The 53936-nt window shown below is 72.6% G+C and carries 60 protein-coding genes, 1 tRNA gene and 2 pseudogenes (1 of these 63 running past the window's edge); 38 read left to right on the forward strand and 25 right to left on the reverse strand.

Annotation, left to right across the window (positions count from 1 at the left end; translation table 11 throughout):
- The 3 genes and pseudogenes from AKI01S_RS51640 to AKI01S_RS10860 all read left to right on the forward strand — a co-directional run.
- Nucleotides 1-766: pseudogene (locus AKI01S_RS51640) on the forward strand (hypothetical protein); the annotation flags it as partial.
- A gap of 133 nt (nt 767-899) precedes the next feature.
- Nucleotides 900-1511: an RNA polymerase sigma factor gene (locus AKI01S_RS10855; protein ID WP_067814587.1), complete on the forward strand. Its 612-nt coding sequence runs from the start codon at nt 900-902 to the stop codon at nt 1509-1511.
- Nucleotides 1508-2713 (forward strand): CU044_5270 family protein, encoded by a 1206-nt coding sequence (locus AKI01S_RS10860; RefSeq protein ID WP_067814589.1) that lies wholly within the window; start codon nt 1508-1510, stop codon nt 2711-2713. The genes AKI01S_RS10855 and AKI01S_RS10860 overlap by 4 nt, the downstream gene beginning before the upstream one ends.
- Nucleotides 2714-2753: 40 nt before the next feature.
- On the opposite strand, the gene AKI01S_RS10865 is transcribed toward AKI01S_RS10860, so the two are convergent.
- Together AKI01S_RS10865 and AKI01S_RS10870 are read right to left on the reverse strand one after the other, a co-directional pair.
- The gene (locus tag AKI01S_RS10865) at nt 2754-3251 is read right to left on the reverse strand and encodes a hypothetical protein (protein ID WP_067814591.1); all 498 of its coding nucleotides are present in this window, start codon (nt 3249-3251) and stop codon (nt 2754-2756) included.
- An 88-nt stretch (nt 3252-3339) separates the two neighbouring features.
- The gene (locus AKI01S_RS10870) at nt 3340-3534 is read right to left on the reverse strand and encodes a hypothetical protein (protein WP_067814593.1); all 195 of its coding nucleotides are present in this window, start codon (nt 3532-3534) and stop codon (nt 3340-3342) included.
- Between the two features lie 281 nt (nt 3535-3815).
- On the opposite strand from AKI01S_RS10870, the gene AKI01S_RS10875 reads away from it, so the two are divergent.
- On the forward strand, nt 3816-5018 hold the full coding sequence (locus tag AKI01S_RS10875) for an NAD(P)/FAD-dependent oxidoreductase (protein ID WP_067814595.1): 1203 nt from the start codon (nt 3816-3818) through the stop codon (nt 5016-5018).
- Between the two features lie 50 nt (nt 5019-5068).
- The gene (locus tag AKI01S_RS10880) at nt 5069-5965 is read left to right on the forward strand and encodes an RNA polymerase sigma-70 factor (RefSeq protein ID WP_067814598.1); all 897 of its coding nucleotides are present in this window, start codon (nt 5069-5071) and stop codon (nt 5963-5965) included.
- A gap of 46 nt (nt 5966-6011) precedes the next feature.
- Here the strand turns inward: AKI01S_RS10880 and AKI01S_RS10885 are convergent, their stop codons facing one another.
- Nucleotides 6012-6575 carry an SMI1/KNR4 family protein gene (locus AKI01S_RS10885; protein ID WP_067814600.1) on the reverse strand — a complete coding sequence of 188 codons (564 nt, stop codon included), beginning with the start codon at nt 6573-6575 and terminating at the stop codon, nt 6012-6014.
- 29 nt (nt 6576-6604) lie between these two features.
- Nucleotides 6605-7315 (reverse strand): TetR/AcrR family transcriptional regulator C-terminal domain-containing protein, encoded by a 711-nt coding sequence (locus AKI01S_RS10890; protein ID WP_067814601.1) that lies wholly within the window; start codon nt 7313-7315, stop codon nt 6605-6607.
- Between the two features lie 100 nt (nt 7316-7415).
- Between AKI01S_RS10890 and AKI01S_RS10895 the strand changes: the two genes are divergently transcribed.
- From AKI01S_RS10895 to AKI01S_RS10905, 3 genes are all read left to right on the forward strand, one after another.
- Nucleotides 7416-8873 (forward strand): MFS transporter, encoded by a 1458-nt coding sequence (locus AKI01S_RS10895; RefSeq protein WP_067814603.1) that lies wholly within the window; start codon nt 7416-7418, stop codon nt 8871-8873.
- A gap of 85 nt (nt 8874-8958) precedes the next feature.
- On the forward strand, nt 8959-9579 hold the full coding sequence (locus AKI01S_RS10900) for an RNA polymerase sigma factor (protein ID WP_157419767.1): 621 nt from the start codon (nt 8959-8961) through the stop codon (nt 9577-9579).
- 2 nt (nt 9580-9581) lie between these two features.
- Nucleotides 9582-10679 carry a CU044_5270 family protein gene (locus AKI01S_RS10905; RefSeq protein WP_067814605.1) on the forward strand — a complete coding sequence of 366 codons (1098 nt, stop codon included), beginning with the start codon at nt 9582-9584 and terminating at the stop codon, nt 10677-10679.
- A gap of 6 nt (nt 10680-10685) precedes the next feature.
- Here AKI01S_RS10905 and AKI01S_RS10910 read toward each other — a convergent pair whose 3' ends face one another.
- Nucleotides 10686-11546, reverse strand: coding sequence for a helix-turn-helix domain-containing protein (locus tag AKI01S_RS10910; RefSeq protein ID WP_067814607.1), 861 nt, complete (start codon nt 11544-11546; stop codon nt 10686-10688).
- 128 nt (nt 11547-11674) lie between these two features.
- Between AKI01S_RS10910 and AKI01S_RS10915 the strand changes: the two genes are divergently transcribed.
- On the forward strand, nt 11675-12415 hold the full coding sequence (locus AKI01S_RS10915) for a dienelactone hydrolase family protein (protein ID WP_067814609.1): 741 nt from the start codon (nt 11675-11677) through the stop codon (nt 12413-12415).
- Nucleotides 12412-12855, forward strand: coding sequence for a carboxymuconolactone decarboxylase family protein (locus AKI01S_RS10920; protein WP_067814611.1), 444 nt, complete (start codon nt 12412-12414; stop codon nt 12853-12855). Before AKI01S_RS10915 ends, AKI01S_RS10920 begins: the two co-directional genes overlap by 4 nt.
- On the opposite strand, the gene AKI01S_RS10925 is transcribed toward AKI01S_RS10920, so the two are convergent.
- The gene (locus tag AKI01S_RS10925; protein ID WP_067814614.1) at nt 12852-14393 is read right to left on the reverse strand and encodes a 3-hydroxyacyl-CoA dehydrogenase; all 1542 of its coding nucleotides are present in this window, start codon (nt 14391-14393) and stop codon (nt 12852-12854) included. The two genes, AKI01S_RS10920 and AKI01S_RS10925, sit on opposite strands and share 4 nt — an antisense overlap.
- A gap of 142 nt (nt 14394-14535) precedes the next feature.
- Here AKI01S_RS10925 and AKI01S_RS10930 point away from each other — a divergent pair, with 142 nt between their 5' ends.
- Nucleotides 14536-15753 carry an acetyl-CoA C-acetyltransferase gene (locus tag AKI01S_RS10930; RefSeq protein WP_067814616.1) on the forward strand — a complete coding sequence of 406 codons (1218 nt, stop codon included), beginning with the start codon at nt 14536-14538 and terminating at the stop codon, nt 15751-15753.
- On the opposite strand, the gene AKI01S_RS10935 is transcribed toward AKI01S_RS10930, so the two are convergent.
- Genes AKI01S_RS10935 through AKI01S_RS10945 form a run of 3 tightly spaced genes read right to left on the reverse strand, consistent with a single transcriptional unit; the run spans nt 15750 to nt 17145 of the window.
- On the reverse strand, nt 15750-16337 hold the full coding sequence (locus AKI01S_RS10935; RefSeq protein ID WP_067814617.1) for a TIGR03086 family metal-binding protein: 588 nt from the start codon (nt 16335-16337) through the stop codon (nt 15750-15752). The two genes, AKI01S_RS10930 and AKI01S_RS10935, sit on opposite strands and share 4 nt — an antisense overlap.
- Nucleotides 16338-16387: 50 nt before the next feature.
- Nucleotides 16388-16564 carry a hypothetical protein gene (locus AKI01S_RS10940; RefSeq protein ID WP_157419768.1) on the reverse strand — a complete coding sequence of 59 codons (177 nt, stop codon included), beginning with the start codon at nt 16562-16564 and terminating at the stop codon, nt 16388-16390.
- A 23-nt stretch (nt 16565-16587) separates the two neighbouring features.
- Complete coding sequence (locus AKI01S_RS10945) at nt 16588-17145, reverse strand: ATP-binding protein (RefSeq protein WP_169813942.1); 558 nt, start codon at nt 17143-17145, stop codon at nt 16588-16590.
- Nucleotides 17146-17157: 12 nt separating this feature from the next.
- On the opposite strand from AKI01S_RS10945, the gene AKI01S_RS10950 reads away from it, so the two are divergent.
- The 6 genes and pseudogenes from AKI01S_RS10950 to AKI01S_RS54210 all read left to right on the forward strand — a co-directional run.
- The gene (locus tag AKI01S_RS10950) at nt 17158-17967 is read left to right on the forward strand and encodes a helix-turn-helix domain-containing protein (protein ID WP_169813943.1); all 810 of its coding nucleotides are present in this window, start codon (nt 17158-17160) and stop codon (nt 17965-17967) included.
- On the forward strand, nt 17955-18152 hold the full coding sequence (locus tag AKI01S_RS49020; protein WP_083999338.1) for a DUF397 domain-containing protein: 198 nt from the start codon (nt 17955-17957) through the stop codon (nt 18150-18152). The genes AKI01S_RS10950 and AKI01S_RS49020 overlap by 13 nt, the downstream gene beginning before the upstream one ends.
- An 11-nt stretch (nt 18153-18163) precedes the next feature.
- Entirely contained in the window at nt 18164-18343 is a 180-nt protein-coding gene (locus AKI01S_RS10955) for a DUF397 domain-containing protein (RefSeq protein ID WP_067814625.1), read from the forward strand.
- Nucleotides 18344-18396: 53 nt separating this feature from the next.
- Complete coding sequence (locus AKI01S_RS10960) at nt 18397-18594, forward strand: DUF397 domain-containing protein (protein ID WP_067814628.1); 198 nt, start codon at nt 18397-18399, stop codon at nt 18592-18594.
- Nucleotides 18595-18825: 231 nt separating this feature from the next.
- Nucleotides 18826-19353 carry a hypothetical protein gene (locus AKI01S_RS10965; protein WP_067814629.1) on the forward strand — a complete coding sequence of 176 codons (528 nt, stop codon included), beginning with the start codon at nt 18826-18828 and terminating at the stop codon, nt 19351-19353.
- 42 nt (nt 19354-19395) lie between these two features.
- Nucleotides 19396-19494: pseudogene (locus tag AKI01S_RS54210) on the forward strand (DUF397 domain-containing protein); the annotation flags it as partial.
- 78 nt (nt 19495-19572) lie between these two features.
- Here the strand turns inward: AKI01S_RS54210 and AKI01S_RS10970 are convergent.
- Nucleotides 19573-20460 (reverse strand): nucleoside hydrolase, encoded by an 888-nt coding sequence (locus tag AKI01S_RS10970; protein ID WP_067814631.1) that lies wholly within the window; start codon nt 20458-20460, stop codon nt 19573-19575.
- Nucleotides 20461-20561: 101 nt separating this feature from the next.
- Between AKI01S_RS10970 and AKI01S_RS10975 the strand changes: the two genes are divergently transcribed.
- From AKI01S_RS10975 to AKI01S_RS10990, 4 genes are all read left to right on the forward strand, one after another.
- On the forward strand, nt 20562-21938 hold the full coding sequence (locus AKI01S_RS10975) for a hypothetical protein (RefSeq protein ID WP_157419769.1): 1377 nt from the start codon (nt 20562-20564) through the stop codon (nt 21936-21938).
- A gap of 505 nt (nt 21939-22443) precedes the next feature.
- Nucleotides 22444-24588 carry a (Fe-S)-binding protein gene (locus AKI01S_RS10980; protein WP_245681570.1) on the forward strand — a complete coding sequence of 715 codons (2145 nt, stop codon included), beginning with the start codon at nt 22444-22446 and terminating at the stop codon, nt 24586-24588.
- Between the two features lie 367 nt (nt 24589-24955).
- A complete protein-coding gene (locus AKI01S_RS51645) occupies nt 24956-25333 on the forward strand; it encodes a PASTA domain-containing protein (protein WP_067814636.1) in 378 nt (125 codons plus the stop codon).
- A 162-nt stretch (nt 25334-25495) separates the two neighbouring features.
- Nucleotides 25496-26239: a ZIP family metal transporter gene (locus AKI01S_RS10990; protein WP_067814637.1), complete on the forward strand. Its 744-nt coding sequence runs from the start codon at nt 25496-25498 to the stop codon at nt 26237-26239.
- 50 nt (nt 26240-26289) lie between these two features.
- Here AKI01S_RS10990 and AKI01S_RS10995 read toward each other — a convergent pair whose 3' ends face one another.
- The 3 genes from AKI01S_RS10995 to dcd all read right to left on the reverse strand — a co-directional run bounded on the left by AKI01S_RS10995 (nt 26290) and on the right by dcd (nt 30142).
- The gene (locus tag AKI01S_RS10995) at nt 26290-28056 is read right to left on the reverse strand and encodes an ABC transporter permease/substrate binding protein (RefSeq protein ID WP_067814639.1); all 1767 of its coding nucleotides are present in this window, start codon (nt 28054-28056) and stop codon (nt 26290-26292) included.
- Complete coding sequence (locus AKI01S_RS11000; RefSeq protein WP_067814641.1) at nt 28049-29305, reverse strand: quaternary amine ABC transporter ATP-binding protein; 1257 nt, start codon at nt 29303-29305, stop codon at nt 28049-28051. Before AKI01S_RS11000 ends, AKI01S_RS10995 begins: the two co-directional genes overlap by 8 nt.
- 261 nt (nt 29306-29566) lie before the next feature.
- Nucleotides 29567-30142, reverse strand: a complete 576-nt coding sequence (gene dcd, locus AKI01S_RS11005) for a dCTP deaminase (RefSeq protein ID WP_067814644.1) — start codon at nt 30140-30142, stop codon at nt 29567-29569.
- Nucleotides 30143-30254: 112 nt separating this feature from the next.
- Here dcd and AKI01S_RS11010 point away from each other — a divergent pair.
- Both AKI01S_RS11010 and AKI01S_RS11015 read left to right on the forward strand, forming a co-directional pair.
- Nucleotides 30255-30325: transfer RNA gene (locus tag AKI01S_RS11010), tRNA-Gly, on the forward strand.
- Between the two features lie 75 nt (nt 30326-30400).
- A complete protein-coding gene (locus AKI01S_RS11015; protein ID WP_083999344.1) occupies nt 30401-30631 on the forward strand; it encodes a hypothetical protein in 231 nt (76 codons plus the stop codon).
- Nucleotides 30632-30641: 10 nt separating this feature from the next.
- Here AKI01S_RS11015 and AKI01S_RS11020 read toward each other — a convergent pair whose 3' ends face one another.
- Nucleotides 30642-31295, reverse strand: coding sequence for an O-methyltransferase (locus tag AKI01S_RS11020; protein ID WP_067814748.1), 654 nt, complete (start codon nt 31293-31295; stop codon nt 30642-30644).
- A gap of 141 nt (nt 31296-31436) precedes the next feature.
- On the opposite strand from AKI01S_RS11020, the gene AKI01S_RS50365 reads away from it, so the two are divergent.
- The 8 genes from AKI01S_RS50365 to AKI01S_RS11060 all read left to right on the forward strand — a co-directional run bounded on the left by AKI01S_RS50365 (nt 31437) and on the right by AKI01S_RS11060 (nt 36573).
- The gene (locus tag AKI01S_RS50365; RefSeq protein WP_067814647.1) at nt 31437-32039 is read left to right on the forward strand and encodes a hypothetical protein; all 603 of its coding nucleotides are present in this window, start codon (nt 31437-31439) and stop codon (nt 32037-32039) included.
- Nucleotides 32040-32050: 11 nt separating this feature from the next.
- Nucleotides 32051-32575 carry a SigE family RNA polymerase sigma factor gene (locus tag AKI01S_RS11030; RefSeq protein WP_067814649.1) on the forward strand — a complete coding sequence of 175 codons (525 nt, stop codon included), beginning with the start codon at nt 32051-32053 and terminating at the stop codon, nt 32573-32575.
- The gene (locus AKI01S_RS54215; RefSeq protein ID WP_157419771.1) at nt 32565-33071 is read left to right on the forward strand and encodes a hypothetical protein; all 507 of its coding nucleotides are present in this window, start codon (nt 32565-32567) and stop codon (nt 33069-33071) included. The genes AKI01S_RS11030 and AKI01S_RS54215 overlap by 11 nt, the downstream gene beginning before the upstream one ends.
- A gap of 49 nt (nt 33072-33120) precedes the next feature.
- Nucleotides 33121-33453: a hypothetical protein gene (locus tag AKI01S_RS11040; protein WP_067814653.1), complete on the forward strand. Its 333-nt coding sequence runs from the start codon at nt 33121-33123 to the stop codon at nt 33451-33453.
- 179 nt (nt 33454-33632) lie between these two features.
- Nucleotides 33633-34400, forward strand: a complete 768-nt coding sequence (locus AKI01S_RS11045) for a putative protein N(5)-glutamine methyltransferase (protein WP_067814655.1) — start codon at nt 33633-33635, stop codon at nt 34398-34400.
- A gap of 86 nt (nt 34401-34486) precedes the next feature.
- Complete coding sequence (locus AKI01S_RS11050; RefSeq protein WP_067814657.1) at nt 34487-35776, forward strand: acyltransferase family protein; 1290 nt, start codon at nt 34487-34489, stop codon at nt 35774-35776.
- A gap of 177 nt (nt 35777-35953) precedes the next feature.
- Nucleotides 35954-36175: a hypothetical protein gene (locus AKI01S_RS11055; RefSeq protein ID WP_245681571.1), complete on the forward strand. Its 222-nt coding sequence runs from the start codon at nt 35954-35956 to the stop codon at nt 36173-36175.
- Between the two features lie 41 nt (nt 36176-36216).
- Nucleotides 36217-36573, forward strand: coding sequence for an STAS domain-containing protein (locus tag AKI01S_RS11060; RefSeq protein ID WP_067814661.1), 357 nt, complete (start codon nt 36217-36219; stop codon nt 36571-36573).
- A gap of 50 nt (nt 36574-36623) precedes the next feature.
- On the opposite strand, the gene AKI01S_RS11065 is transcribed toward AKI01S_RS11060, so the two are convergent.
- The 3 genes from AKI01S_RS11065 to AKI01S_RS11075 all read right to left on the reverse strand — a co-directional run bounded on the left by AKI01S_RS11065 (nt 36624) and on the right by AKI01S_RS11075 (nt 39111).
- Nucleotides 36624-37301, reverse strand: coding sequence for a choice-of-anchor P family protein (locus tag AKI01S_RS11065; protein ID WP_067814663.1), 678 nt, complete (start codon nt 37299-37301; stop codon nt 36624-36626).
- A 38-nt stretch (nt 37302-37339) separates the two neighbouring features.
- Nucleotides 37340-38146 carry a L,D-transpeptidase gene (locus tag AKI01S_RS11070; RefSeq protein ID WP_067814665.1) on the reverse strand — a complete coding sequence of 269 codons (807 nt, stop codon included), beginning with the start codon at nt 38144-38146 and terminating at the stop codon, nt 37340-37342.
- Nucleotides 38147-38568: 422 nt separating this feature from the next.
- On the reverse strand, nt 38569-39111 hold the full coding sequence (locus AKI01S_RS11075) for a MarR family winged helix-turn-helix transcriptional regulator (RefSeq protein WP_083999348.1): 543 nt from the start codon (nt 39109-39111) through the stop codon (nt 38569-38571).
- Nucleotides 39112-39236: 125 nt separating this feature from the next.
- On the opposite strand from AKI01S_RS11075, the gene AKI01S_RS11080 reads away from it, so the two are divergent.
- Nucleotides 39237-40397: a PP2C family protein-serine/threonine phosphatase gene (locus tag AKI01S_RS11080; RefSeq protein ID WP_067814668.1), complete on the forward strand. Its 1161-nt coding sequence runs from the start codon at nt 39237-39239 to the stop codon at nt 40395-40397.
- A gap of 90 nt (nt 40398-40487) precedes the next feature.
- Here the strand turns inward: AKI01S_RS11080 and AKI01S_RS11085 are convergent, their stop codons facing one another.
- Genes AKI01S_RS11085 through AKI01S_RS11095 form a run of 3 tightly spaced genes read right to left on the reverse strand, consistent with a single transcriptional unit; the run spans nt 40488 to nt 43805 of the window.
- A complete protein-coding gene (locus AKI01S_RS11085; RefSeq protein WP_067814669.1) occupies nt 40488-40934 on the reverse strand; it encodes a response regulator in 447 nt (148 codons plus the stop codon).
- On the reverse strand, nt 40921-42609 hold the full coding sequence (locus AKI01S_RS11090; protein ID WP_083999350.1) for a sensor histidine kinase: 1689 nt from the start codon (nt 42607-42609) through the stop codon (nt 40921-40923). Before AKI01S_RS11090 ends, AKI01S_RS11085 begins: the two co-directional genes overlap by 14 nt.
- The gene (locus AKI01S_RS11095) at nt 42606-43805 is read right to left on the reverse strand and encodes a PP2C family protein-serine/threonine phosphatase (RefSeq protein ID WP_067814672.1); all 1200 of its coding nucleotides are present in this window, start codon (nt 43803-43805) and stop codon (nt 42606-42608) included. Before AKI01S_RS11095 ends, AKI01S_RS11090 begins: the two co-directional genes overlap by 4 nt.
- A 202-nt stretch (nt 43806-44007) precedes the next feature.
- Between AKI01S_RS11095 and AKI01S_RS11100 the strand changes: the two genes are divergently transcribed.
- The 5 genes from AKI01S_RS11100 to AKI01S_RS11120 all read left to right on the forward strand — a co-directional run bounded on the left by AKI01S_RS11100 (nt 44008) and on the right by AKI01S_RS11120 (nt 48531).
- Entirely contained in the window at nt 44008-44574 is a 567-nt protein-coding gene (locus AKI01S_RS11100) for an RNA polymerase sigma factor (protein WP_067814674.1), read from the forward strand.
- Nucleotides 44571-45698 carry a CU044_5270 family protein gene (locus AKI01S_RS11105; protein ID WP_157419772.1) on the forward strand — a complete coding sequence of 376 codons (1128 nt, stop codon included), beginning with the start codon at nt 44571-44573 and terminating at the stop codon, nt 45696-45698. Before AKI01S_RS11100 ends, AKI01S_RS11105 begins: the two co-directional genes overlap by 4 nt.
- Nucleotides 45699-46097: 399 nt before the next feature.
- Nucleotides 46098-46394 (forward strand): hypothetical protein, encoded by a 297-nt coding sequence (locus tag AKI01S_RS11110; protein ID WP_067814677.1) that lies wholly within the window; start codon nt 46098-46100, stop codon nt 46392-46394.
- Nucleotides 46395-46774: 380 nt separating this feature from the next.
- Nucleotides 46775-47125 carry a hypothetical protein gene (locus tag AKI01S_RS11115; RefSeq protein ID WP_067814679.1) on the forward strand — a complete coding sequence of 117 codons (351 nt, stop codon included), beginning with the start codon at nt 46775-46777 and terminating at the stop codon, nt 47123-47125.
- Nucleotides 47122-48531 carry a phage exclusion protein Lit family protein gene (locus AKI01S_RS11120; RefSeq protein WP_067814681.1) on the forward strand — a complete coding sequence of 470 codons (1410 nt, stop codon included), beginning with the start codon at nt 47122-47124 and terminating at the stop codon, nt 48529-48531. Before AKI01S_RS11115 ends, AKI01S_RS11120 begins: the two co-directional genes overlap by 4 nt.
- Before the next feature lie 697 nt (nt 48532-49228).
- On the opposite strand, the gene AKI01S_RS53340 is transcribed toward AKI01S_RS11120, so the two are convergent.
- The 5 genes from AKI01S_RS53340 to AKI01S_RS11145 form a co-directional block, all read right to left on the reverse strand.
- Nucleotides 49229-49609 (reverse strand): hypothetical protein, encoded by a 381-nt coding sequence (locus AKI01S_RS53340; protein ID WP_245681572.1) that lies wholly within the window; start codon nt 49607-49609, stop codon nt 49229-49231.
- Nucleotides 49610-49689: 80 nt separating this feature from the next.
- Nucleotides 49690-50076 carry a gamma-glutamylcyclotransferase family protein gene (locus tag AKI01S_RS11130; RefSeq protein WP_067814683.1) on the reverse strand — a complete coding sequence of 129 codons (387 nt, stop codon included), beginning with the start codon at nt 50074-50076 and terminating at the stop codon, nt 49690-49692.
- Nucleotides 50073-51512: a pentapeptide repeat-containing protein gene (locus AKI01S_RS11135; protein ID WP_067814685.1), complete on the reverse strand. Its 1440-nt coding sequence runs from the start codon at nt 51510-51512 to the stop codon at nt 50073-50075. Before AKI01S_RS11135 ends, AKI01S_RS11130 begins: the two co-directional genes overlap by 4 nt.
- A gap of 134 nt (nt 51513-51646) precedes the next feature.
- On the reverse strand, nt 51647-52099 hold the full coding sequence (locus AKI01S_RS11140; protein WP_067814687.1) for a DUF3618 domain-containing protein: 453 nt from the start codon (nt 52097-52099) through the stop codon (nt 51647-51649).
- Entirely contained in the window at nt 52096-52506 is a 411-nt protein-coding gene (locus tag AKI01S_RS11145; protein ID WP_067814689.1) for a phage holin family protein, read from the reverse strand. The genes AKI01S_RS11140 and AKI01S_RS11145 overlap by 4 nt, the downstream gene beginning before the upstream one ends.
- Before the next feature lie 175 nt (nt 52507-52681).
- Between AKI01S_RS11145 and AKI01S_RS11150 the strand changes: the two genes are divergently transcribed.
- Nucleotides 52682-53936, forward strand: the 5' portion of a protein-coding gene (locus tag AKI01S_RS11150; protein ID WP_067814691.1) for an RNA degradosome polyphosphate kinase. Its footprint extends 830 nt past the window's final position; 1255 of the gene's 2085 nt are visible here — the first part of the coding sequence; its start codon is at nt 52682-52684; its stop codon lies off the right edge, out of view.

The following is a 53936-nucleotide window of genomic DNA, read 5'->3' on the forward strand; positions in this document are numbered from 1 at the left end:
GGCGGCGGTCGTCGCGGCCGTGCGGCCGGACGCCGCCCCGCCCCGGCCGGCCGTCTCCCCGAGCTCCCCGGCCCCCGTCCTGGACCTGAGCGGCGACCAGGCCCTGCTGGCCGCCGCGACCGCCGCCGAGTCCCGCCCGGCGTCCGACGGGCGCTACTGGCGGGTCCGCACGATCCGGAAAGTGACCGTACAGAAGAGGGGCATCAACGAGGAGCAGGTCCAGGAGTCCTGGTACGGCAAGGACGGCTCCTACTGGGGAGGGGTGCGGGTCCTGAGCGGTCGCCACCGGGGACGCGCGGTGGTCAACAAGGGGGACCAGCCGAAGGGCGGCCGTCCCTTCGAACTCGCCGACCAGCTCTTCAGCCTCGCCGAGATCCGGAGCGCGCCCGAGACGCCGGAGGGGATCCGCCGGTGGGCGGTCCGCGCCGCGTCGAAGACCGCGAGCAACCGGAAGCACGCCGAGGAGTTCGCCGACTCGCTGCTGGTGGCCGGTCTCGCCCAGGCGCCGCTGTCGCCCAGGGCGCGCGCGGCGGCGTTCCGGTCCCTGGTCGGGCGTTCGGCCGTCAAGGTCGGCGGCACCGCGCGCGACCCGCGCGGCCGGACCGGCGTGCGGTTCACGGCCGGGGGCATCCAGTACATCCTCGATCCCCGCACCTCGCTTCTCCTGCACGAGGGAACGCGCGAGGGCCTGCCGAGGACCAGCTCCACGACCTACCTGGAGGTCGGCTGGACGAACGAGAGGCCGACGCCTCCCCGGAGGCCCTGACCGCCCGACGGAACGGCCGCCCCGCGCCCGGCGCGGAGCGGCCGTTCCGTCGTCCCGGAAGAAGACCGGGAAGGCGGGCCGCGCTCCGGACAACAACAGGCGTCCGTTGTCCACGCCGACGACAAGGCGACACATGAAGGAGCCACCCCTGACCGCTCCCCCCGACACCGTCCCCGCCAGGGACGACGCCGCGGTCATCGAGCGGTCCCGGCATGAGCCCGAACGGTTCGGGGAGATCTTCGACGCCTACTTCGCGGAGATCCACCGGTACGTGGCGCGCCGGCTCGACGTCCAGACGGCCGACGACCTGGCCGCCGAGACGTTCGCGATCGCGTTCCGCCGCCGGGGCGCCTACGACGGGAGCCGCGCCAACGCCCGGCCCTGGCTGTACGGCATCGCCACCAACCTGATCGGCCGCCACCGCCGCGACGAGCGCCGCAAGCTGCGCGCCCTCGACCGGGTGGACCGCCGCGACACCGCGCTCGACGAGGAGGACGCGCTCACCGCCCGGCTGTCGGCGGAGGGCGCGCGGGGTCCCCTGGCCAGGGCGGTCGCCGCGCTGCCCTCCGGCCAGCGCGACGCGCTGCTGCTCGTCGTGCTGGGCGGGCTGTCCTACGAGGAGGTCGCGACGGCGCTGGACGTGCCGTTCGGCACCGTCTCCTCCCGGATCAACCGGGCCCGGAAGAAGCTGCGCACGGCGCTGGGCGGGACCAACCCGCTGCTGGACGACCAGGAGAGGCCATGAACGACCTGCAGAGTGTCCGGGCGCTCTACGACGACCCGCCCGCCCCGTCCGCGCGCGCCGTCGCCGCGGCCCGGCTGCGCATGACCGGGGGGCCGCGCCGCGTCCCCGGTCGGCGCCGCCGCGTGCTGCCGTTCGCGCTCGGCCTGACCGCCGCCGCGACCGCGACCGCCGCGACGGCCGCGCTGCTGCCCGGCGGGGATTCCGCCCGGCCCGCGCCGTCTCCGCGGGCCATGCCGCCCGAGGCGGTCCTGCTGGCCGCCGCCACCACCGCCGAACGCGAACCCGCCTCGGGCCGCTACTGGTTCTCCCGGCGGATCCTCGGCAGCCACTCGGCGGTCAAGGACCGGGACTACCTGGTGGACCGCCGGGTCGAACGGGAGACCTGGATCCCCACGTCCGGGCGCGAGCACGCCTGGACCATCGAACGCCCGCTGGGCGGGCGGCCCCTCGACGAGGCCGCCTGGCGACGCGACGGCTCGCCCCGTTCGTGGCGGCTGATCGCCCGCATCGGCGACGCCCTCAACAGCGGTCCCACCGAGACGGGGAACGCTCCGCCCGGCGCGGGCGAGGGGGTCCCGGTCTCGGCGGAGCCGGGGGAGCGCTACGCCGTTCCCGAGAGCCTGCGCCCCGGCTGGTTCGGGCACCTCGGCCCCGTCCAGGTGACCCCCGGCTCCCTGCGGAGGCTGCCGGGCGACCCCGCCGGGCTCAGGGCGTACATGGAGCAGGTGATCCGCCGGATGGAGAAGGGGGGTCACCGGCGCTTCCCGGTCGGCGGCCCCGAGCACGGCTGGCTGATGTACAGCTTCACCCTCCGGCTGCTCACCGACCTGCCGGCCGGGCCCGCCGTGCGCGCCGCCGCGTTCCGGGTGCTGGCGACCCTGCCGGGGGTGGTCTCCCGGGGCCAGGTCACCGATCCGCGCGGACGCCGGGGACAGGCCCTGGCGATGCGGGTGCCCCGCTACTTCGCCGAGCCCGGCGGGGAGAGGCGGATCGTGGTGGATCCCGCCACGGGCCGCCTGCTGGCCGTCCAGGACGTGGTCACCCAGCCGGACCCCCGGTACCGGGAACGGCCGGGCCAGCTCGTCCTGTACTCGGTGATCCTGGAGGCCCGCTGGACGGACGCCGTGCCCGACCTGCCGAAGAAGCGCCACATGGTGGACAAGGACGGCAACCCGCGGAAACCGGCCTGCGGCCGCTGCTGAACGACCGCCCGCGGGCCCTCTCCGGCGCGGCCCGCGGGCGTCACCACACGCCGGTCAGTTTCAGCACCCCGGCGACGGCCAGGAAGGACCCGATCACGACGTAGAGCGTCCGTGCGTAGAGCATCTCCGCGCGGCCCGTCTCCCGGCCGAGCAGCGAACGCATCCGCCGGGCGTTGTGGTGCGCGATCCGGCGGTTGAAGAGGGCGAACCCGAGACCGACCGGCACGGCGACCACGCCCCACAGCCATTCGGGCGGCGTTCCGCCGCCGTTCGCCCGGAACGCGAGGGCCGCGAAGAGCACCGTCCCGGCCACCCCGGAGAGCCGTTGCAGCAGCAGCGCGCGGCGCGACGGCTCGGGAAGCCCGCCGTCGGGTGCCGAACGCAGCCGCCGGGCCGCCGCGTTCGGCACGGTCCGGCTCAGGAACCGCGGGTACACGGCGTTGACCAGCGAGAGCGCGAACGCGACGGCGAGGAAGACGTAGAAGACCGGCACGGGTTCCCCGGCGGCGGCCAGCAGACGTGTCTCGACAGGCGTCATGGGGCGCGTCTTCCACACCGGGCCCCACCGAACCGGTCACCCCGATAAGGGTCGTCCCCAACGCCGGTTTGGTGAAGGGGGCGGGGGCTCAGTCGTCGTCGCCACCGTCGTTGTCGCCGTTGTCGCCGTCGTCGCCGTCGTCGGGATTGCCGCAGCTCGCGGTGACCGCGACCGTCGCCGCGCTCACGGCGGTCACGACCGCCACGGTCGACGCCGACGCGGGGATCAAGGCCGTGACCACGGCCATCAGGGTCTTCACGAGCTGGAGCAGCAGCCTGGTCATCCTCGGAACTCCTCGCGTAGCGCGTTCGCCGAGGCCCGCCTCGGCCCTTCCGGCCACTGTGTCCCGCGCCGACGTCCGACGCAATGCCCCTGACGGAACGCCTCGGCAAACAACCGCCAAGCGGCCCGTAACCGTCCCGCCATGACGCCGCGCACCACGACGAACGCGGCCGTCCCGCCGCGCCCCGACCCACCGCCGGATGTGATCCGGGTCACTCCTTGTCACAAGCCTCCTCCGCCCGACGCCTTGTGGGCGAACCCCGAGCGAACGGAGCAGAGACCATGACGAAGCACACCGGCGGCCGGACGGAAGTCGTCGTGATCGGCGGCGGATACGCCGGAGTCCTCGCGGCCAACCGCCTGACCCGCCGGGACGACGTGGCCGTCACCCTCGTCAACCCGCGCCCGACCTTCGTCGAGCGGATCCGCCTGCACCAGCTGGTGGCGGGGTCCGACGACGCGGTCGTCGACTACGAGGACGTCCTGAGCGAACGCGTCGAGCTCGTGGTCGACACCGCGACCGGGATCGACCGGGAGGCGCGCGCCGTCTCGCTGGCCGGCGGCGGCACGGTCGGGTACGACTACCTGATCTACGCGGTGGGCAGCCGCGGCGGCGCGCCGGAGGTGCCCGGCGCGGACCGGTTCGCCTACCCGATCGCGACCCTGGAGGAGGCCGAGCGGCTGCGCCGGGCCGTGGCCGCCGCGCCCGCCACCGCGCCGCTGACGGTCGTCGGCGGTGGCGCCACCGGCATCGAGACCGCGGCCGAGCTCGCCGAGGCGGGCCGTCCCGTCACCCTCGTCTGCGGGGGCCTGCTCGGTCCCTACCTCCACCCGAACGGCCGCCGCTTCGTCGCCAGGCGGCTGGCGGCCCTCGGCGTGACCGTCCTCGAAGGCCCCGGCGCCAAGGTGGCGTCCATGACGGCCGGCGCCGTCCGCCTCGCCGACGGCCGCGAGGTGCGCGGCCACCTGACCATCTGGGCCGCCGGCTTCGGCGTTCCCGACCTGGCCGCCCGCAGCGGCCTCAGCACCGACGAGGCGGGCCGCCTCCTCACCGACGAGACCCTGACCAGCGTCGACGACGACCGCATCGTCGCCGCCGGGGACGCGGCCTCGCCTTCGGGCCTCCCGTACCGGATGGGCTGCCAGTCCGCCGTCCAGCTCGGCCCGCACGCCGCCGACGCCGTGCTCCGCAGGATCGAGGGCGGGCGGCCCGAAGCCGTCAGCGTCGCCTTCGCCGGGCTGTGCGTCAGCCTCGGCCGGGGCGCCGGCATCTTCCAGTTCGCGCGCAAGGACGACACCGCCATCCGGTTCCACGTCGGCGGCCGTACCGGCGCGCGCATCAAGGAGTTCGTCGTCTCCCACACCATCAAGCAGCTCGCGGACGAGGCGCGCAAGCCCGGCGCACGCGTCCTGAAGGCCAGGGACGACTCCCGGTGGCAGCGCGTCCAGGACGCGCGCGCGAGCCGGTCCGCGCGCGTGTCGTAGCCCCCTGGAGCACGGGCGGCCCAGGCGCCGCGCCATGGAAGGATCCGAGAATGCGAGACCACGCCGCGGACCCGGCGACCGAGGCCTTCGTCGCCCACCGCAACCTGCTCTTCACCGTCGCCTACGAGATCCTCGGCTCGGCGGCCGACGCCGAGGACGTCTTGCAGGAGACCTGGTTGCAGTGGGCCGAGGTCGATCTGACGCAGGTCCGCGACCGGCGCGCGTTCCTCGTGCGCGTCACGACCCGGCGGGCGCTCGACCGGCTGCGGGTCCTGCGGCGCCGCAAGGAGTCCTACGTCGGCCCCTGGCTGCCCGAGCCGCTGCTCACCTCGCCGGACGTCGCCGAGCACGCCGAGCTCGCCGAGAGCCTGTCCATGGCCATGATGCTCGTCCTGGAGACCCTCTCGCCCACCGAGCGGGCCGTGTTCGTCCTGCGCGAGGTCTTCGACGTCGGCTACGACGAGATCGCGGAGGCGGTCGGCAAGACCCCCGCCGCGGTCCGCCAGATCGCCCACCGGTCCCGCAAGCACGTCGAGGCCCGCCGCCCTCGCGAACTGGTCTCCTCGCGCCAGGCCCGGGCCGCCATCGAGTCGTTCCAGCACGCCGTGGAGACCGGCGACCTGCAGGGCGTGCTGGACGTGCTCGCCCCGGACGTCGTGCTGATCAGCGACGGCGGCGGCGTCAGGAGCGCCGCGCTGCGACCCGTCACGGGCGCCGCGAAGGTGGTCCGTCTGCTCCTCGCCAGCCTCGGCGACAAGGAAGGCGCGCTCACCGGCGAGCCCACCACCGTCAACGGCGATCCGGCGCTCGTCCTGCGCCTCGACGGCGAGATCGACAGCGTCATGGCGATCCGTGTCGAGGGGGGCCTCGTCACCGGCATCTACTTCGTCCGCAACCCCGCCAAGTTCACCCACATCGCCACCGCCGTACCGCTCACCCTGGACTGACACCGGAACGGCCGCGGCCCCCGCCCCGGGAAAGGGGCGGGGGCCCTCATCCGTCGAACCAGGTCAGGCCCTTGGCCCAGTGCCCGACCCAACCGGCGAAGCCGCTGCCCGCGGTGGTGTGGCCGAACTCGGAGCCGAACGGCGCGGCGCCCTCCCCGCAGATGTTCCAGACGTGCCCTCGGTGCGGTCCCGCGACGACCAGGTGCCAGTACATGCCGCACCCGTCGGTGCCCAGCACGACCGAGCCGTGCGAGAAGACCGGGTGGAGGGCCGCCGCGATCTCCTCGTCGGAGCGGGGGTCGTCCTCGTCGCCCTCCCACAGCCACGGTCCGGTCAGCGGGAACGGCGCGGCGAGCACGCGTTCGGGACGCCGGTCGCCCCAGTCCCGGGGCATCTCGGCCAGCGGGAGGAGCCCGTGGGAGGGAGGCCCGTCCGCGGAGCCGTCGCAGATCTCCGCGACGCACGTCCGGTACGGCTCGGGCAGCACGATCCCGTGCTCGGTCTCGAACGCGCGCACCGCGTCCCAGCCCAGCGGCGGCCGACGCGAGTCGCCGTCGAAGGCGGCGCGCAGCACCTCAAGGTCGGCCGGGTCGGCGCGGGTGACGTCCATGGGCCAGGGGTACCACCGGGCACCGACATTCACAGCCGCGCGGCGATCCCGTCCAGCAGGCAGTCCAGGCCGAACGTGAAGCGGCCCTCCAGCACCTCGCGCGTCTCCGCCGCCCAGACCTCCCGCGCGTGGGCCGCGACGCGCGGATGGGCGTCGGCGATGCGCGCCAGGTAGGGCCGCAACGCGTCCGTCACCTCCGCCGGGGAGGCCTCCGGCTGGCCCGCCGCCCAGCTCGACTCGCCGCCCGCCGCGCCGATCACGTAGTCGACGATCGCCGACACCGCGTACTCCAGGTCGAAGCCGGTGAAGCCCGCGTGGCCGAGCGCCCCGAGGACGTCGTCCATGACGCGGGTGGCATTCGGGCCGAGCATGGGGCGGGCGCCGAACAGCGTCACCGTCCACGGATGCCGGTGGATCATCGCGCGGAGGGAGCGGGCGTAGGCCGCGGCGGCGGCGCGCCACCCCTCGGCGGCCGGGTCGGGGACGTCGACCTCGCCCATCACGTGGTCGAGCACGAGTTCCAGCAGCTCGTCCTTGTTGGCGACGTGCCAGTAGACCGAGGTCGCGCCCGCGTTCAGCCGCGTGCCGAGACGGCGCATGCTCAGCCCGGTCAGGCCCTCGGCGTCCAGCAGCTCCAGCGCCGCGCCGACGATCTGGTCCCGGCTGAGGGACGGCTGCTCGCGGCGGGTCCTCGCCGGGCGGGTCCAGACGGTCTCCATCGCCGGTCCGGCTGCGGTCATGGCACCTCCTCGCTCTCGAACAGGGTACGGGAGTTGAACACCGCTCGATCACTCTCGTACAGTGTGCGAGTCAACTCGAACACTGTACGAGGAGTGTCCCGTGACCCCCCATCCCCACCGCTGGCGGATCCTCGCCGTGCTGTGCCTGAGCCTGCTCCTGGTCGTCATGGACAACACGGTCCTGAACGTCGCGATCCCGTCCCTGCTCACCGACCTGGACGCCACCACCGGCGAGGTCCAGTGGGTGATCGACGCCTACTCGCTGGTCTTCGCGGGCCTGCTGCTCACCGCCGGAAGCCTCGGCGACCGCCACGGCCGCCGCCGCGCCATGCTCGCCGGCTTCGCGGTGTTCGGCGCCGCCTCCGCCTGCGCCGCCCTCGCCACCACCCCCGGCCAGCTCGTCGCGCTGCGCGGCCTGATGGGCGTCGGCGGCGCGCTGCTCATGCCGGGCACCCTGTCGATCATGGCGCAGGTGTTCCCGGCGGAGGAGCGCGCCAGGGCGTTCGGGATCTGGGGTGCGACCTCGATGGCCGGCATCGCCGCCGGTCCCACGCTCGGCGGCCTGCTGCTGGAGCGCTTCTGGTGGGGCGCGGCCTTCCTGGTCAACGTCCCCGTCACCGTCGTCGCCGTCCTCGGCCTGCTGCTGGTGGTGCCCGAGTCGCGCGGCCCGCGCCGCCGCCCCGACGTCCCCGGCGCGCTGCTGTCCACGCTCGGCATGTCCGGCCTGGTCTGGGCGGTCATCTCCGGTCCCGAGCACGGCTGGACCGGCCCGCGCGCGCTGGGCGGCGCGGCCGCCGGCGTCACCGCGCTGGCCGCGTTCGCGCTCTGGCAGCACCGCAACCCCGAGCCGATGCTCGACCTGGCCCTGCTGCGCTCCCGCCGCTTCTCCGGGGCCGCCGTGATGATCGCGGTGTCCGGGTTCGCGCTGGCCGGAACGTTGTTCGCCCTCACCCAGCTGCTCCAGCTCGTCCTCGGGTACTCCCCGCTGAAGGCGGGCCTGGCCCTGCTGCCCGTCGCCGTCGCGGCGGGCACCGGCAACGGCCTGGCCGCGGCCCTGGAGGCCCGGCTGGGCGACCGCCGCGCCCTGGTCACCGGCTTCACCGTCACCGCCGGAGGCTTCGCCGCCCTCGCCCTGACCGGGGCGCACGGCTACCTGTCGGTCCTGCCCGGCCTGCTGCTCATCGGGTTCGGCGCGGGCCTCGGCGCGCCGCCCGCCTACGGCATCCTGATGTCGGCGGTCCCCGCCGAGGAGGCCGGGATCGGCTCGGCCGTCAACGACGCGGGCACCGAACTCGGCAACGCCCTCGGCGTCGCGGTCCTCGGCAGCGTCATCTCGGCCGCCTACGCCCGCGCCCTCCCCGACGACGTCACCGGCGCGGCCCGCCGCTCCCTCGGCGAGGCCCTGGGCCTCGGCGACCCCGCCCTCGCCCACGCCGCCCGCGACGCGTTCACCTCCGCCCTGGCCGTCGGCGCCCTGACCGCCGCCGCCGCGACGCTGCTCGCCGCGTTGACCGCCGCCGTCATCCTGCGCCCGGAGAGAATCCGCGAAAAAGTCTGAAAGAGATCCGGCGCGGCGGCGGAGTACCGGTGACATCGAGCATCCGGAGGTACTGCATGCCGGACCCCACCGGAAGGACGGCCGAGTGACCGCCCTCTCCCATCGATTCCGGGCGGTATCGGCCGCCGGGGCGGCGCACACGGCGGGCGGGCCGTCCGAGGACGCCCCGCCCGAGTCCGCCGACGCGGCGCTGGTCGCCGCGTCCCTGACCGACCCCGACCGGTTCACCGCCGTCTACGACCGGCACTTCCCGGCGGTCTACCGCTACGTCGCGGGGCGGCTCGGGCCGCAGGTCGCCGACGACGTGGCCGCCGAGACGTTCCTGGTCGCGTTCCGCCGCCGCGCGACGTTCGACCCGGCCAAGGGGGAGGTGCGGCCCTGGCTGTTCGGGATCGCCACCACCCTGGTGGCCCAGCACCGGCGCGCCGAGAGCCGCCGCTACCGGGCCATCGCCCGGCTGGCCGTCGAGCGCGGACCCGGTGACGGCGCGGACCACGCCGCCGCCGGGGGCCTGCGGCTCGACCTGGCCCGAGCCCTGACGAAGCTGTCGCGCAAGGAACGCGACGTCGTCCTGCTCGTCGCCCTCGCCGACCTGTCCCACCAGGGGGTCGCCGACGCGCTCGGCATCCCCTACGGAACGGTCGGCTCCCGCCTCAGCACCGCCCGCCGCAAACTGCGCGCCGCCCTCAACCGAAAAGGAGAGTGACCGTGGACGAACTGCGCATGCTCGCCGACCTGCTGGAGGAGAACCCCTCCGACCGGACCGCCGCCGAGGGCCGCGCCCGCCTCGGCCAGGAGATCGCCGCCCCCGCCCGACCGGAGCGCCGCCGCCTCCGGTGGCCGGTCTTCGCCGGGTTCGGGCTCGCCGCGACGGCCGCCGCCGTCACCGGCACGCTCGTGCTGAGCTCCGGCACCACGCCCCGCGCCCCCGACCCCGGTCCGGCCGCCGCGCCGATGACGGCCCGCACCGTCCTGCTCGCCGCCGCCGAGAAGGCCGAGGCCGCCCCGGCGACGGGCCGCTACTGGCACACCAAGTCCGTGGACAAGGCGTTCCAGAGGGTGGGGCCGAAGAACAACCCTTACTGGATCGAGGAGACCCAGGTCTCCGAGACCTGGACGGAGCGGAACGGTCAGCAGAGCCTCGGGTTCCGCTCCGCCGGGGTCCGCCCGGCCACCCCCGCCGACACCGCGGCCTGGAGGCGCGACGGCTCGCCCCAGCGGTGGCCCGCGGAGAGCATCGAAACCGGATGGGGTGGTCCCAAGCACCTGACCATCAAGCCCCAGCCCGGTTTGCTGGTGCGGCGCAAGGAAACGCCCAGGTTCGGCGTCTGCGACAAGGAGATGACCTTCGCTCAGGTGGCGGCGCTGCCGGACGAGCCGACGGCGCTGCGAGCCGCGCTCCACAAGGCGATGCTGAACGGCGACGACGGCCCCGTCCCTCCCGGGTCCCAGCAGTCGTTCCTCACCAGTTGCACGGCCCACCTGCTGTTCCAGCAGCCCGTCCGGCCGCGCACACGCGCCGCCGCCTACCGGCTGCTGGCGACCATGCCCGGTGTCAAGGTGCTCGGCCGGACCGTCGACCAGATGAAGCGTCCCGGCATCGCCCTGGTCATCGACGAGGGGAGGACGGGCCAGGACACCCGCTTCGTGATCGACACGAAGACCTCGTCCATCCTCCAGATCGGCCCCGCTTCGCCCAGCAAACCCAAGATCGAGCTCACGAAGCGGATGGGGCAGGTGGGAACGCAGATCAGCCTTGAGGTGGGCTGGACCGACGCCAAGCCGCGGATCCCCACCCTGCCCTGACCCGCGTCACCGCCTGACCGCGTGGTCTTCCTGGTCCGGCGCGGCCCGTTCCGCCGGTGCCGCGCCGGACCAGGACGCCAGCAGCTGCAACGCCGCCTCCGAGGCGTCCCCCTCCGCCGGGACGAGCATGATCAGCCGCTGGCGCGGGGCGTCCACCGGCACGAAGTGCTCGTACCGCAGCCGCAGCACCCCCACCGCCGGATGCCGGAAGCCCTTGGCGCCCGACGAGCGCCGCACCACGTCCCCCGCCTCCCACAGCGCGCGGAACGCGGCACTGCCCGCCGACAGCTCCGCCACCAGCGCCGCCAGCGCCCCGTCGCCCGGGAACCGCCCGAGCGTCTCCCGGAACTCCCCGGCCGTGGCGGCGGCGACCTCGTCCCACTCCGCGTAGAACGCCCGCGCCGCCGGATCGAGGAACAGGAACCGCGCCAGGTTGACGTCCGGCAGCGTCAGCACCGGCCCGAACAGCCGCACGGCCAGCGCGTTCGCGGCCAGCACGTCGTACCGGTCGGTGGTGACCAGCGCGGGCAGGCGGTCCGTCAGCGCCAGCATCCGCCGCAGCTCCGGCCGGGCCCGTTCCTCCCCGCCGGTCCGGGTGCGCGGCGGCCGGGCCAGGGCGTGCAGGTGCGCCCGCTCCACCTCCGACAGGCCGAGCACCCGCGCCAGCGCGTCCAGCACCTCCGGTGACGGCCGGGACGCCCGGCCCTGCTCCAGCCGCTGGTAGTACTCCACGCTGATCCCCGCGAGCTGCGCGACCTCCTCGCGGCGCAGCCCCGGAACGCGGCGGCGCGGCCCGTCCGGCAGCCCCACGCTCCGCGGCGCGACCCGCCCCCGGCGCGCCCGCAGAAACCCACCCAGATCGGTCATGAACGCCAGTATGGCCGCGGCCCGCCCGCCGATCCTGGCCCTGCCGGTACCCGTAAGAACCGGCCCTGGAGCCACGGCCGCTCCCCCGCGAGAGTCGTGACCGTCACCGACCACCAAGGGGAGAGACCATGTGCCACCCGACCGACGCCCGCCCGCCCGCGCCGCCCGCCGACGCCGTCACCGGCGAGGCCGCCGAGCACGGCCGCCTGGAGCTGACCGCCGTCGACGGCAACCGCTTCACCGCCTACCGCGCGGTCCCGTCCGCGCCCCTCGGCCGCAACGTGGTCATCCTGACGGACTTCCGCGGCCTGCACCCGTTCTACGAGGCCCTGGCCCGCCGGTTCGCCGAGCTGGGATATCACGCCCTCGCGATCGACCCCTACGGCCGCACCGCGGGCCCGCTGCCGCGCGAGGGCTCCTTCGACGGCCCGTCCCACCTGCCGCTGCTGGAGCCCGCCCACGTGGACGCCGACGTCGCGGCCGCCGCCGCGCGGCTGCGCGCCGAGAACCCCGGCCCGCTGTTCACCGTCGGGTTCTGCCTGGGCGGCGGCCACTCCTGGCGGCAGGCCGCCACCGCCCTCGGCCTGGCCGGGGCGGTCGGCTTCTACGGCCCGCCCCGCTTCTTCGGCGACAACGCCGAGAACCTGGACGCGCCCCTGCTGCTCCTGCTCGCCGGGAACGACTCCGCCACCACTCCCGAGGAGTTCGACGAGCTCACCGGGCGGTTCGACGCGGCGGGCAAGGAGTACGACAAGCACGTCTACGACGGCGCGCCGCACTCGTTCTTCGACGTGGCGTCCGAGGAGTGGAAGGACGAGTGCGCCGACGCGTGGCGGCGCGTCCTCGCGTTCCTGGAGCGCCACGCGTGAACGATCGTTACGCGCGCGGGCTGGCCCGCCAGGCGGAACTGCGCGACGGCGCCGACGAGCGCCGCGCGGCCTACGACCTCCTCGCCGACACCGCCCCCGACCTGCCGAGGCCGGCCGTCGAGTTCGCCTACGGCGACGTCCACGCCCGCGACGGCCTGGACGCCGCCCGCCGCGAACTGGTGATCCTCGGCGCGCTGGTCGCGCTCGGCGACACCCGCCCGCAGCTCAGGGCGCACACCTCCGCCACCCTGGCCGCCGGGCTGTGCCCCGAGGAGATCGTCGAGGCGGTCATGCAGGTGGTGCCGTACGCGGGCTTCCCGAGGGTGTTCACGGCGATGACCGCGGTCCGCGAGGTCTTCGCGGACCGCGGCCTGCTCCCGGTCGGACATGACCGGCCAGGGAGGGAGCCTCCTCCGAAACGGACCCCGGCCACGCGCTAGAGCAGGTCGGCCGGGCCGGTGCCGGTCTCGGTCAGGGGGAGCCCCGCGGCGGCCCGCTCCACCAGCCAGCGGCTCGGCCGGTAACGCGGGTCGCCCGTCACGTCCTGAAGGTCCCGCAGGACCCCCACCAGCAGGTCCGGCCCGATCCGGTCGCCCCACTCCAGCGGCCCGCGCGGGTAGCCCAGACCGAGCCGCACGGCGGTGTCGATGTCGGCGGGGGAGGCCAGCCGCCGTTCGGCGATGCCGCAGCCGACGTTGACGATCGAGGCGGCCAGGCGCTGCGCGACCGGCGCGGGGGCGTCGCGCACGACGGTGACGGGCCGTTCCGTCGCCGCCAGCGCCGCCCACGCCGACCGGCCGAACGCGGGGTCCAGGCCCGGATGGACCGCCATCGTCAGCCGGGTGAAGAAGTCCCCGAACGGATCGACGCCCACCGCCCGCTCGGCCGGCAGGTCGTTGTCCACGGCGTACTCGCCCGCCGCGTACTGGTAGAGCGAGACCATGATCACGGCCTCGTCCGACGGCCCGTCGGTCCGCTCGACCGCCACCCCGGCGGAGGAGAGGAGCGCGTGCAACCGTTCCCGCGTCTCGTCCTCGGCGGCCACCCACACCGGACGGGGCTCGGCGGACGGCGCGGACGGCTCCGCGGGCTCCTGCTTGACCCCGTCCACGTACTCGTAGAAGCCGCGCCCGGCCTTGCGGCCCAGCAGCCCGGCCGTCATCCGCGCCCGCGTGATCTCCGACGGCCGCAGCCTCGGCTCCCCGTAGAAGCCCTCCCAGATCGACTCCAGCACCGGGTGCGACACGTCCAGGCCGGTGAGGTCCATCAGCTCGAACGGGCCCATCTTCAGCCCGAGCACGTCCCGCGCGATCCGGTCCACGTCCCACGGCTCGGCGACGCCCTCGGCGAGGATCTGCAACGCCTCGGTGACCAGCCCGCGCCCCGCGTGGTTGACCAGGAAACCCGGCGTGTCCGGCGCGAGCACCGGCTCGTGCCCCAGCCGCCGCACCAGGTCCGTCAGCGCCCCCGGCACCCAGCCGGCGGTCCGCGCCCCCGGCACGACCTCGACCAGGCGCATCAGCGGCACCGGGTTGAAGAAGTGCAGGCCCGCGACCCGCGACGGGTCGTCCAGCTCCGCCGCGATGGCCGTCACCGACAGCGAGCTGGTGTTGGTGACCAGCAGCGTGTGCCCGGGGACGACCTTCTCCAGCCGCGCGAACAGCTCCCGCTTGACCGCCAGGTCCTCCCGCACGGCCTCGATCACCAGGTCGCAGTCCTGGAACGGCGTCATCGGGTCCCCGACGGGCCGCAGCCGCTCCTTGGCCGCCGCCGCCTCCGCGGCGTCCATCCGGCCCTTGGCCGCCAGCCTGTCGAACATCCCGTGCACGTACTCGACGGCCGCCGCGACCGCGTCCATCCGCGCGTCGGCCAGCTCGACGGTCAGCCCGCCCGCCGCCGCGAGCTGGGCGATCCCGCGCCCCATCACCCCGGTGCCGATCACCCGCACCGTCGCCGCCCGCTCCGCCCAACGCTCCATGACGCCTCCTCGCGCGATCGCAGTCACCCGCATTCAACCGTCCGCTGGACGGAAACCCGCACACCGCCCCGGCGGCACGAGGACGTACCCTGCCAGTGGCCCCGCCCTGCCCGAAACCGGCCTGCCCCGAGGAGCTGTCACGATGCGCGAAGTGGTGATCTGCGAGCCGCTGCGGACCCCGATCGGCCGGTTCGGCGGTGTGCTGAAGCCCGTCCAGCCCGTCGAACTCGCCGCGACGGTCATCGGCGCGCTGCTGGAACGCACCGGGCTGCCCGGCGACGCGGTGGACGAGGTCATCCTCGGCCAGTGCAACCCCAACTCCGACGCCCCCGCCATCGGCCGCGTCGCCGCCCTGGACGCGGGCCTGCCCGTCACCGTCGGCGGCCGCCAGGTGGACCGCCGCTGCGGCTCGGGTCTCCAGGCGGTGCTGGACGCCGCGATGCAGATCCAGACCGGCGTCAGCGACCTGGTCATCGCGGGCGGCGCGGAGAGCATGAGCAACGCGCCGTTCTACACGACCGAGGCCCGCTGGGGCGTGCGCGGCCCGAACCTGGAGCTGCACGACGCCCTCGCCCGGGGCCGCGTCACGGCGGGCGGCGTCCACCACCCGGTCCCCGGCGGCATGCTGGAGACCGCCGAGAACCTGCGCCGCGAGTACGGCATCCCGCGCGACGAGCAGGACGAGCTGGCGGTCCGTTCGCACCAGCGCGCGGTGGCGGCCCAGCGGGAGGGCCGGTTCGCCGACGAGCTCGTGCCCGTCACGATCCGCTCCCGCAAGGGCGACACGGTCGTGGACACCGACGAGCACCCCCGCGCCGACACCACGGTCGAGACCCTGGCCGGGCTGCGCCCGGTCCTCGGCAGGCAGGACCCCGAGGCCACCGTCACCGCCGGGAACGCCAGCGGCCAGAACGACGCCGCCGCCGTCTGCGTCGTCACGACCCCCGAACGCGCCGCCGAGCTGGGCCTGCGCCCGCTGGTCCGGCTCGTCTCCTGGGCGCAGGCCGGGGTCCCGCCCCGCACGATGGGCATCGGCCCGGTCCCCGCGACCGCGAAGGCCCTGGAGCGCGCGGGCCTGGCCCTCGACGACATCGACCTGATCGAGCTGAACGAGGCGTTCGCCGCCCAGGTCCTGGCCGTCACCCGCGAGTGGGGCCTGAAGGACCTGGACGACCCCCGCTGGGACCGGATCAACGTGAACGGCTCGGGCATCTCCCTGGGCCACCCCGTGGGCGCGACCGGCGCCCGCATCCTCGCGACCCTGTCCCGCGAGATGCACCGCCGCGAGGCCCGCTACGGCCTGGAGACGATGTGCATCGGCGGCGGCCAGGGCCTCGCCGCCGTCTTCGAACGCGTCTAACGGGACGGCGTCCAGCCCGGGTCGCGCCCCGTGAAACCGATCAGCCGGTCCAGCGGCGGCGCGTCCTCGGCGACCGGCACGGGCGGACCGAGGAACGACCCGTCGCGTTCCTCGCCCGGCTGCGGCGCGCTGACCTGGAGGCAGACCTCGATCTCCGCCGGTGTCACCTCGTAGGGACGGCCGATGGCCCGCGCCAGGTCCCAGCCGTGGACGACCAGCTCGTTCAGCGCGACGGCCCCCGCGACGTCACCGGGCAGGTCGACGCCGCCCGCCTGAGTCATGCCCTGCCACGCGGACGGGTCCCGCCACGCCTCGGCCAGGGCGGCGAGGCGTTCGGGGATCCGCGACCGCCAGCCCGGCTCCAACCGGGACGCGTCACCGGACGGCCCGCCCCCCGGGGAATCGCCGAAGCTCTTCTCCGCCGCCCACGTGAACGCCAGGGAGAGCCCGTTCACATGGTCGATGAGGTCACCGACGGTGTACTCCGGACAGGGCGTCGGGTCCGCCAGCCGCTCGTCGGCCACCCCGGACACAAGGTCGGCCATCCGCCGCGCGGCGGGACCGAGATCAGGCATGTCAGCCATAGGTCGCACTCCTCTTCTTCAAGGGATGAGACCGACGCGACACCGCAAAGTCATCGGTCCCGCCCCGCGAACCCGCGCGCGGCCGTCTCGAACGCGTCCGGATCGGCCCCGGCGAGATGATCGAGCAGCCCCTCAACGGTCGAAGCGCTGATGATCATGAACCCGGCCGCCCGCCAAACGCCCCGTTCATGCCAGATCTCCCAGCCGGGGAACAGCTCCCGCAGCATCACCACCAGGACATCCCGGGGCGTCACGCCGCACCCCCGTTCAGCACGGCGTAGACGCTCTTCCCACCCGACGCGAGACGCCGGAAGCCCCACGCCTTCGTGAGCTCGGAGACGATGGCCAGCCCCCGCCCGGTGAACGAGTCCAACGTCAGCGGCCTGGCCCGGGGCTCGGCGTCACTACCGTCCCGCACCTCCGCCACCGGCCCGACCTCGGACAGGTACAGACGAACGGAGATCACGTCTCCGGGCGCACTGCCGTGCCGGTAGGCGTTGGTGACCAGCTCGTTGACCACAAGCAGCCCGACCTGCACCGCAGCATGATCGATGCCCTTCACCTCCAACCACCGCCGCGCGAAGTCCCGCGCAGCTTTGATCGCCTCCGGCGCAGACCTGACCAGCAACGTCGACGGCTCAGTGATCGCAGGCGGTGGCGGCACGTTCATGGTCACCTCGGGGAGTTGGCTGACTCTGTAGCCGAACCTGCCCGTCCGAGAGATGCTGGGTGACACGAACGCCGTGGTCACAGGCATCCGCCCGACATCCCGCACGAACCCGCACACCATCCGGTCATCGCCGGTCATGGAGGAGTAACTGTGCCGCAGCAGCCGAAGAAGCTGACTCCATCTCGCGGCCCCTTGGACCTGTTCGGGGCCGAGGTGCGCCATCACCGTGAACGCGCCGGATTGTCCCTCCGCGCCCTCGCCGACCTCATCCCGTACGCGGCCTCGACCATCGGGGAGATCGAACGCGGCGAGGCCGGGTGCGACCTTGTCTTCGCCGAGCATTGCGACCAGATCCTCAATACCGACGGCGCGTTGGCGCGCCTCCACGAGGGTCTGTTCGACGGACGGGCGGCGGCGTTCCCTGATTACTTCGCAGGCTGGCCCGACCGGGAGAGCGAAGCGGAGACGCTGCGTTCGTACCAGATGGGCGTTATCGACGGCCTGTTGCAGACTCGCGACTACGCGGGCGCGCTGCTACGTGGCGACGAGAAGGCCATCCAGAGCCGCATGAACCGCCAGGACATCCTGACGAGGCCGAATCCGCCACGGCTGATGGTGGTCATGCCCGAGGTCGTGCTGTGGAACAAGGTCGGCACGGCGGAGCTCATGTACGAGCAACTGATGCACCTCGCCGACGTGATCTCACCAATGGTGTCGGTCCAGATCATCCCCAATGGCGCGCCCCACCTGGGGCACCTGGGGTCGTTCGTGGTGGCCCGCCTGTCCGGCGGATGCCAAGTCGCCTACCGCGAAGCCGAGCCGCATGGTTCGATCGTGGAGGCCCGCGACGAGATCGACGCTCTACATGAAAAATTTAGTGATCTCGCGACATACGCGCTTCCGGTGGACATGTCGGGAGCGCTCATCAGGGAGACAGCGGAGAGCAAGTGGAAGACCTGAAGATCATGTGGCGGAAGTCCAGTCGCTCCGGCGGTGACGGCGGCCATTGCGTCGAGCTCGGCAACCTCGGTGATGCCGTGGGTGTGCGCGACAGCAAGGACCCGACGGCTGGACACCTGTGCGTAGGCCGAACGGACCTGCGCGCCTTGATGGCGACCCTAAAAGCGATCGATCAAGGCGTGTGAGAAGGCCAGAAATGAGCAGAGCGACCTGGCGGAAGTCCAGTTACAGCAGTTCGCAAGGTGACAACTGCATCGAGCTTGCGGACCTCGGCGACGCCGTGGGCGTGCGGGACTCGAAGGCCCCGGCCACCGGTCACCTTGACATGGATCGCGCCTCTCTGCGCATCTTGGTGGCGACTCTGAAGGGCGAGTGACCCTGGACGGCGCCTGAGCCCCGAAAGCGCATCGGGAGGGTGGTCACCGAACGATGGATCTGGTCATGTGGCGGAAGTCCAGCCACTCCGGCAACGACGGCAGCCACTGCGTTGAGCTCGCCGACGTCGGCGGGGGCGTCGGCGTGCGTGACTCGAAGGCCCCGTATGCGGGGTACCTGCGCGTGAACCGCGCGTCCCTGCGTGTTCTGGTGGCGGCTCTGAAGGGTGAACGGGTCTCGGGCGGCGGCTGAGTCTCTCGGTCCGACAGGGGCAGGGCCTCAGCAACCCCGCGTATCGCGCTGACCGTTGTCCTGGGGCGTCCCGCTGGGACGGATATCGGGGCTGGTCAGCGGCCGGGACGTCCCGCCGGGTCCCGCTGTCGGTCCGGGCTCTGTCGGGCCGGTCGCCGGGTTGATCAGGATCGGTGCCAGCAGCAGCGGTCGCCACCGATCGCTGCGATCCGATCGATCCCTGGAGGAACCGTGCGCACCACGTCGACGTTCCGGGCCGGACTGCTGGGCCTGGCGGCCGCGTCCGCCCTCGCCCTGACCGGCGCCCCCGCACATGCCACCCCCACCGCGCCCGCCTTGCCCGTCACCGGGGCCGCGCCGCAGATCGCCGTCGTTCCGGTCGCCACGACCGAGGCGGCCTCCACCCGGCCTCCCGCCCAGGCCGCCGCCAAGAAGTGGCGCACCATCCAGCACAAGTCCAAATACCTGCGCGGCCCCGCCCGGTTCACGGACACCAAGGAGTGGAAGCGCAAGAAGGGCGTGCGCGTCGTGCAGGTCAACGCCCGCTGCTGGGGCAACGACGCCCGGCTGAGCATCACGCTGCGGTACAAGCGCGGCCTTCCCAACCCGGGTTGGCCGATCGCCAAGAGCGGCAAGTTCCCCTGCAACGGTCGTTACCACACCGTCCGCATCCACAACGCCGGGCACTCCAAGTACTACGGCCAGCTGACCCTCAGCCGCGACCACACCGTCGAGTGGTGGTTCCAGTACTACGGCTGAGCCCCTCGGGCGCCTTGTGAACCCGTTCGTGCCCGGCGCCGCCTGGACGGCGCCGGGCACTGTGCTGAGACGGCCGACCTGGGCGGCACCGTTGGCGTGCGGGACTCGAAGGCCCCGGACGCAGGCCACCTCGATATGGACCGTGCCTCGTGGTGGCAACGCTCAGCAGCGAGCGGGTTCCGGGCGGCGTCTGAATTCCGGGCCGCCCGGAGCAGCCGGTCAGCCGGGCGGGATCTTCTCGCCCACGAACACCCTGAACAGGCGGGCGTGGTCCAGGGCCGTGGTGATGAAGGTCGCGGTGCCGGTGGCCGGTCGGGCTCCCCAGCCTCCGGCGTCCCGGTACACCTCCACCTCGGCCCACGTGGCGATGGCGGGGTCGATGGCCGCGCACGCCGCCGTCGGGTCGTGCAGGAGTTTGCCGCGCGGACGGCGGCGCAGGTACACCTCCATCGCCTCGTGGATGAGCGAAAGCCCGGCCGTCCGGTCGCGGTACGGCGCGAGGCGGTCGTGGAGGTCGCGGTCGTAGGCGACGCCGTGGGTGACGTTCTTGGACACCAGTTCCCGGCGGCCGATCGGGGCCTCCGGGGCCAGCGCGTGGAGCGCGGCGGACGGGTTCCCGTTGAAGTTGAACGTCGGGCAACTGGCGCGCCCGGCGAACTTGGCCAGCCGGTGTTCGGGCGCGACCAGGCCGTCCCCGGCGAACCCGCCCTGCGCGACCCAGCGGGCCAGCCGCACACCCGGGACCTCAAGCAGGCGGCGCAGGTTGCCCAGGGGGCCGCCGGTCAACAGCACCGCGTCCGGGTGGGAGTCCAGCGCCCCGGCCAGGACCTCCTCGGGAGCGCCGTCCGGGGCGGCCGGACGCCAGCCGCCCAGCCACCGGCGGTGGAACCCCGACACGTACGGCTTGCCGGTGCCCGGATCGCGTGCGCCCACCGGCACGTGCGCGTGCCCGAGCCGGTCCAGCACGTGCCTGACCAGGCCGACCTGGTCGTCGGAACCGGGCGTCACGGTCACCGCGCGCAGGCGTACGCGCGGGTGCCCCGCCACCAGGCAGAGAGCCAGCACGTCGTCGGGATCCTGGGTCTCCAGGTCGAAGAAGAGGTCCAACGCGGTTCACTCCGTCCTGGCGGGGGACGCCGGTGAACCTAACGCCCGCCCCGGAACGCCGCGAGGCATTTTCCCCCGGACGTGCGGCCATCCTGGCGGGCGTGACCGCCCACGAACGCTTGGTCAGGGCGTTCACCGCACCGGACCCCACGGTAGATCGGCTGTCCGCCGAACAGTTCGACACCATCGCGACGGCACGATGTCAGACACCGGCCGAGGAGGTCTCCGGCGGATGGGAGATCGTCTCCGGATTCCGCGGTGGCGCCGAGCGGGTCGCCGTCTTCGTCCGGGTGCTCGGTCGTCAAGCCGTGGATCTTCGCAACGTCGGTGGGAGTCTCGACTCCAGCCCCACCAAGGCGCCCACGGCGTTCATCGGGTCGGCCGACCCGGCTCGATGCCGTTGCGCTGGTCACTTTTCATGGTCGGCCACCACCTTGGACGCCCATCCGCCAAGATCTCTTTGGGTGGTTGGCCGGAAAGGGGCTTCCGTGCGCGACGACGGCATCTGGCTTGGGGAGAACCGCGTGTGCGGAATCTCTGTGACCGGTTTCGGGGCGGCCATGGGCCTGGGACGGCTGCCACGGGGCCGGGTGTCCGGCGGTGACCTCGTCCGCGGCGCGCGGGCTCGCCTGCTGCGCGGTGGCATGGTGATCGCCGAGGACCTTCGTGTGGGGGCTCTGCTCAGAGAAAAGGTCGTGGGGAAGCGGCTGGAGGCACGGGAGAGCATCGGTGCGGGGCGGCGGTGCATGGTGGCGATCGGGCATGGCGACGTCCGGGAGGGCGACCACGTCGAGGTCTACACCCCTGCGAACGCCACCGGGCTCAACCCGGATCTGGTGCTTGGTTACCAGGTCCAGCCGGACCGGCGTGAGGAACTGGGGCACGCCGAGGTAGGTGAGCTGTCCAGTGACCCGCTGGCCGGAACGGTCGCGCGGGTCGCCCTGGCCACGGGAAGGCTGAGGCCGGGCGACCGTGTGCGGGTCCTGCGCGGTGGGCAGCCGGTGGCCGAGACGCTGCGACTGCTGTTCATGACCGACGAGGATCGACGCCCGATCGGTGAGGCGTCCGCAGGCGATCGCGTCCTGTTGGGTCTGGGGCATCCCGGGTTGCTCCCCGGAGACATGGTCGTGGCCTTTGACGTACCACCGCCGACGTGGACGGAAGCGCGTACGCACCGGCTGGAGGTGCAGGTGGCGCATTCGGCCGACGACCTGGCCATGGGCGAGGTGGTTCCTTCCAGGAAGTCGCCGGCGGGCGGGCGGATCCTGGCGGCCGGGCATCGTGCGCGCCTGCTGCGCGACGGCACCGTCATCGCCGACGGGTTGACCATCGCTCACCTTCGCCGGGCGGGGACGCTCGCCGCCGCGGCCTTCGAGTGGACTCAGCAGACCCGCGGGTGGACCGAGGTCTGGCTCGACTTCCCGGATCTGCGCAAGGGAGATCAGATCGAGCCCTACCAGGTGCTTCCGACGGGATGACCGCCGGACCCGCGCAGGTGGTCGGAGCCCGGCTCGTCCTCCTGCGTGGGAGGCGGAACATCCTTCTGACGAGTACATCGACCACATGGCGCTGATGACCCGCCTCAGCGATCTGGAGCCCGGTGGCGACGACCGGCGCTGATGCGGAGCTGTCGCGGGACGTGGGCGGCAGCTTGGTCGTCCGGGCTTCGCCACCCCCTGTCCGGGCCGGACCCCGGCGCTCTTCGGAACCGCTCCCGGACGGGCGTTCCCCCACCCCCGCCCGCCTCGGGCCAGAGAGGTGATGCATCAATGTGATAACGGTCCTCATCAGCGGGAACAACGGGTTTACCCCGTCGGGGGGCACGTATATATACAGCGCTACGAGTGATCGCGTTCCGTGTCCGGGCGGTATGCGGTATGACGCCTAAGCTACTGCCGAGTAGTATTCGGGACCCGGATGAAGTACAGACTGTCGCGCGCCCTACGCTGACAGCCGACGCCCGTACCTCAGGAGGACGGAACAGTGCTCTACTGGATCACGTTGCTGATCGGCATAGCCGGGTTGGCTGCCGCGTTGGCGCTCGCGGGCAAGCGGGTGCTCTTCCTCTGGAAGCTGTTCAAGAGCGGTCAACCGGATCCCGAACGCACCCTTCAGGTCAAGCGTGAGCCCAAGAAGGCGGTCGAGGGGCAGGCCGTCGAGGTCCTGGGCCAGAAGAAGCTGCTGAAGTGGACCGTCGCCGGGGCGGCGCACTTCGCGGTCATGTGGGCGTTCTTCCTGCTGGCCACCGTCTACCTGGAGGCGGGCGTCCAGCTGGTGTTCGGCCTGGACGCGCACATCCCGTTCATCCAGACCTGGGGTCCGATCGGGTTCGTCCAGGACACGATCGCCCTGGCCTGTCTCGCCGGTCTGATCACGTTCACGATCATCCGGATCAAGAACGCCCCCAAGAAGCTGGGCCGCAAGTCCCGCTTCAGCGGGTCGCACCTGGGCGGCGCCTGGGTCATCCTGTTCATGATCTTCAACGTGATCTGGACGATGTTCTTCTTCCGGGGCATCGAGGCGGCGCGCGAGGGCCTGTCCTACGGCAAGGCCGCCTACTTCTCCTGGCTGGTCGGCCAGCCGCTCAAGGGCGTCGGCGACAACGTGCTGGAGGTCCTGGAGGCCGCCGGCCTGCTGCTGCACATCGGCGTCGCGCTGGTCTTCCTGGTCATCGTCGTCAACTCCAAGCACCTGCACATCTTCCTGGCCCCGCTGAACGTCATGTTCAAGCGCCAGCCGGACGGCCTGGGCGCGGCCCAGCCGATGATGAGCAAGGGCAAGGTCCTCGACTTCGAGGAGGCCGACCCGGACGAGGACACCTTCGGCCGCGGCAAGATCGAGGACTTCACCTGGAAGGGCTACCTCGACATGGCGACCTGCACCGAGTGCGGTCGCTGCCAGTCGCAGTGCCCGGCCTGGAACACCGGCAAGCCGCTGTCGCCGAAGATGGTCGTCCTGGAGCTGCGCGACCACGCGTTCGCCAAGGCCCCCTACATGCTCGCCTCCGAGGAGGAGCGCGAGAAGTTCACCGACGAGCAGAAGACCGCCATGCAGGTGGACAAGGAGCTCGTCGCCGAGGACGGCGTCATCCACCCCGACGTCCTGTGGTCCTGCACCAACTGCGGCGCCTGCGTCGAGCAGTGCCCGGTCGACATCGAGCACATCGACCACATCCTCGACATGCGCCGCTTCCAGGTGATGATCGAGTCCTCGTTCCCCTCCGAGGCCGGCGTCATGCTGAAGAACCTGGAGAACAAGGGCAACCCGTGGGGCATGTCCGAGATGAAGCGCCTGGAGTGGATCGAGGAGCTCGACTTCGAGGTCGAGGTCATCGACGACAAGGCGCCCGAGGACATGGAGTACCTGTTCTGGGTCGGCTGCGCCGGGGCCCTGGAGGACCGCGCCAAGAAGACCACCAAGGCCGTCGCGGAGCTGCTGCACATCGCGGGCGTCAAGTTCGGCGTCCTCGGCCCGATGGAGGCCTGCACCGGTGACCCGGCGCGCCGCCTGGGCATGGAGTTCGTCTTCCAGATGCTCGGCCAGCAGAACGTCGAGACGCTGAACGAGGCGGGCGTCAAGAAGATCGTCGCGACCTGCCCGCACTGCTTCAACACCCTGGCCAACGAGTACCCGCAGATCGGCGGGAACTACGAGGTCGTCCACCACACCCAGCTGCTGGCGCACCTGGTCGAGGCGGGCAAGCTCACCCCGGTCACCCCGATCGAGGAGAACATCACCTACCACGACCCCTGCTTCCTGGGCCGCCACAACAAGGTCTACAAGCAGCCGCGCGACATCATGTCGCACGTCCCGGGCGTCAAGACGCAGGAGATGCACCGCCACAAGGAGCGGGGCTTCTGCTGCGGCGCGGGCGGCGCGCGGATGTGGATGGAGGAGCGCATCGGCAAGCGCATCAACACCGAGCGCGTGGACGAGGCGATGGAGACCAACCCCGACACCATCTCCACCGCCTGCCCGTTCTGCCTCGTGATGCTGGGCGACGCCATCAACGAGAAGAAGAACGAGGGCCAGGCCAAGGAGAGCCTGGAGGTCGTCGACGTCTCGCAGCTGCTGATCCGCTCCATCAAGGGCGAGGACGCGCCCAAGGAGACCGTCTCCGCCGAGTGACGCCTCCGGCGAACCGGATCGGGCACCAGCGGCCCCGTGATCACCGACGTGATCACGGGGCCGCTCCCGTCGTTCCCGCTCGCGAGGGAGTCGCGGGCGCCGTTGCGCTCGACTCAGGGCCGCCCGGCCGCTCGCTGCTCCCCAACGCGTGGCGCTCAGCGTTCCAGGCGGACGGAACTTCCTCGATCACGACGGTCAGGACGCGTTCGGGGTGCGGCGAGCCGGCGTGCGGCCGTTGAGGTCGGTCGCGGTCCGCACGCTGGCGGGCCGCGTTAGCGGAACGCCCGGGCCGTCCGGGACGATGGTCCGAACCGGGAGAGGATCTCGCGTCCTCCCCGGTCCGACCCCCTTAACTCCGGAGTTTCCTGTGCTGTCGTTCGTGATCGGCGGTCGTGCGAGGACCGCCCTGCTCTGCCTGCCCGTCGCCCTGGCCCTGACCGCCTGCGGGTCGGGCGGCGGGAAGTCCGCGTCCTCCTCGCCGCCCGCCACCGCGTCGGCCGATTCGGCCGTCGCGCGGTCGGCGGTGCCCGACGTGAAGGGCAGGACCTTCAAGGACGCGATCGTCGTGCTCAACGAGGCCGGGATCGCCAGCGTGCGCGCGGCGAGCTTCGACAAGAACGCGAAGCTGCCCACCGACCCGGACGGGTGGAAGGTGTGCGGCCAGGATCCCGCCGCCGGGAGCCGGATCACCGCCGGGACGGCGGCCGAGCTGCTGCTGGCCGCCCCCTCCGCCGCCTGTGCGTGACGGGTGTCGCGCCGGGTGACGGGAGCCGCCCAGGTGTGCGGAGGGCTTTCGGTGGGCACGAAAGGTGCATTGCGTCCCGTACCGGCTTGTCCGCGCCTCAAGCCGGTGCGGGGCGCGGCGCGTCTGGGCGAGGAACGGCCGGGCGGCTTGTAGAACCGGACCATGGCTGTGGTCCTGTCGGTGGTGGCGTTCCTGATGACCCTGCTCGGCGGGGTGGTCGCGCTGCGGGTGCGGGACCGCCGCCATCTGGTGCTGGGGCTGGCCGGCGGGCTGATCCTCGGGGTGGTGGCGTTCGATCTGGTCCCGGGGTCGCTGGAGCTGTCGGACGCGGCGCCGCTGGGCGTGCCCGCGCCGATGATCGGCTTCGCGGCGGGGTTCCTGCTGCTGCACGTGGTCGAGCAGGCCGCCGCCATCCACCGCGCCCACGAGGGCGAGTACGCGCCGCACGAGCACGCCCACGGCGGCGCGTCCGGGCGGGCCGGGGTGCTGGCCGCCGGGGCGCTGGTCGGGCACAGCTTCGTGGACGGGCTCAGCATCGGCCTCGGTTTCCAGGCCGGGACGGACGTGGGCGTGCTGGTCGCGCTCGCCGTGGTGGTGCACGACTTCGCTGACGGGTTCAACACGGTCACCGCCGCGTCGCTGGGCAGGCCGGGACGCCGGGTGCCGCTGGCGCTGCTGCTCGCCGACGCGCTCGCGCCGGTCGCCGGGGCGCTGGTCACGCTCCTGGTGACGGTGCCCAAGGCCGTTCTGGGGCCGTACCTGGGGTTCTTCGCGGGGATCCTGCTCTACCTGGCGGCGGCGGAGATCCTGCCGGAGGCGCACGCCCGGCATCCGCGCGTGCTGACGCTGTGCTGCACGGGCGCGGGGATGCTCGCGGTGTTCTTCGTGGTGGGGCTGGCCGGATAGGCGGACGGGCCGCCCGGTCGCGCACCGGACGGCCCGTTCGGCGGGAGCGGTCACTTCATGATCGAGGGCATGAAGCCGGGATTGGCCTTGCGCCACTCCTCGACGCCCCTGGCCTCCTGGCCCTTGTACTTGTTGATGACCAGGTCCTCCAGCGGGAACAGCTGGTCGTCCTTCATCCGGAACCTCTTCAGCCAGCCGGTCAGCTCGGGGAAGTCCTTGCCGAAACCCTTGCGGGCCAGCATGTGCACCCTCTCGGCCGATCCGAAGGTGCCCTTCGGGTCGGCCAGCGGCTTGATCGGGAACTTGGCGTAGGCCCAGTGCGGCTTCCACAGCGCCACCACGATCGGCTTGCCGTTCTTCACCGAGCGGCTCAGCTCGGCCAGCATCGCCGGGGTGGAGCCCTGGACCAGCTCGAACCCGCCGTTCAGGCCGTAGCCGGGCATCACCTTGTTCTTGATGATCTTCATCTCGCCGGCGCTGGGCTCGATGCCGATGATCTTCCCGCCGTAGCGGGCGGGGTCCTTCGTGAGGTCGGCGACGCTGTTGGCGGGGTCGTTCTTCAGCACCGCGAGCTGCATGCTGGCGTTGTCGTACCAGGGGCCGAGATCCTCGATCTGGCCCTTGTACCTGCCGTAGTAGTCGGCGTGCGTGGCGGGCAGCCAGGCCCCCAGGAACAGGTCCACGTCCTTGGAGGCCAGCCCCGAGTACAGCGGACCGGCGTCGACCTGCTGGAGCTCGACCTGGTAGCCCTTCTTCTCCAGCTCGACCTTCCACAGGTGGGTGACCGCCACGTCCTCGTCCCACGGGATGTACCCGATGGTGAGCTTGCGGGCGGCGGGCGAGTCGCCGCCGGCGCCGGTGAGGCCCATCCCGGCCGACACGACCACCAGGGCCAGCACCCCGGCCAGCGCGAACGCCGGGCGCGGCCGGTAGGCGAGCGCCCCGCGCCAACCGCCGGACGTCGCCGCGGCGGTGGCCCGCCGGCGCCCGATCGGGCTGAGCCGGGTGCCGAGCGCGCCGGTCATCCGGTCCAGGGTGATCGCCAGGATGACGACCGACAGGCCCGCCTCGAAGCCGCGGCCGACGTCCAGCTGCGTGATCGCGCCGAACACCTCGGCGCCCAGGCCGCCCGCGCCGACCATGCCCGCGATCACGACCATGGACAGCGACAGCATGATCACCTGGTTGACGCCGGTCATGATGGTGCCGAGCGCCAGCGGCAGCTGCACGCGCAGCAGGGTCTGCCGGGGCGGCGTGCCGAACGCCTCGGCCGCCTCGACCATCTCCCGGTCGACCTGGCTGATGCCGAGCCGGGTCAGCCGCACGCCCGGCGGCAGCGCGAAGATCATCGTGGCGATGACGCCCGGCACCTGCCCGACCCCGAAGAAGAAGATCGCCGGGATGAGGTAGACGAACGCCGGCATCGTCTGCATGAAGTCCAGCACCGGCTGCACGACCGCCGCCACCCGGGGCCGCCGCGCCGCCGCGATGCCCAGCGGGACGCCGATCGCCAGCGCCGCGACGCTCGCGACCAGCACCAGCGCGAGGGTCTTCATGGCCGACTCCCACTCACCGAGGTTGTCGATGAGCAGCATCCCGACCAGGCCGACCAGCGCGAACACCGGTCCGCGCAGCCACCAGCCCAGCACCGCGACGATCAGCGCCATGGCCAGCGCGGACGGCGTGGTCAGCGCGGCCTCCAGCCCGCCGACCAGCCCGCCGACCACGCTCTTCACCGCGTCGAAGACGGGACCGCCGTTGTCGGTGAGGAAACCGACGGCGCCCTCCACCCAGTCGCCCAGGGGAAGCTTAGACATCGGCGGTCACCCCCTTGCGGACGTCGGCCAGCTCCTCGTCGCCGATCACCGGCAGGTCCCCCGTGTTGGCGGCCAGGTTCCCCAGCGCGGCCAGCAGCGTGACCCGCGGGATCACGCCGAGCAGCCGTCCGGCCCCGTCGACCACCGGCACCGGCAGCGCGCTCTCGGCGCACCGCGCGAACAGCTCGGCGACCGGCGTGTCGGGGGTGACGGTCTCCAGCTCGGCCTCCAGCAGGCCGTCCAGCGAGTCGGCCCCGTCCCGGACCGCCTGGGCGGCGGGCTCGGCGTACACCGCGCCGATCAGCTTGCGGTCGCGTCCCACGACGAACGCGCCCGCCGTCTGCGTCTCGCGCATCGCCCGCACGGCCGCGCGTGGACCGTTCCCAGGGTCCACGATCGCCAGCGGCTTCTCCATGACCGACGCCGCGGTCAGCACCCGCGTGCGGTCCACGTCGGCGACGAACTGCGCGACGTAGTCGTTGGCCGGATCCGTGAGGATCTCCTCGGCGGTGCCGACCTGCATGACCCGCCCGCCCCGCAGCATGGCGATCCGGTCGCCGAGCCGCATGGCCTCGTTCAGGTCGTGCGTGATGAAGACGATCGTCTTGCCCAGGTCGGTCTGGAGCTCCAGCAGCAGTTCCTGCATCTCCCGCCGGATGAGCGGGTCCAGCGCGCTGAACGCCTCGTCCATCAGCAGGATCTCGGTCTCGGCGGTCAGCGCCCGCGCGATGCCGACGCGCTGCTGCATACCCCCCGACAGCTCGCCGGGAAGCCTGTCCTCCCACCCCGACAGCCCGACCTTGTCCAGGAACGCCCGGGCCTTCCCGTGCCGCTCGGCCTTCCCGACGCCCTGCACCTCCAGCCCGTAGGCGGCGTTCTCCAGCACCGTCCGGTGCGGGAACAGCGCGAAGTGCTGGAACACCATGCTGATCTTCTTCTGCCGCAGTTCCCGCAGCGCCTTGGGCGAGAGCCGGGTGAGGTCGGTCCCGTCGATCAGGATCCGGCCGGCGGTGGGCTCCAGGAGCCCGTTGAGCATCCGGATCAACGTGGACTTCCCGGACCCCGACAGGCCCATCACCACGAAGATCTCACCCTGCCGGACCTCGAAGGACACGTCCACCACGGCGGGCGTCACGCCCAGGCCGCGCCGGACCTCCTCCAGGTCGGCGCCGCCCGCCAGCCTGCGGGCGGCCTCACCGGCCTTCCGGCCGAACACCTTCGTCACGTTCTCTACGCGGAGTGCGGACACGATCTCCTCTCCGGGCTCCGCGGACGTCGGGGGGAACGCCCGTCGCCCACGACCAGGGGGTGGCACCCGGCTGGATGCCACCCCCTGATCACAGGCGTGCGGAGCCACTCACCAATGGGGGCCACCGGACGGGCGGCGGCGACGGATAAGGGAGCCAGCCGGCCGCTCTGCCCAGCTATCGCTGGTTGATACCCACTTGGTAGAACTTTTCACCTTTCAGTGATGGAGATCACGATCGTTGGGGCTTCCTTTGGGGAACGATCACACTTTGGTGCGGTGGAAGTTCTGGTACGACCGCGACGGCGTCGGCCCCCGCTGGTCCTGGTACCGCGACCCGTACTCGGGCGACCCGTAGGGCCGTTCCGCCGGGGAGCTGGTCCGGAACAGGCACATCTGCCCGATCTTCATCCCCGGCCACAGCTTGATCGGCAGCGTGGCGACGTTCGACAGCTCCAGCGTCACGTGCCCGCTGAACCCGGGGTCGATCCACCCGGCCGTCGAGTGCGTGAGCAGCCCGAGCCGCCCCAGCGAGCTCTTCCCCTCCAGCCGCGCCGCGAGATCGTCGGGAAGCTGGAACACCTCGTAGGTGGAGGCGAGCACGAACTCCCCGGGGTGGAGCACGAACGCCTCGTCCCCCTCCGGCTCGACCAGCCTGGTCAGGTCCGGCTGCTCGACGGCGGGGTCGATGTGCGGGTACCTGTGGTTCTCGAACACCCGGAAGTAGCGGTCCAGTCGCACGTCCACACTGGACGGCTGGATCATCTCGGGCTCGAACGGGTCGATCTTCACCCGTCCGGCCTGGATTTCGGCCCTGATGTCGCGATCGGAGAGCAGCACGTCAGAAAAGCTACCGGCTCCGGCCCGTCCCCCGCGCACCAACGCGACCGGCTCGCCAACCGATGATTTTCCGGTACGATGTCCGAGCAGCGGTCCTCAGGGACCGGAGCACGCGGATGTAGTTCAATGGTAGAACTTCAGCTTCCCAAGCTGATAACGCGGGTTCGATTCCCGTCATCCGCTCAGCCAGACGAGGCCCAGGTCCGGGGATGACCCCCGAGCTTGGGCCTCAGTCGTGTTCAGCACTTGAAGGTGCCTGTGACCATCCCCGATGACCTCAAGCGTTCGTTGAGGCGGTTGCGCGAGGTGCGGGTCCGGCGGCCGGTCGATGAGGAGTCGCCGGCGTTCGCCGACTGGCGGGATGAGATGGCGGATGCCCTCGACGAGCTGTCCCGGAGGCTGCTGTTCGGGGAGGACCGGGCGCGTGCCGCCGCCGAGGCGGCGGCCGCGCGGGTCAAGGCCGAGGGGATCCGCGCCAGGCTCGGCTGAGCGGGCTCGGTCAGCGCTTTGTCGCCAGGGTCAGGCCGTCGCCGATGGGCAGCAGGACCAGCTCGACCCGGTCGTCCTGCGCGGCGTGCTCGTTGAACGCCCGGATCGCGCGCACGTCCTCGCTCTGTTCGGCCTCGTCGAGGACGCGGCCGCCGCGCAGGGTGTTGTCGACCAGCAGGACGCCGCCGGGCCGGACGCGGGGGACCAGCTCCTCCCAGTAGTCGAGGTAGGAGACCTTGTCGGCGTCGATGAAGGCGAGGTCGACCGGCTCGTCCAGCGTCCGCAGCGTCTCCAGGGCGGGGGCGATCCGCAGCTCGATCCGGTCGGCGACCCCGGCCTTCTCCCAGTAGCGCCGCGCGACCGACGTCCACTCCTCGCTCACGTCGCAGCACAGCAGCCGCCCGCCCGGAGCGAGGCCGCGCGCGACGCAGATCGAGGAGTAACCGGTGAACGTCCCCACCTCCACGGCCCGCCGCGCCCCGGTGATCCGGGTCAGCAGGGTCATGAACGTGCCCTGCTCGGGGCCGATCTGCATGCTCGCGCTCGGCGCGAACCGCTCGGCGGTCTCCTCGGCCAGCTCCTCCAGCAGCGCGTCGGGTCCGCTGCTGTGCGCGATGAGGTAGTCGTGGAGCTCGGCGGAGAGCTGGATGCTGCGCTTGGTCATGATCACACCGTTCCCCACCGCCGCCCCGGCTTCAACCGGTGGAGGGTGCCGGCGGAGAAAAATTCGGCGGGGGTGACAACCGGCGGGGGCCGCGCGGGGGTTGTCGGGGGTGAAGATGGTTCTTGATCCTCGAGGAGTCCGATGAAGCACAAGGGTCGTCCCCGACGTTCCCTGACCCTGTCGGTGGCCGCTCTCGGCGGTGCCGGCGTGCTGGCCGGCGGCCTGTGGCTGTCGGCGGGCGCGGACGAGGCCCCGCGGGCGTCGAACGTCGCGGCGAAGGGCTCGCTGCCCACCTCCCGGCCGCAGCCGAGCGCGCCGCCCACCACCCGGCCGGGCACGCCGCCCGCCCGGCCCGGCGTCCCCTGCCCGTCCCCGACGGCGAATCCGCCCCGGCCCGGCAAGCCGAACCCGACGGCCAGCCCGACACGGCCCGGCAAGCCGCGTCCGACGGTCACCCCGACGAGGCCCGGGAAGCCGCGCCCGTCGCAGCCGCCCACGGTGACACCGACGCCGATTCCGCCGCCCACGGCGACCCCGGTGCCGCCGCGGCCCACCGCGTCCCCGACCAAGCCGCCGACCGTTCGTCCGACCCCGCCCCCGGCCCGGCCGGGCACGGCGAAGCCGACCCCGCGGCCCGTGCCTCCGCCCGCCGACTGCGTGACGCCGCCCGGTAAGCCCCGGCCGAGCGTGCCGCCGACCCCGGCCGAGCCGCCGGTGCGGACCCCGGCGGCGGTCCGGGAGTAGGGCTGTCCGTGTTGAGCGTTCGGGAGGCCCGCGGGGCGGAGGCGACCTTCGACGAGTTCGTCAACGCCACCGCGGGCAGCCTGCTGCGCACCGCCGTGTTCCTGGTGTACGACCGGCACCTGGCCGAGGACCTGCTCCAGATCGCCTACGAGCGCGTCGCCCGCCGCTGGAAGCGCGTCGCGGCGGGCGGCAACCCGGAGGCCTACGCCCGTAAGGTGCTGGTCAACCTCGCCATCGACGAGCGGAAGCGCCGGTCCCGATGGCGGGACACACCGGTCGGGTCGGTCGCCGACCTCGAACGCGTCGCCCGGACGCCGCACGTCGCCGGGCCCGGCGACGGGGAGCTGGAGGAGGCCCTGCGCGCGCTGTCGGCCAAGCAGCGGGCCGTCCTCGTGCTGCGGTACTGGTGCGACCTGAACGAAGAGGAGATCGCCGAGACGCTGGGGATCTCCCGGGGGACGGTGAAGAGCCACACGGCGCGGGCGATGACCGCGCTGCGGAAGCGGATGAAGGAGGGCGGGGCCCATGGACCCTGAGCTCGAATCCCGGCTGCGCGAGCACTACCGCCGCGCCGCCGACGGGATCCGGCCCGACCCCGACCTCATGCGTCGGCTGCACGACACGGACCGCGCGACCGTCCCCTGGTGGCGCCGCTGGGCGGCGCCCGTCCTGGCGGCCGCCGTCACGGCCGGGGTGATCGTGGCGATCGCCGTCCTGCTGTGGCCGCGATCCGGCCCGCCCGGACCCCTGGGTCCCCCCGCGCCCCCGGTGGAGACGGGAAGCCCGACGCCCACCCCGACGCTCACCCCGCCGCCCAGCCCCACGGACAACGTCCCGAGCCCCCCGGCAACCGTTTCGCCGACGCCTCCGCCGACCCCGAGGTCGGTGCTCCCGTCGCGTTCGCCGGCCGCCCCGCCCCGGACGTCCAGCATCCCGACGGGCCCCCCGGAGCTGGGGCCTCCCTCGCCCGGAGTGCCCACCCGTCCGAGCCCCTCGGAGACCCCGCCACCCGGCCCTGCCCGGAACCGGTGATCGGCGGGGCGCGTCCAACGGCCGTCCGTCTCCGGGAAGGGGCCTGCTGGTGCGGGAACAGTGGCGTGGCGCGGCGGAGATCCCCGAACTGCCTGTGTCGCGGTTCGCCCGTCTGATCGTGGATGAGGAAGGGGTGCGCTTCTCCATCTCCGAAGAGGAGTATCCGGTTCCGCGTGAGGACGTGGCCAAGGTCTACGTCTGCAAGGGGAGCTTCCTCACCTACGGACTGTGCTTCCAGATGAAGGACGCCCGCGACTACTTCTTCCAGTTCCGGGGAGGCCGGAAGAAGGCCGAGAGGGCGCTGTGGCTCGTGCGGGCCGCGCGGTACCCGATCTCGCGGAACATCTACCAGCCGTACTACGGGCGGACCGCCCGCGACTGACGGCGGCTGCCGGTCGCCGACCGGGCTCCGAATCCCGGATGAGGGAGACGGGATCCCTTTCGTCCTCGACGGCGGAGCGCTGGACGCCGGGGAACCCGCCCGCGCGTTGACCTGACCGCGATTGGACCCGCGCGGCGGGAAGGGCGGATGATGAGGGATTCGTCTTTCCTGGGGGTTCTGTGTCGTCTTCTCTTGACGGGGTCGTCGCGCGGTTGCGGGCGGCCGGGTGCGTGTTCGCCGAGGACGAGGCCGGGTTGCTCGCCTCGGCGGCGGAGTCGGCGGACGCGCTCGACGCCATGGTGGAGCGCCGGGTCGCCGGCGAGCCCCTGGAGTACGTGGTCGGGTGGGCCGAGTTCTGCGGGCTGCGCGTCGCGGTCGAGCCGGGGGTGTTCGTGCCCCGGCGGCGGACCGAGTTCATGGTCGGGGAGGCCGTGCGGAACGCGCCCCCGAAGCCCGTCGTCGTCGACCTGTGCTGCGGTTCGGGGGCGCTCGGGGCCGTGCTGGGGACCGTCCTGGAGGGGGCCGAGGTGTACGCCGCCGACGTCGATCCGGCGGCGGTGCGGTGCGCCCGGAGGAACCTCCCCGCCGAGCGCGTCTTCGAGGGCGACCTGTTCGCGCCCCTGCCCGGTGAGTTGCGCGGACGCGTCGACATCCTCGCCGCTAACGTTCCCTACGTGCCGACCGGCGAGGTCGGGCTGCTTCCCGCCGAGGCCCGCGACCATGAGGCGCGGGTCGCGCTGGACGGGGGCGAGGACGGGCTCGCGGTGCTGCGCCGCGTCGCCGCCGAGGCGGGCGGCTGGCTCGCCCCGGGCGGGCGCCTGCTGGTCGAGACCGGCGAGCGCCAGGCGGAGGCGGCCGTGGCGGCGTTCGAACGCGGCGGCCTGGCGGCCCGCGTCGCCGCCTCGGAGGAGTGGCACGCGACCGTCGTCGTCGGCACCCGGCGCTGAGAGTGCGCTGGATCACCTTTTCTCTCGATACAAAACCCGGCAAACGGCGTTAAAAGTGCCCACCGGGGCCTCTAAGGTGGCTCGGAATGACTGCCACTCCGTTCGCACCCACCACCGAGGCTCCCGCGGCGGCACGGGCACGGCGGCTCGACTGGCTCGACGGGCTCCGCGGTGTCGCGGCGCTCGTCGTGGTCTTCGAGCACTCGCTGAACATGCTGTTCGGCGAGATCCGGCACTCGGTCAGCCCGTGGTTCGACTTCGGGCGCTATGGCGTGTTCGTGTTCTTCCTGGTCAGCGGCTACATCATCCCGGCGTCGCTGGAGCGGCGGCGTAACGTCGCCGAGTTCTGGACCGGGCGGCTGTTCCGGCTGTACCCGCTGGCGGCCGTCGCCGCCACCGCCGGGGTCGTGCTCGGCTACACCGGGATCATGCGCGCCCGCCCGCCGGGGTCCCTGGACGACCAGCCGCTGGCGTCGGTGGCGGCGCACCTGACGATGCTCCAGGAACTCCTCGGCACCGGCAACGCCGTCTACGTCCTGTGGACCCTCTCCTACGAGATGGTCTTCTACCTGCTGGTCACCGCCCTGTTCGTCGCCGGGGCCAGGCGCGCCGCCGCGCCCGTCGCGGTGGCGTTCGGCGTGGCCTGCGCGACGGTCGGGACCATGCTGCCGACGGGGCTGCTGTCGTCGTGGTCGTCCGGCGGGACGGTGCTCGGCGCGACCCTGCTGATGGCGTTCGGGCTGCTGGCGGCGGCGCGCGGCGGGCAGGCGGCGCGGTGGTTCGGCGGCGCGGTGCTGGCGGTCCTGGCGCTGGGCCTGGTGGCGGTGAACAGCAAGGTCGGCGGCATGGAGGGCCTGGCGATCCTCGCGACCATGTTCGCCGGGACGGTGCTCTACGAGCTGGAGAAGCGGAAGATCCACCGCGGGTGGGGCGTCGCGGTGGCCGTCGCCGTGCCGCTGCTGACCGCGGCGGGCGGGATCCGGGCCGCGCTGGACGGCGGGGAGCGCAACTCCGACGAGTGGGGCTGGACGACCGCCGTCGTCGCCGCGTGGCTCACGTTCCTGCTGGGCATGGCCCTGCGGAACCGCCGCGTCCCCCGCCCGCTGCCCTGGCTCGGGCAGATCAGCTACTCGCTCTACCTGCTGCACCCGCTGATCCTCCAGTCGATCTGGAAGGCCGCCGGGGACGGCGTCGACGACCTGCCGGTGTTCCAGCGGCTCGGCTGGGCGGCCGGGCTGGTCGCGTGCGTCCTGGCCGTCGCCGCGCTCGGCTACCGCTTCGTCGAACGGCCGATGCAGGACGTCGGCCGCGACGTCGTCCGCCGCATGCGGCCCGCGCGCCCCGTGGCGCCGGCGCCCGAGGCCCAGCCCGCCTGACCCGCGGGCCGCCGCGCCCCGGGAGAAATGCGCCACCATTCCCCTCCCAACCCCCAGATATCGGAATTCCCGGCAAAGATAACGACCGGAAATCCGTCGGGGGAAAGTGCCGCGCGAGCGCGTTCGAGCCCGATAAAATGCGGCACTGGCCATTGTCGTCTGGGGGCGTTCATGGGAATGGAAGAAGTCGTTCGGCAGTTGCGCCTGGCGATCCACGAGGCGCGGGTCGCCTTCGACTGCATCGGGATCGGCGAGATCGAACGCGCCCAGACCAGCCTGATCACCGCCCGCACCGCGATGGACGCCGCCGACACCGTGCTGCGCCACAGCCTGGCCGGCCACCCGGCGGAGGAGGTCGCCGCCGAGGGCATCGCGGTACTGGCGGCCATCGCCGACTGACCCGCCCGACTACCCGGCCGACCCGGAGCCGAGGAGGACCCGTGGACTTCAGCGCGGAGCATCGCCGTTACGGCGACCGGACCATCGTCGCGCTCGGCGGCGACATCGACGTCAGCACCAGCGGACGGCTGCGCGAGACCCTGCTCGGGCTGGTCGAGGACGGCGCCCGGCATCTGGTGGTCGAGATGGACGACGTCACGTTCCTGGACTCCACCGGCCTGGGCGTGCTGGTCGGGGTGTTCCACCGGCTGCGCGCCCTGGGCGGGACCCTGGTGTTCGCGGGCGGCACCTCCCGGGTGCGCGACGTCTTCCACGTCACCCAGCTCACCAAGATCTTCCTGATGTTCCCGAGCGTGGACGAGGCGCTGCGCGCCGAGCCCACCGCCGCCGGGGACTGACGCCCGCGTGGCCGGGGCCGGACCGCCGCGGTCCGGCCCCGGCCACGGGGTCAGCCGGTGACCGGCAGGTCGCCCTTCACCGGGACGGGCCGGGGCGCGACCTCGGGGCCCTCCGGCTTCCCGCGGACCTGCCGCTCCTTGCGGACGTGGCCGCAGGTGGCGGAGGCGACGCGGATCGCCTCGACCCTGCCCTGGCCGGTCGGCAGGGTGGCCTCCAGCCCGGTCACCCGCAGCCGCCCGTCGGGCAGTCGCTCCTGCTTGTTGAGGACGACCGAGCCGTCGCCCAGGCCCGGCACCTTCACCGGGACGGTGGTGTTGGGCGGCGGGGACACCGCCAGCGGCTTGCCCGCCACGACCGCGTCGGCCAGCGACGCGTTCCCCCTTCCACCCAGGCAGCGGGCGGTGACGGCCTCGGCGTTCAGGTGCGCGGCCGGCACGTCGACCCCGGCGACCCTGGAGTGGGCGCGGTCGCGGCGCGCCGCCACGTCCAGCACCGTCGCCCGGACGGCCCTGGTGCGCTCCTCGCGCAGCAGCGCCTTGCGGACCTCGCCCGTGGCGGACGAGACGGCGGGCGTCGGCGGAACGTGCGCGGGGCCGGTGACGTTCAGGCCGAACGCCGACGACCCGCCGGGCTCGGCGGCGTTCGCGGGCGCGGGGACCGCCAGCCCGAGGGCCGCGGCGACCAGGCCCGCCCGCGCCAGGCGGCGCGTCAGCTTCCGATGGGACATAGGGGTACTCCCTTGAGGGTTCGAGGGGCCGACCGGGGTCAGCCGGAGATGAGCACGAGGGTTCCGAGCGGGATCCGTGACAGCTCCCGCAGCGCCTCCTTCGGGACCCGGACGCATCCGTGCGAGACCGCCCGGCCGAAGACCGACGTGTCCGGCCAGCCGTGGAACGCCACGGTGCCCGGCCCCCCGCCGAAGGAGTCCAGCGTCGCCGAGTGCGCGCCGAGCGGCAGCACCAGCGGGCTGGGGGTCTTCTTCGCGGGCTCCAGGACGGCCAGCAGGAACGTGCGGCCGGTCGGGGTGGGCGTGGCGGGCGCGCCGACCGCGACCTTCCAGTTCCCGGCCGGGCGGCCGGACCTGAGCAGGCTCAGCCGGCGGTCCGACAGGTCGATCCTGACCTCGTAGGGCGAGCGCGCGGTGCGGAGCCCCCCGCTCCGCTCGGAGATCCAGCCGCTCGACCCGTTGGGCCTGCTCGGCAGCAGGATCCGGCGCCACTCTCCCGCGGTCTCCACGACGGGCACCCAGGTGGGCCCGCCGAGCTGCCGCACGGGCAGCGTCGCGACGGCGCGGCCTCCCGGGCGGTCCAGGACCGGCTGCGGCGTGGTCGGATGCACGACCGTGCCGTCGGTGCCGCTCGCCGGGGCCGCGTCCCCGGGGGCGGCGGCCACCGTCGTGAACGTGGTGGCCTCGGGGGCCCGGCCGCCGGTTCCGGCGTCCCGCGCGGCGGCGCGCCCGGTGGGCGCGTCCGTGCCGGAGCAGCCGCCCAGCGTCCCGCCCAGCAGCAGCGCGGCGGCCGCCGGGAGGATCGCGGAACGGGCAGCCCGTGACGGGGTGCGGCGGTCATTCATGGAAGGGCCTCCAGAAGGCGTCATGTCCGTTCCCAGAGAGAGATCTGGAACGACATTTACGTTCGCCATCACGCCGGATGCTAGCGGTGTGACCGGAGTCGCGTTAGAGAAAACCGGGAAAGCGCGGGGAGAGAATCCGGGAACTCCCGATTTTGCCTGCCAGAAAAGATGGAAGTTTAGTTTTATGTCAGAAATGAGGCTTTTATCGGGTGATTCGGCGGCACGGGGAGGCGCCCGCCGGACCCCGGCGCCCGCCGACCGCCGCCGTGCGCTGCGGTTTCCGCGAGTCGATCGGCGTGCGACCGGCCCGCCGGGGCGCTAAATTTGTCATCCGACAAACATCTGGCATGGGACGGCCAACGGGCAGGCGAAGCGGGCCGCCCGGCGGCCGAAGGCGTGCTTCGAAGGGCGGGGCGGTGGTCTCAGGCGGGCAGTGGGAACGGGTCGTCCGGCCGTTCCCTGTCCTGGTCGTGCTCCCTCGCGACGTGCTCCAGCGCGTCGTGCTCCAGGGCGCGGCCCGCCGGGCCCGGCCCCAGAGCCTGGTGGAACTCCGACAGCCCCCACAGCAGCGCCTGCCGCGCCGCGGGCGCCATCCCGGACAGGACGCGCTCCAGCTCCTCGCGGCGGCGGCCCCGCAGCCGGTCCATCAGGGCCCGGCCCTCGGCGGTCAGCCGGACGGTGACCTCGCGCCGGTCGTCCTGACCGGGGTCGCGCAGCAGCAGGCCCGAGGCCTCCAACCGGTCGCACAACCGGCTCGCCGAGGAGGCCAGCGCGCCCAGCTCGGTGGCCAGCGTGGAGATGTTGACCGGCCCGCGCTCCAGTACCAGCAGCGCCCGCAACTGGGTGGCCGGCACCGGCACGTCCGGGGCGTTGTGGGCACGGGCCCACACACTCATCAGACCACCGGCGACCTCGTCGAGCACGGCCGCGGCCTCTGCCGTGTCCAGAGCGTGCTTGGCGACCATGCCCTCCACTGTTACACACCGCGCCCGCCGCGGCATCTCACCTCACCAACCCGGCCGACGAGACGGGATCGTCCTCCGGGGCGGCCCCCCCACGTCCGGACGGTCCACGCGCAGACGAGGGAGCCATGCACGCCGATCCACTGAAGGACATTGAGCATGCCCTGTGGGACGCCCAGCCGCACGAACTGCTGGAGGCCGCCGCGCGGCTGATCCAGGCCGACACCGCGGCCGCGGACGTCGAGATCCTGCTCGTGGACTACCGGCAGGCGTACCTGGTCCCCGCCGTGGGGCGCGGCCGCGTTCCGGTGCGGCTGGACAACACCGCGCCGGGGCACGCGTTCGCCGCCCGGCAGGTCGTCCAGGACTCCACCGGCCACACCGTGCACCTCCCGCTGGTCGTGCACGGCGACCGGCTGGGCGTGCTGAGCGTGCGGCTGCCCGAGCCCGCCGACCGGACGACGACCGAACGCCTCACCGCCGTCGCGACCGTGCTGGCCCGCGCGCTGCGGATCGCCGACCTGCACACCGACCGGTACCGGAGCATCCGCCGCCGCAGCCGCCTCACGCTGGCCGCCGAGATCCAGTGGGACCTGCTGCCGGGCACCGCCTGCGCCACCGACGAGTTCCACCTGGCCGGGCAGCTGGAGCCCGCCTACGCGGTGTGGGGCGACAACTTCGACTGGGCGATCTCCGAGCGGTACCTGACGCTGACGGTCAGCGACGGCATGGGCACCGGCGTGGAGGCCGCCGCCCTCACCCACCTGGCCGTCAGCGCGCTGCGCAACGCCCGCCGCTCCGGCGCCGACATCTCCGAGCAGGCCGCGCTCGCCGACCAGACCCTCTACGCCCGCCACCGCGGCGACCGGCACGTGGCCACCCTGCTGCTGGAGGTCGAGCTCGACACCGGCCGCGTCCGGGTGATCGACGCGGGCTCGCCCCGCGTCTACCGGATGCGCGGCAACACCACCGAGGCCGTCCGGTTCGAGTCCCAACTCCCCCTCGGCATGTTCGGCGACGCCGACTACACGGCGGAGTACTTCGCCCTGGAGCCCGGCGACCGCCTCGCGATCGTCAGCGACGGCGTGCACACCGCCCGGTCGTCGGCCGGGGAGAACTACGGGGAGGCCGCGCTGGCCCAGGCGCTGCGCGACACCCGCCTCCAGGACCCGCCGGAGGCGGTGCGCACGTTCATCCGCCACTACCTGTCCTACCACGGCGCCGCGGAGCCGCAGGACGACGCGGTGGTGGTCTTCCTGGACTGGACCGGAAAGAACCCCCAGGCCTAGGACCTCCCGCGGGCCCGAAGCCGGAGGCAAGGGTCCGCGGGTCAGGTCGCGCGGCGATGCCGCGCGCCGTGGGCCGGGTCTTCACACGAGCTAGCGGTTGCGGGGCAGCCTCACCACCGTGACGAAGAAGTCGTCGATCTGCCGGACCACCTGGATGAACTGGTCGAAGTCCACCGGCTTGGTCACATAGGCGTTGGCGTGCAGGTGGTAGCTGCGCAGTATGTCCTCGTCGGCCTCCGACGTCGTCAGGACCACCACCGGGATGTGCCGCAGGTCCGGGTCGTCCTTGATCTCCTCCAGGACCTCCCGGCCGTCCTTGCGGGGCAGGTTGAGGTCCAGCAGGATCAGGTCGGGGCGCGGGGCGCCGCCGTAGGGGTCCTCGCGGCGCAGGAACGCCATCGCCTGCTCGCCGTCGTTGACCACGTGCAGGCTGTTGCGCACCTTGTTGTGCTCGAACGCCTCGGTCGTCAGCAGCACGTCTCCCGGGTCGTCCTCGACCAGCAGCACCTCGATGGGGCGCACGTCAACCTGCGTCATCCTCGCTCTTCTCCTCCGTCTCGCCCTCCGGCTCCGGCTCGGGTTCGGGCCGGGCGGGGAGGGTCCATCGGATCGTAGTGCCGGGCGCGTCGCCGTCCCGGTCCTCGGTCTCCAACCAGATCCGGCCGCCGTGGAACTCCACGATCTTCTTGCACAGCGCCAGCCCGATGCCGGTCCCGGTGTACTCGTCGCGCGGGTGCAGCCGCTGGAAGATCAGGAAGATCCGGTCGGCGTAGCGCGGTTCGATGCCGATGCCGTTGTCGGCACAGGCGAACTCCCAGTGGTCGCCGTCCCGCCGCGCGCTGATCCCGACCTCGGGCGGGACGTCGGGACGCCGGAACTTGATCGCGTTGCCGACCAGGTTCAGGAAAAGCTGGCCGAGCTGGGTGCGGTCGCCCGCCACCGTCGGCAGGTCGGCGACCGTGACCCGCGCGCCGGTCTCCTCGCGCAGCGTGGACAGGTCGTCCAGGGTCTGCCCGACCACCGCGTTCAGGTCCACGGCGTCCTCGGTGCGCGACAGCCGGCCGACGCGGGAGAAGCTCAGCAGGTCGTTGATCAGCGCCTGCATGCGCTTGGCGCCGTCCACCGCGAACTCGACGTACTGGCGGCCCCGGTCGTCCAGCTGGTCGCCGTAGCGGCGCTCCAGCATCTGGCAGAACGAGGCGACCTTGCGCAGCGGCTCCTGGAGGTCGTGGCTGGCGACGTAGGCGAACTGCTCCAGCTCCTTGTTGGAGCGGCGCAGCTCGGCGGTCTGCTCGTTGAGCATCTGCCGGGCCTCGGAGCTGACCCGCCACTCGTCCAGGATGCGGTGCCGCATCGCGTCGATGATCGCGGCGAGCTCGGCGATCTCGGCGGGACCGGGCACGTCCATCGGGTGGGCGAAGTCGCCGTGCGCGACGGCGCGGACCCGTTCCGACAGCGACGAGACCGGGGTCAGCACGGTGCGGCGGATCAGCAGCGCCAGCGCGAGCGCCGCGAGGACCACCATGATCAGCGCGGCGGCGACCGACCAGTAGGCGATCCTGGCACGCCGGTCGAGGTCGTCGGCGACCTTCTTGTGCAGCGTGGACAGGGCCTGCTGCTGGACGGCGTTGCCGGAGCGGACCCGGGTGAACGCGGTGGTGCCGGACCGCTCGGAGTCCGGGGACAGCCCGCCGCCGCCGGGGCCCCGGGCGATCGGCTCGGCGAACGCGCCGCGCCAGGCGGCGGTGTCGGAGGCGAGACGGTCCAGCCCCGCCAGGACCGGGCCCTTCCCGGGGACGTCGGACAGCAGCTCGCGGATGCGGCGGGTGGTGTTCGCCTCCTCGGCGACGGCCTGCCGGTACTCGACGAGCCGGGCCCGTTCGCCGTCGGCGGCGTAGGCGCGGATCGCGTCGTCCTGGCGGCCGAGCGCGTCGGACAGCTCGAACTGCGCGACCATCGCAGGGTCCACCCGGTCCACCAGCATGGCGCGGGCCTCGCCGTTCTGGTGCAGCGCCAGCACCGCCTGGCCGATCGAGACCAGTAGCAGCAGGCCGAGGACCACCGAACCGACCCGGTAGAGCTGGGTGAGCCGCAGCCGCGCCATACCGGTCGGGGGCGGCAGCGCGCTCGGCGGCAGGAACACGGGCGGCCCGGTGGGATCCTCCCGGAGGAGCTCCACGTCGGCGTCGGTCCTCTCGTCCTGCAAGGTCATCGTCCCTCACCCCGGCTCAGCAGCAGCACGGCCAGATCGTCCGACAGTGGTGCGCCGTTCAACCGCTCCGCCTCCTCGATCAACCCGTCGACCAGCGGCGCGGCGCGCTGCCCGCGCGCGTGCGCCGCTCGTGCCAGCCTCACCAGACCGGACAGGTCCAAACGCGCGGAACCGTCACCCACCAGACCCTCGACCAGCCCGTCGGTGTAGACCATCAACGCCCAGTCGTCGCCGAGTTCGACCTCCGCGGCGGGCCACTCCATGCCGGGCAGCACGCCCAGCGCCGGACCGCACGGCTCGTCGGGCAGCGGCTCCACGCCGCTCGGGGTGAACAGCAGCGGACGCGGGTGCCCGGCCCGCCAGACCCGGGCCCGGCGCAGGTCCGGGTCGAGCGCGACCATGCACAGCGTGGTGAAGATCTCCTCACTCCACCGCTCGTACGTCAGCACCGTGTCCAGGGTGCGCAGCAGATCCTCGCCGGTGTGCCCGGCGAGCACGAGCGTGCGCCACGCCATGCGCAGCCGCACGCCCAGCGACGCCTCGTCCGCGCCGTGCCCGCTGACGTCGCCGACCACCGCGTGGACGACACCGTCCCCGGTCTGCACCGTGTCGTAGAAGTCGCCGCCCAGCAGCGTCCCGTCGCGACCGGGCCGGTAGCGGGTCAGATGACCCAGCTCACCGGCGTCGGTGAAGATCGGGACCGGGAGCAGGCCGCGTTCCAGCCGGGCGTTCTCCCGCTCCACCGCGCGGGCCTCGACGAGCTGCTTCTCCGAACGGTCGGCGCGGTGGCGTTCGATCGCGTACCGGATCGCGCGGGACAGCAGCGCGCCGTCCACGTTCTGCTTGACCAGGTAGTCCTGGGCCCCGGCGGCGACGGCGGCGACACCGGCGTGGGCGTCGTCGAGCCCGGTCAGCACCAGCGCGGCGGTGTGCGGCGCGGCGGCCAGCACCTCGCGCAGCGCGTCCAGCCCGTCGGCGTCCGGCAGCGACAGGTCGACGATCACGCACTGTACATCGGGGGTCAGCGCGGCGCGCGCGTCGGCGAGGGTGCGGGCGACGGAGACCTTGACGTCGGGTTCGGTCTCCCGCAGCAGTTCCTGGAACAGGAACGCGTCCCCCGGATCGTCCTCCACCAGCAGCAGCCGCAGGTAATCGGTGCTTTCCGGCAGCCCTACGGGTTCGTGGGTCAGGGTCATCGACTGTCCGCGCACCGTTGGAGGACTGTTGTCATAGAACAAATGCTAGGGCACCGCAAGCCTTACCGGTGGTGACCGGCCGTCAACGGGTCGGCGCGGGACGGCGAACGCTTTTCGGAACGTCGGTAACAATAGCCCCGCCCGCGCCACTACCCGGTGACAGACGACACCGGACGACGTGAGGAGCGGCGGTGGTTCCCCGATGAACGACGCCGAACGGCGCTTCACCGCGATCTACGACTCCTGCCGGCAACGGGTGTGGGCCTACGCCTGCGCCCGTGCCGGCGGACAGATCGCCGACGAGGTGGTGAGCGAGACCTTCGCCATCGCCTGGCGGCGGTTCGGCGACATCCCCGAACCGCCGCTGCCCTGGCTGCTGGGCGTGGCCCGCAACGTCCTGCGCGACGGCCACCGCGCGGAGGCGCGGCGCGCGGCGTTCACGGCCGAACTGGCCCACTGGACCCCGCCGCCGGGCGGGGACGTCGCCGAGGACGTCACCGAGCGGATGGCGGTCCTGCGGGCGATGGCGGAGCTGCCGGACGGCGACCGCGAGGTCCTGATCCTGACCGCCTGGCAGGGCCTGAGCCCCCGCGAGGCGGCCCGCGTCCTCGGCTGCCGCCCGGCGGCCCTGCGGGTCCGCCTGCACCGCGCCCGCCGCCGCCTCACCAAGGCGGTGGAGGGTTCGGCCGCGCGGTCCCCCGCGCCCCGTCCCGGCCCCGCCGGGGTCGTCCGTTCACAGGTGGAGATCGTCGGTAGGGAGATGACATGAGCCGCGATGTGCTGCGCGTTCTGACCGAGGCGCGCCCGGTCGAGCTGGACCCGGAGATCCGGGTGGACGAGGCGACGCGGACGGCGGAGCTGGCGCGGGCGATGGCGGGGACGCGCGACGCGCACCGGGAACGCGCCCGCCGCGTCCGCCCGGTGTGGGTCCTCGGCCTGGCCGGGGCGACGGCGGCGGCCGCGCTGGTGGCGACCGTGGTCGTCCCGGACGACCCCGCCGCGCCGCGGAGCCCGGCCCCGGTCGCGCTGGACGCCCGGACCGTGCTGCTCGCGGCGGCCGACCGCACCGCCGCGACGCCCGAGGGCACCGGCGCGTACTGGCACAGCAGGACCATCCACCGGAACCACTTCCCGGTGACCGAGGGGGGCCGGCGCTACACGATCGAGGTGACGCAGGCCACGGACTCGTGGACGCCCGCGCGCCCGAAGGGGAAGCAGTGGTCGCGGACCCAGAACCTGGGCTTCCGCCCGGCGAGCGCCGCTGACCGGGCGGCGTGGCAGAAGGCGGGCTCGCCCACCCGCGTCAAGGTGTCCGTCCCGATCTCGCCCAAGCTCAAGCGGCTCAAGTCCGCGGTCTACGAGGCCGCCCCGGGCAAGGCGCACGTCCAGGCGTCGCCGCTGGTGGACGGCGACAAGGTCTACTGGATCGGCCGCAACGTCACCATGAAGCAGGTGCGGAGCCTGCCCACCACGCCCGCGACCCTGAGGAAGGAGCTGCTGCGCTGGTACAAGGGGCACGGCACCGAGTCGAACTCGCCGATGCCGAGGGACCGCTGGCTGTTCGAGGTGGGTGGCCTGCTGGTCACGGACCTGCCGGTGACCACGAAGACGCGCGCGGCGGCGTTCCGGTTGCTGGCGGACCTGCCGGGCGTGCGCTCGATCGGCAAGGTGCGCGACGCGGAGGGCCGCCCCGGAGTGGCGGTCGCGGCGATCGAACGCACCCCCAACGGCGTCCTCCAGCGGCGCCTGGTCATCGACCCGGCCCGGGGCGCGGCCCTGGCCTCCGAGACGATCGTCCTGGAGCCCGCCGGGGTCAACGCGGAGCTCCCGCCGAACAGCCTGCTGGGCTCGTCGACGTTCACCACGACCTGGACCGACAAGCCCCTGTCCTGACCTCGCGCGACCCCAGAACGACTCAGCCCGCGACCCGCCCCCACGCGTCGCGGGCTGACCGCTCCTCGGACCACAAGCCCGCCGAGCCGACACGTCCTGCCGCCCCGACGGTGGCCGCGACCTAAGGAAGGCGACGGAGCGGACCGACTACGTTTCGTGGCCCACAGCCGGTGCAGCGATCGCCTTCCATGACGGAGCGGACGCGTCGCGCCGAGCACATCCGGCACCGGCTGCCGGTGCCGCCGCCCTGACCTGCGAGGTGACGACGGAGCCCGGCCGCTCGGTGACGTTTTCCCCTCCGGTGGGCCTGACCCCCGTCAGGTCACCGCCAGCGGCGCGGCGTGGTTGGGCGGCCGCTCCTCTCCCGACGGGCGATACCGCGCCATCGGCCACGGCCGGATGTCCGGACTCGCGACCGCCCTCGCCTCCTGCGCCAAGGCGCGCGACATCCATGGCGAGGGGGCCATCACCTGGTACGACGCCAAGGGCCGTGCTCTGGGCACCACGGTGCACCCCACCCCCGGCCAGGTCGTCGGCTACGACCCCGGCGGCATCCTGCTCACCGGCACCGCAGTCTCCGGCCCGCTGACCGGCCACGCCGTCCAGGGCACCGCCACCCCGACCAGCGGTATCAGACGCTGCGCTCTCGGCGGACTGACCGAGGCCCACGGTAAAGGCCAGGTCGTCTTCACCTAGGTCCGCAGTATGCGGGTGGAGGTGCGATCAGCAGTCCAGCACCGAAATCGGTGTGCAAGGCGCGCCACGATCCGTACCGCTGCTGCGGCAGCAGCGGTTCCAGCAGTGCTCGCTCAGCATCGTTCGACTCATGACGACGGATCACTCGCCCAGGGATCACCACAGAGCAGACCAGCCGCATCCGCTTTGACGACAGGGTTCAAGAAAAGATCACTCGGGCGGCGCGTCGTTTCATGCCTTCTGAATAAGGATCAACAGATCCGGGCGACGCTCCAGGGCTCATGGCGTGAACTTGCCGATTCTCTCGATATTCGTACATGTCTTCCAGGGCTTCGATAGTGTGACCTCTCCATGCCGACCGCTCACGAAAGTGACCGAGCATGACTTTCGAAACTTACCTGGACAAAAGTGACGACGAGCTTTTCGAGTTGCTCGGCACGGCCCTGCTCGGTGAAGGGCCCGGCCTCTCGCCCGAGGACCGGGCCGCCCATCGTCGCTTCGGGCGTACCTGGTTCGACAACAAGCAACGCGAACTGCAGCGCAAGATCTGCAATCACCCCGGGATCCAGAATCTTCTCGGCACCACCGGATCGGACCGGGTGATCGACGCGGCGGCGATCTACGAACTGCTCGACAAGATGGGAGAGGATCCCGTCGTCGCGCCTCTCGTCGCGGTATTGATCGCCCGCATCGGTCTCGGGACCTTCTGCGCGAACGCGCCCGGGGCGTGAAGCCGGAGGAGAGCCAGGCGGAGCAAAGGCGCCGCCTACTGGAACCTGATCGCGTCCTGCAGCTCGAACGGCTGCGCGACCAGCTCCGAGAGCGTGGCCATCACGACGCCCTCGCTCGGATGGACGCGGGGATGCTCGCATGGGAGCAGGATGAGTGGTCGGACCGTTATGCCGACCCGGTGAGCGGAATCTACCAACACGTGACCGAGAACGTGAAGGCCGCCATGGTCGATCTGGGCGCGGATCGAGATCGTCTGGAGTCCGTCTGTGTGACGTCGACACTGCAGGAAACGGTGTCCGCCATGGTGCAGTCGTTCCCCGACGGTTCGGCGCTGGCGAAGATCTCTGACTCGATCATGTCCTTGGCCAACGTTTACACCGGTTACTCCGCCGACCTGTTCAAGGAGATCAGCTCTGGTGGGCCGCGGGGTATATGGCGCATCGCCCGTTCCATGCGAGGTGGGGCCTTCGGGGGTGATGTGGACATGCTCACCGGCCTGTTGCGCTATTACAACGTCAACCAGCGGGTCTTCGGGGTGCCCGCGAAGTTGGGACTGTTGCTGCGCCCGGAATCCGAGGCCGTCGAAGCGTTCCTGCTCCTGCAGTCGATGCGTTTCGTGATCGGCCACGAGATCGCCCACCACGTGCTCGGCCACGGCAGCGTGGCCCACGCCTTCTCTCCGCAGGACGAACTGCCGACATGCTCGCCCGACCAGCAACGGGAACTGGACGCCGACATGTTCGCCCTGAGAGCGACGCAGCGCGCCGCCGAGCGTGACGCCGGAGCGCCGGCCGCCCATGTCGAGGCCGCCACGGCGCTGGGGGCGCTGGTGGGAATGCTGGTGGTGAACGTCACCGAACAGGCGTTGTTCCTGCGGCGAGGAGCGAGCCACCCACCAGCGTCGACGCGGGCGGCACTGCTGCTGGGACGACTCGGCGGACCGGCGCAGACGCTCGCCCGGCTCTTCCTCGGCGACCTTCTCGCGGCCACGCGCGCCTCGGCGACCTTCGAGCCCGGCGCCCGGGTCTTCGACGCATCACAAATGATCGCCCATCGCCGGGTGGGCTTCCTTCAGTCGGAAGATTATCTTCGCCTGGTGTCCATGCTCGACACGGCGCAGTGTCGAGAGGACGAGGCGCTGACCCGTTTCCTGCACAGAACGGGCTCGGACTTGGCCGAAGGCGCGCAGGCCGCGCTCGACGGAGATCCCGGGGCCGCGTTGTCGGCGTGGGGTCTGGAGCGATCACGAACCGAGGAGATCTGTGATTCCCGCCGGGTGCTCGTCTTCCACGGTCTCCTGGAATCTCTGCGTGAGAGTTTCGCCGGAAGATTCCCTTCCGAAGAGGAAACCCTGCTCACCTCCCTCGTCGCAGCACAACTGGTTGCAAGAAGGCTGTCGGCCTAGGTTCTGTCGTCAAGGCGGACGCCGACGGTCGGCTTGACAGCGATCTTCGAAGCCGTGGTTCCCTGCCCGTGAGCTGACCGATGCCAGTGGGAGGTGCTGGAGCCGTTGCTGCCCAGGCAGCAGGGGGACGGCTCCGCAGCGATGACCGGCGGGTGCTGAACGGCATCATGGGGAAGTCCCACACCGGGGTGCCCTGACGGGATGTGCCCGAACGCCACGGGTCGTGAGCGCACCCGCACACCCGCTTTCGCTGGCGGGCCGTCCAGGACCATGCCGATGCGGCTGGGAATCTCGCCTGCTGGTCCGGCGAGTCGGGACCAGCCTGGTGCGCTAGTGGAGCATTCCGCTGGTTTGGCGTTGATCGTGGTGGCGTCTTCGGCTTGGCGCGGAGGTGGGCTGGTTGTCTTTCGCGGCGGTTGGGGCGCTGCTGGCGAAGCATTCACATCGCAACGGAGCGGGCGGCGCGTTTCGTGATGGCCGACCGTTGCCGGTGGAGCGTTCGCCTTCTGGCGCTCCGGGTCAGTGCTTTGTGCTGCCGGAAGGCTCTGCTGGTTGGTAGGTGGAGTCGTGCTCGGGTTGGGATGCGGCCGGTCTATGGGGCCCGGACGTGTTTGCTGAAGGCAACGGCGGGGCTCCGCCGGGGGCCTTCTCGGGGCGGCGGTGGTGCGGTCGGGTGGGTCAGGTGGGGGCTTCGTCGTCAGGCGCTCTTGGCTCCTTTGGGGGCGGGGGCCTTGTTGCTCTTGGCGTTCGCGGCGGCGCGGCGGGCGGCCTGCTGGGCGGCCCGGCGCTGCGGGGTGGACTGGGCTCGGTTGAGGCTGGCGCGGACGCGGGCCGCGCCGCGCATCGCCGTCGTCGGGTTGACCTTGCGGCCCGCGTACTCGGCCAGGACCTCCGCCACGGGGGGTGGGGAGGGCGGGGCCGGGGGCGCGACCGGGGGATGGACGTCGTGGTGGGCGTGGGTGGTGGACGGGGCGCTCGCCGACCCGCCGGGCGCGGTCGGAACGGCCGGCACCTGGACGAGCGCGAGATGGGCGTTGCAGTTCGGACACTGCAACGTCGGAGGTGTCTCTCTGCTCATAGCACACATCATGACCGGAGGGTCTGACATTCTGCCGTGAGTCTGTCCGGGGCTGGAAATGTGAGTGGGATCACAGTCGCTCAGGAGCGCAGTGCGGACAGGTAGGCGGCCAGCTCGTGGGCGGCGAAGTGGCGGGGGTCCCAGTCGAACGCCTCCGTCTCGCCCCGCCAGGTGTAGGCGTGGGCCCGCCGCCCGTCTTCCAACGTCAGCGTGACCGTGTCGTACAGGTCGCCCTCGTAGACGTCGATCAGGTGGCGTTCGGCGTCGGTCAGCCCCGTCATCAGCAGGCCCTCGGCGGTGCGGGCCGGGTCGGGGACCAGGCCGGGGTAGACCACGCCGGGCAGCGCGCGCACCCGCCATCCCTTCGCCGAGGCCGGGGACAGGTCGGGGACGCGTCCCAGCAGCGCCCGCAGCACCTCGGGGTAACGCAGCGTCCCGTACACGAACAGCCCGGCGACCTCGCTCATGGATGGGAAGGGTAGGAGGCCGGGGGCGCGGTGCGGCGTTCGGGGGGCGGGTCGGTGCGGGAGGCGGCCGGGTGCTGGTGGCGGACCGCCGTCAGGGCGCAGACCACGATCGCGACGATCGTGATCCACAGCAGGGTGCGGCCGGTGCGCGGGGCGTGGCCGCAGGTGAGCCAGAACATGTGGAGCAGCCAGCGGCGCAGGCGGCCGGGCCGGGTGCCGCGGGTCTCCCCGGCGTGGTGCCGCAGTTCGCGGGCCAGGGCGTCGTCGCCGGTGGCGTGGGCGATCCGGCCGTAGAGGGCGGCGAGCCCGCCTTCGGTCAGCGCCGCGCCCCACTGCGCGGGGAGCGTGGCGAACGTGCACGGCCCCGTCAGCACGAGCCCTTCGGGCCGGTCCCCGCCCAGGAGGCGGCATCGGGACAGGTCGAGGTCGGCGAGTTCGAGGCGGTCGGCGGCCGCGCCCCGCAGCGTCAGCACCCGGACGGGCGCGGGCCAGTCGGGCGGCTCCGACAGCCCGGCGAACGGCTGGGCGGCCGTCCGGACCGACGCCCGCCCCTCGAACCGCGCGTTCTCCAGCGTCAGCTCCGCGTGCCGCAGCCGCAGGTCGGCGCCGCCGCGCACGGTCGCGCCGTCGAACGCGACCCGCCGCGCCGCCGCCTGGACGGACACGCCGCCGCGGGCCTGCGCGTCCGCGAGCGAGATCAGCCCGCCGGCGACCATCGGCCCCAGCCACAGCCCGCGCCGGAACCGGGCCCGGTCGCAGCGCGCGTTGCGTCCCACCCGCACCCGCCGGAACGACGCCACGTCCTCGAAGCGCGTCCCCGTCGTGATCACATCCCGCCCGAACCGGGCCCGGTCGAACGCCGCCGCCCCCAGGAACACGACCCGCGCGAACGACGCGTCCGCGTCCCACCGGGTCTCCTCGAACAGCGCGTCGCCACCGAACACCGCCTCGTCGAACGTCGCGTACCGCCGGAACAGCGCCCCGTGGAACGAGGTGTTCCCGCCGAACCGCGCCCGCTGGAACGACACGTGCCCGCCGAACACCACGTCGAGGAAGGAGGTCCCGGCGGCGAGGTAGGCCCCGTCGAACGAGCAGTCCCTCTCGAAGCGGGCCCCGCGCCACGTCACCGCCTCGGGCAGCCGCGCCTCCTCGCACCGCAACCGGCCCAGGCGGGGCCGCCGTTCGGCTCCGGTGACGGCGGTCAGCAGCGTTTCCAGCAGCGCGGGCGTGACGACCACGCCGCGCAGGTCGAGATCGGATCCGGGCCCCAGCTCCGCGACGAACCGCCGGAACTCGCGGGGCCGCAGGTGCGCCACGCACGCCGGGTACGGCTCGACCACGCGTCCGGCGCAGCCGTCCGGGGCCGGGCAGCGGGGCCAGGACGCGGTGAACGCGGACGGGAGGGGAGGCAGACGGGGGGCTTCGTGGAGGGTCACATCGGGGTTGTACCCGCGTGGGGCGGGGCCCCGAATCGATCCTCACGGTCAGGCCGCCCTTCCCACCCCGCCCCGCTGTCCGCGCCCCGCGCGCCACCCCGCGGCCGCCGGAGGGCGACCGCGCGGGCGGCGGATCAGCGCCGGGCCCGCCGCTTCGCGGACCGGGCGGTGCTCCTGGCCTGCTTGCGGGCGGCGCGGCCGGCGGTGCCCGCCCGTTTCGCGGCGCGGGCGGTGGTCGTGGAGCGGCCGCCGGAACGGTTCCTCATCCAGCGGCGCGCCAGCAGCAGGGCCACCACGGCGACGGCCCCGCCCGCGACCGGGCCCGGACGGCGGCGGACCTTCTCGGTGGCCTGCACCACCGGGTCCGGGGCGGCCTCGCGGGCCTTGCCGGTCAGCTCCCCGGCCTTGTGGCGGATCTCGCCGGCCTTCTCGCCGGCGCGTTCCTTCAGCTCGCCCACCTTGTCCTGGGCGCGGGCCTTCACGTCGGCGCGGGCGCTCAGGGCCTCCACCGTCGCGCCCAGCTCCTCGCGGGCCTGCTCGACGCGTTCCTGCTGCTGCTGAACTTCCGGGTCGGTGTCCCTGGTCATCGTCGGCCCCTGTCCTTGATCTCCCGCACGTCGGCGCGCACGCTCTCGGTCGTCTGTTCCGGTGACGGCGGCGCGGCCATGCCCATCTGCTTCTTGCCGCGCTGCGCCAGCACGCCCGCCACGGCGAACAGCACCACCGTCACGATCAGCGCCGCCGCCCAGGCGGGCAGCACCAGCGCCAGCAGCAACGTGACGGTCGCCACCAGCGCGCCGCCCCCGTACAGCGCGGCCACCCCGGCCCCGCCGAACATCTTCGCGCCCTGCGCGTAGTGGCGGCCCTTGGCCGTCACCTCCGTCTGAGCCAGCCGCAGTTCCTCGCGCACCAGCCGCGCGCTCTGCTCGCTGAGCTGCTTGACCAGCTCCGACGTGGGGAGCCCGGCCAGATCGGCCGGATTTCGTTCGGTCATCTCACGCCTCCCTGTCGTGCCGCCGGAGGTACCCGGCCAGCGGGCGGAATAACGATGTGACCCCGACCAACCGTCGAGTGATCTATGGGAACCTCGGGAACGATCGTGATGTCTGACATACAGCGGAAACACCGTCGTTCGACTTCCGTTCACCTTTGCTGGGGATCATTGCGCCATGACCGTCAATCCAGGACATTTCGACCACAGCGCGGAGGCTCTGCCCGACGACCGGTTCCTCGACCGCGAAGAGAGCTGGCTGCGGTTCAACCAGCGCGTCCTGGAGCTGGCCGAGGACCCGTCGCTGCCGCTGCTGGAGCGGGTCCGCTTCCTGTCGATCTTCGCGTCCAACCTGGACGAGTTCTTCATGGTGCGGGTCGCCGGGCTGACCCGCCGGATGGCCACCGGCCTGGCCGTCCAGTCCGCCAGCGGGCGGCAGCCGCACGAGATACTGGAACGCACCGCCACCGTCGCCCACGAGCTCATGCTCCGGCACGCCGCGGCCTTCCACGAGGACGTCTGCCCCGCCCTGGCCAAGGAGGGCATCCACCTGCTGCGCTGGGTCGACCTGGCCGAGACCGAGCAGGAGAGCCTGCGCCGCCTGTTCCGCGACCGGATCTACCCGGTGCTGACGCCGCTGGTGGTGGACTCGGCGCACCCGTTCCCCTACATCTCGGGCCTGTCGCTCAACCTCGCCGTCATCGTCCGCGACCCCGAGACCGACGCCACGATGTTCGCCCGCGTGAAGGTCCCGCCGGTCCTGCCCCGCTTCATCGAGGCGTCCCCGAACCGGTTCACCCCGCTGGAGGACGTGATCGCCGCCCATCTCGGGCAGCTGTTCGTCGGCATGGAGGTGCTGGAGCACCACGCGTTCCGCGTCACCCGCAACCAGGACCTGGAGATCGACGACGACATCAGCGAGGGCCTGCTCCAGGCGCTGGAACGCGAGCTGCTGCGCCGCCGCTTCGGCCCGGTCGTCCGGCTGGAGGTCGAGGAGTCGATCTCCCCGGCCGTGCTGGACCTGCTCACCGCCGAGCTGGAGATCGACGAGCGGCAGATCTACCGGGTCGGCGGCCCGCTGGACCTGGCGGGCCTGGCGGCCATCGCCGACCTGGACCTGCCGCGGCTGAAGTACCCGCCGTTCGTGCCGTCCAAGGCGGTGATCCCTGAGGACGCCGGCATCTTCGCGGCGATCCGGGAACGCGACGTGCTCGTCCACCACCCCTACGACTCGTTCACCACGACCGTGCAGCGGCTCATCGAGGACGCCGCCACCGACCCCCGGGTGCTGGCGATCAAGCAGACGCTCTACCGGACCAGCGGCGACTCCCCGATCGTGGACGCGCTGATCACCGCCGCCGAGGCGGGCAAGCAGGTCGTGGTGGTCGTGGAGCTGAAGGCCCGCTTCGACGAGCGCGCCAACATCGTGTGGG

Origin of the sequence: Actinomadura kijaniata NBRC 14229, from assembly GCF_001552175.1 — a bacterium.
In the GTDB taxonomy this organism is placed as follows: Bacteria; Actinomycetota; Actinomycetes; order Streptosporangiales; family Streptosporangiaceae; genus Spirillospora; species Spirillospora kijaniata.

Excerpts from the sequence above, each read along its gene's own strand:
- AKI01S_RS10855 (WP_067814587.1), top strand. The coding sequence starts at position 900 with ATGAAGGAGCCACCCCTGACCGCTCCCCCCGACACCGTCCCCGCCAGG.
- AKI01S_RS10860 (WP_067814589.1), top strand. The coding sequence starts at position 1,508 with ATGAACGACCTGCAGAGTGTCCGGGCGCTCTACGACGACCCGCCCGCC.
- AKI01S_RS10865 (WP_067814591.1), bottom strand. The coding sequence starts at position 3,251 with ATGACGCCTGTCGAGACACGTCTGCTGGCCGCCGCCGGGGAACCCGTG.
- AKI01S_RS10870 (WP_067814593.1), bottom strand. The coding sequence starts at position 3,534 with ATGACCAGGCTGCTGCTCCAGCTCGTGAAGACCCTGATGGCCGTGGTC.
- AKI01S_RS10875 (WP_067814595.1), top strand. The coding sequence starts at position 3,816 with ATGACGAAGCACACCGGCGGCCGGACGGAAGTCGTCGTGATCGGCGGC.
- AKI01S_RS10880 (WP_067814598.1), top strand. The coding sequence starts at position 5,069 with ATGCGAGACCACGCCGCGGACCCGGCGACCGAGGCCTTCGTCGCCCAC.
- AKI01S_RS10885 (WP_067814600.1), bottom strand. The coding sequence starts at position 6,575 with ATGGACGTCACCCGCGCCGACCCGGCCGACCTTGAGGTGCTGCGCGCC.
- AKI01S_RS10890 (WP_067814601.1), bottom strand. The coding sequence starts at position 7,315 with ATGACCGCAGCCGGACCGGCGATGGAGACCGTCTGGACCCGCCCGGCG.
- AKI01S_RS10910 (WP_067814607.1), bottom strand. The coding sequence starts at position 11,546 with ATGACCGATCTGGGTGGGTTTCTGCGGGCGCGCCGGGGGCGGGTCGCG.
- AKI01S_RS10915 (WP_067814609.1), top strand. The coding sequence starts at position 11,675 with ATGTGCCACCCGACCGACGCCCGCCCGCCCGCGCCGCCCGCCGACGCC.
- AKI01S_RS10925 (WP_067814614.1), bottom strand. The coding sequence starts at position 14,393 with ATGGAGCGTTGGGCGGAGCGGGCGGCGACGGTGCGGGTGATCGGCACC.
- AKI01S_RS10930 (WP_067814616.1), top strand. The coding sequence starts at position 14,536 with ATGCGCGAAGTGGTGATCTGCGAGCCGCTGCGGACCCCGATCGGCCGG.
- AKI01S_RS10935 (WP_067814617.1), bottom strand. The coding sequence starts at position 16,337 with ATGGCTGACATGCCTGATCTCGGTCCCGCCGCGCGGCGGATGGCCGAC.
- AKI01S_RS10940 (WP_157419768.1), bottom strand. The coding sequence starts at position 16,564 with ATGCTGCGGGAGCTGTTCCCCGGCTGGGAGATCTGGCATGAACGGGGC.
- AKI01S_RS10945 (WP_169813942.1), bottom strand. The coding sequence starts at position 17,145 with ATGACCGGCGATGACCGGATGGTGTGCGGGTTCGTGCGGGATGTCGGG.
- AKI01S_RS10955 (WP_067814625.1), top strand. The coding sequence starts at position 18,164 with ATGAGCAGAGCGACCTGGCGGAAGTCCAGTTACAGCAGTTCGCAAGGT.
- AKI01S_RS10960 (WP_067814628.1), top strand. The coding sequence starts at position 18,397 with ATGGATCTGGTCATGTGGCGGAAGTCCAGCCACTCCGGCAACGACGGC.
- AKI01S_RS10990 (WP_067814637.1), top strand. The coding sequence starts at position 25,496 with ATGGCTGTGGTCCTGTCGGTGGTGGCGTTCCTGATGACCCTGCTCGGC.
- AKI01S_RS10995 (WP_067814639.1), bottom strand. The coding sequence starts at position 28,056 with ATGTCTAAGCTTCCCCTGGGCGACTGGGTGGAGGGCGCCGTCGGTTTC.
- AKI01S_RS11020 (WP_067814748.1), bottom strand. The coding sequence starts at position 31,295 with ATGACCAAGCGCAGCATCCAGCTCTCCGCCGAGCTCCACGACTACCTC.
- AKI01S_RS50365 (WP_067814647.1), top strand. The coding sequence starts at position 31,437 with ATGAAGCACAAGGGTCGTCCCCGACGTTCCCTGACCCTGTCGGTGGCC.
- AKI01S_RS54215 (WP_157419771.1), top strand. The coding sequence starts at position 32,565 with ATGGACCCTGAGCTCGAATCCCGGCTGCGCGAGCACTACCGCCGCGCC.
- AKI01S_RS11050 (WP_067814657.1), top strand. The coding sequence starts at position 34,487 with ATGACTGCCACTCCGTTCGCACCCACCACCGAGGCTCCCGCGGCGGCA.
- AKI01S_RS11055 (WP_245681571.1), top strand. The coding sequence starts at position 35,954 with ATGGAAGAAGTCGTTCGGCAGTTGCGCCTGGCGATCCACGAGGCGCGG.
- AKI01S_RS11065 (WP_067814663.1), bottom strand. The coding sequence starts at position 37,301 with ATGTCCCATCGGAAGCTGACGCGCCGCCTGGCGCGGGCGGGCCTGGTC.
- AKI01S_RS11070 (WP_067814665.1), bottom strand. The coding sequence starts at position 38,146 with ATGAATGACCGCCGCACCCCGTCACGGGCTGCCCGTTCCGCGATCCTC.
- AKI01S_RS11075 (WP_083999348.1), bottom strand. The coding sequence starts at position 39,111 with ATGGTCGCCAAGCACGCTCTGGACACGGCAGAGGCCGCGGCCGTGCTC.
- AKI01S_RS11080 (WP_067814668.1), top strand. The coding sequence starts at position 39,237 with ATGCACGCCGATCCACTGAAGGACATTGAGCATGCCCTGTGGGACGCC.
- AKI01S_RS11085 (WP_067814669.1), bottom strand. The coding sequence starts at position 40,934 with ATGACGCAGGTTGACGTGCGCCCCATCGAGGTGCTGCTGGTCGAGGAC.
- AKI01S_RS11090 (WP_083999350.1), bottom strand. The coding sequence starts at position 42,609 with ATGACCTTGCAGGACGAGAGGACCGACGCCGACGTGGAGCTCCTCCGG.
- AKI01S_RS11095 (WP_067814672.1), bottom strand. The coding sequence starts at position 43,805 with ATGACCCTGACCCACGAACCCGTAGGGCTGCCGGAAAGCACCGATTAC.
- AKI01S_RS11100 (WP_067814674.1), top strand. The coding sequence starts at position 44,008 with ATGAACGACGCCGAACGGCGCTTCACCGCGATCTACGACTCCTGCCGG.
- AKI01S_RS11105 (WP_157419772.1), top strand. The coding sequence starts at position 44,571 with ATGAGCCGCGATGTGCTGCGCGTTCTGACCGAGGCGCGCCCGGTCGAG.
- AKI01S_RS11110 (WP_067814677.1), top strand. The coding sequence starts at position 46,098 with ATGTCCGGACTCGCGACCGCCCTCGCCTCCTGCGCCAAGGCGCGCGAC.
- AKI01S_RS11115 (WP_067814679.1), top strand. The coding sequence starts at position 46,775 with ATGACTTTCGAAACTTACCTGGACAAAAGTGACGACGAGCTTTTCGAG.
- AKI01S_RS53340 (WP_245681572.1), bottom strand. The coding sequence starts at position 49,609 with ATGAGCAGAGAGACACCTCCGACGTTGCAGTGTCCGAACTGCAACGCC.
- AKI01S_RS11130 (WP_067814683.1), bottom strand. The coding sequence starts at position 50,076 with ATGAGCGAGGTCGCCGGGCTGTTCGTGTACGGGACGCTGCGTTACCCC.
- AKI01S_RS11140 (WP_067814687.1), bottom strand. The coding sequence starts at position 52,099 with ATGACCAGGGACACCGACCCGGAAGTTCAGCAGCAGCAGGAACGCGTC.
- AKI01S_RS11145 (WP_067814689.1), bottom strand. The coding sequence starts at position 52,506 with ATGACCGAACGAAATCCGGCCGATCTGGCCGGGCTCCCCACGTCGGAG.